The sequence below is a fragment of the Streptomyces sp. NPDC001902 genome, from assembly GCF_042891295.1.
Classification (GTDB): domain Bacteria; phylum Actinomycetota; class Actinomycetes; order Streptomycetales; family Streptomycetaceae; genus Actinacidiphila.
Map to the genome: position 1 here is coordinate 98,433 of NZ_JBIATA010000013.1, position 56,917 is coordinate 155,349.

Genomic DNA, 56,917 nt, shown 5'->3' on the forward strand with positions numbered 1-56,917 from the left:
GCGGCCCCCCCCCCCCCCCCCCCCCCCCCCCCCCCCCCCCCGCCCCCCCCCCCCCCCCCCCCGCCCCGGCGGGGGGGGGGGGGCCCCCCCCCCCCCCCCCCCCACGGCCGGATGGCCGACGACAGGTCACGTTCGGTGCTCTGGTCCTCTCGTGCGCGCCCGCCGACGGGCTCCGGAACACCTCACCGGGCCTGTCGTCGACCCACCGTGAGCGGCGCCTACGGCATCGTTGCAGCCGTGAAGGAGCCGGAGTCGAACTGGTTGATCGCTGACTGCGTGACGTCGTGGGACGTGGAGAAGATGCCCCCGTCCTGCTGCGCCGCCGCGGAGGCCAACGTCACGGGCTGACCGATCGGGACGTAGTTGGCGCCGTCGTAGGAGTACGAGGCGCTGAACGAGGTGCCCGACCGGGTGAGCTTCACCCAGATGGGGCGGTAGATGTCGACGGCGGCGCGGGCGTCGGTGTCCAGGTACCCGTCGCCGTTGGCGTCCCACTCGAACACGACGCCGTTGCGGGCGGTGACCGCGACGACGGCGTACCCGGCCGAACTCCCCGCCTTGGTCATGTCGTTGCGGACCATGACCCCGGACTTGGCCCAGGCGTTGGCGTCGTTGACCGACACGACCCGGGTGGACACGCTCGAGTCGGCGTTGATCGAGCCGGACCGGTAGACCGAGCCGAACTGGTCGTCGTGCTGACCGCCGGCGCCCCACACGTCGGCGCCGGCCGCCGCGATCCCGAATCCGCCGCCGCGCTGGCCGAAGTACGAGCTGACGGCCGAACCTCCGGACGTGCGCAGGCCCGGTGCGACCGGTGCATCGGCCGCGCACCCGCCGAAGCCGAACTGGTTCGCGTTGAGGGACGTCCGGTACTGCGGTGCGACACCCGCCTGGCAGATCACGTCCCGCGCGCCCGCAGGCCAGTTGGCTCCGGTGACCTTCACGTTGTTGATCAGCTGGTTGTTGTGCGCCCCGGCGTTCGGCGTCGAGGCACCACCCGAGTTGTACCAGTTGTTCTGGATGACGTTGTCACTGGTGTTGTTGCGGAGGCTGTACGCGTTGGTGAAGAGGAAGGAACCGCCCTGGACCACGTTGTTCTCGTAGGTCATCGAGCGCGAGCCCTCGTCGAGGTAGAGGCCGACTCCCGAGATGTTGAACAGGTAGTTCCTGGCGACCACGCTTCCCGGGCTGGCGGAGAGGTTGTAGACCGATCCGCCGTCGGCGAAGCGCGCCTTGGTGTTGTGCACGAGGTTGCCCTCGACGCGGTTGTCCTTGAGCGTCGTCGGCGTCGTGTACTGCGCGTTCCACTTGTAGTAGCCGCGGTCGACGTAGTCGTTCGAGCCCCCGGCGTCGTTGATGCCCCAGCCGTAGCCGGTGTCGATGCCGTCGTAGGGGACGTTGGAGACCTCGTTGTGCAGGATGCGGGCGCCCGTGACGTAGGTGCTGAGGATGCCGCTGTTGTCCTTGTAGTCGACCGCCACACGATTGATCGTGTTGTCGGATATCAGGATGTCGTGGTTGGTCATCCTCGGGTCGCTCGGGTGGTGCGCGTCGGGCAGCACGCCGCCGACCGCGACGCCGTGGCCGCTGTTCTCCGTGAACCGGTTGCCGACCACCTCGACGTCGCCGGCGCCCAGCCCGACACCGGTCACCGTGGCGTTGGCGTCGTTCCCGATGCCCAGCGCCGACTGGCCGAGGTTGGTGAACGTGTTGCCGGTGAACGAGATGCGGCTGGCGGCGGAGACCTGCACGGCGGCGGGCTCCTGGTACCAGCTGGTGCGCGCCCGCTCGAACATCTCACAGCCGCGCGAGCAGCTGGTGAAGGCGTCGGCGGGGCGGTAGTCGTAGGCGCCCTTGATGAAGAGGCCGTTCTGCTGGTCCGCGTACCCGTCGGTCGAGGGGCCGAGCCAGGAGGTTCCGGAGAACTGGATGCCCTTGAAGGCAAGTCCGGTCACCGGCTTGTCGTACGTCCCGCCGATGCTGATCAGCGACTCCATGCGGGGCAGCTCGATGTCGAGCCGGTTGGGGTCGACCCCGTCCGCCGGCTTGTAGTAGAGCTTCCCGGCCCTCGGATCGATGTACCACTGGCCGACCTGGGTGAGGAAGCTCAGCGAGTTGTCGAGGTACCAGCTCGGACCGGCCAGGAACGAGTTCTGGACGGTGTCCCAACCCCAGGTGTTGTTGTCCCACGCCGGCTGGGCCATCGTGATCTCGGTGGCACTGATGCTCTTGACCGGCGAGTAGCGGTTCGTGAAGTCGCCGAGGGACTCGAACTCGATGCGCCCCTGGTCGGGGAGCGTGGCGAGGTAGCTCAGGGCCGGGTTCTTGATGGTGAGACCGGTCGCGGTGGGAGTGACGTCCGCGTTGGCCAGACGGATGGCGGCGCGAGGGGCGATCACGCCGTTCACGTAGAGCTGGCGGGTGTCCAGGCCGCTGGGGGTGTCCGCCTCCCAGATGCCCGACCCTGCCCCGGACTTGGACCAGCCGGTGACCTTCGAGGCGCCTGTGATGACGGGGTGGGCGCCCGGGGCGGCGGCCCATTCGACGGTGTGGTCGCCGCCGTCGTCGCCGGGTCCGAACCGGAGGGGCTCGGAAAGCCGGTAGGTGCCGTCGGCAAGCTGGACGGTCACGTCACCGTGCTTGGTGGCCGGGCCGACAACATGCTGCGCCCGCTCCAGCGAGCACGGCTGCGACCGGCTGCAGTGTCCGGCGTCCTTGCCGTCCGGCGCTGCGAAGTACTCCGTCCGGGGCGCGGCTTGCGCTTGGAGGGGAATGAGCGCTGATGCGATGAGGGCGCTGGCGCCGAGCGCCGCGAGGGCGCCTGCCCTGCGCCTCCATCGTCTGCTCACCGAGCGTGTCGAGTCTGACGTCGATGTCATGTTCGATCGCTTCCTGTGATAGGGGCGTTGATGCCCGACACAGAGTTAGCATACGTATGATGTTTGCAACAAGATTCATGTGACGTATGACTTGGAATCCCGGAGGACTAGCGTGTCCGCATCGGGTCCGGGACGAGCCCTGTGACGTGCAACTCCTCCCACAGCGCCTCCGGGATCACCGCCCGGTACCGCGCGACATTGCTTCGCACGTGTTCCTGAGTGCGCATCCCGGTCACCACCGAGACGACCGCGGGATGGCGCAACGGGTATTGGACGGCGGCCGCGGGAAGCTCCACGCCGTGCCGCTCGCAGACGGCGGCGATGCGGGCGGCGCGTTCGACGACGGCCCGCGGCGCCGCCCCGTAGTCGTAGGGCGCCGAGCCGTCCACGGCCTTGGTGCTCAGCAGTCCGGAGTTGTAGACCGCCGCCGCGACGACGGCGACACCGCGGGCGACGGCGACGGGCAACAGGTCGTCCAGCGCCGATTGGTCGAGAAGGGTGAACCGCCCGGCGACCATCACCACATCGACGTCGGTCCGCCTCACGAACTCGGCCGGCATCGCCGCCTGGTTCATGCCGGCGCCGATGGCGCCGACGACGCCCTGGTCCCGGAGCTCGGTCAGAGCAGCGATCCCGCTCGACGACGCCGGCCCCCAGTGGTCGTCCGGATCGTGCAGGTAGGCGATGTCGAGCCGGTCCGTCCCGAGCCGCGCCAGTGACTCCTCCACGGAACGAAGGATCCCGTCGCGGCTGAAGTCCCAGACCCGCTTCTTCGTCGCCGGCACGACGAACCCGTCGTCGTCGAGCAGGTGACTCGTGTCGGGGCTGTCCACGAGCAGGCGCCCGACCTTCGAGGAGATGACCACACCCGGCCGGGCGGCCGCGTGCAGGGCCTCCCCCAGGCGGCGTTCGGAGAGCCCGAGGCCGTAGTGCGGCGCGGTGTCGAAGTAGCGGATCCCTTCCTCGGCCGCGGCTGCGACGGCGCGTTGCGACTCGTCGTCGGTCGTCTCGGTGAAGAGGTTGCCGAACTGGGCCGCGCCCAGGCCCAACTCCGTGAGGTGGTGCCCGGTTCGCAGTCCTCGGGTCGGCAGCGTCCGTTCCGCGGATGCGCGGTCGCGCGTCGGTGGCTTGCTGGTCACAGGGTCGAATGTCACAGCGACAGCATACGTATGATGTTTCCTGTTAGGCTGCGCGGGCTGTGGGCCGGTGCGGCCCGCGACAGAGCGAGGAGGAGCCGATCGGCATGTTGACGGCACGTTACACAGGCGCGCGCACGATGACGGTCGAGGAGCGGGAACCTGCTGAGCCGCGTGCGGGGGAGGTCCGGGTCGCCGTGGCCTACGTCGGGATCTGCGGCACGGACCTCCACGTGTTCCACGGGGACATGGACGGTCGGGTCGGCGAGTCGGCGACGATCGGACACGAGATGTCGGGCACGGTCGTCGCCCTCGGCCCCGGCGTGGAGGGCTGGTCGGTGGGTGATGCGGTGACGGTCATGCCGCTGGCCTGGGACGGCACTTGTCCGGCCTGCCGTGCGGGGAACGAGCACATATGCCAGAACCTGGACTTCATCGGCATCGACAGCCCCGGAGCCCTCCAGGAGTACTGGAACGTACCGGCGTCGACACTCGTGCGGCTGCCCGCGGGGATCTCGCTGCGGGACGCCGCGCTCGTCGAGCCCGTGGCGGTGGCGGTACACGACGTACGGCGTTCCGAACTCGGCCCGGGCGACAAGGCGTTCGTTGTCGGTGCGGGCCCGATCGGCGTTCTGATCGCGATCGTCGCTGCCGCGTTCGGTGCCGAGGTCGTGATCGCCGAGATCGACCCGACCCGGCGGGCAGCCGCCGAGGAGATGGGGCTGACGACGCTGGACCCCTCGTCGGTCGACCAGGTCGCCTGGGTGGAGGAGTGGACGGACGGCGCCGGAGCGGACGTCGTGTTCGAAGTCTCCGGCTCGGCCGCGGCCGTGCTCGGCGCCACCGGCCTGGCGAAGGTCCGTGGCACGCTCGTGGTGGTGGCCATCCACTCGCAACCGCGGCCCGTCGACCTGCACCGTGTGTTCTGGCGGGAGCTGAGGTTGCTCGGTGCGCGGGTCTACCAGCGCCACGACTTCGAGCGCGCCATCGAGCTCCTGGCCGAGGGCGCCATCCCGGCCGAGAAGCTCATCACGGGCATCGTGCCCCTGAGGGAGGTCGAAGCGGCCTTCGGTGTCCTCGAGGCCGGGCAGGCGATGAAGCTGCTCGTCGAGGTGAGCGCGTCATGAACCCGTTCGACCTGACCGGGCGCCTCGCTGTCGTGACGGGGGCCAAGCGTGGCATCGGGTACGCCGTCGCCGAGGCCCTGGCGGCTGCCGGTGCCGACATCGTCGGAGTCTCCGCCACCCTCGATCCGGCGTCATCGGCGATCGGCGACCGCGTGCGCCGGCTCGGCCGTGAGTTCTCGGGACACCGCGTCGACTTCACGGACCGGCGGCAGGTGACCCGGTTCGCGGAGGAACTCGCCGCAGGCGAGCGCCCGGTGGACATCCTGGTCAACAACGCCGGCACCATCCGCCGCGCGCCCGCCGCCGAGCACCCCCTGGAATGGTTCGACGAGGTGCTCGAAGTCGATCTCACCAGCACGTTCGTGCTCAGCCAGGTTCTCGGGCGGCGGATGCTGGAGGCGCGGCACGGACGCATCGTCTTCACCGCCTCGCTGCTCTCGTTCCAGGGCGGGATCAACGTGCCGGGCTACGCGGCGGCCAAGTCCGGCGTGGCGGGCCTGATCCGGGCGCTCTCCAACGAGTGGGCCGGACGCGGTGTGACCGTCAACGGCATCGCCCCGGGCTACATCGCGACCGACAACACCCAGGCGCTTCAGGACGACCCCGACCGGTCCCGCGCGATCCTGGAGCGAATACCGGCGGGGCGGTGGGGAACGGCGGAGGACATCGCAGGCGCTGCCGTGTTCCTGGCGTCGGACGCCGCGCGCTATGTCTCCGGAACGGTCCTGCCGGTCGACGGTGGCTGGCTCGGCCGATGAGGCTTTCGCACGCCCGTCGGTGGTGACAACGCTCCCGCGAGAAGCGGTGCGGGCAGCAACGTTGCCACAGGGCCGGCCGGCTCGGCATCGAGGCGCTCTGCAGGCGCCGGCGGCCGCCTGACCGTCGATCAGGACCTGGGCGGCGGCGCGGTCGCCGGTGGCCGCGGCGGTGACCGCCACCCCCTGCGGCGGACCGAGGTCGCGCCGGCGGGGGAAGAACGCACTGACCCGGTCCCACGGCCGGAGGTCGCGGGGCCCGCCCGCACTTGATGGCGTTGTCGACGAGGCGGCCGATCGCGTCCGGTATCGCCCGGTGGCCGTACGCCTCCGGCTGCCCACCCCGGCCGTGCAACCAGTCGGGGTGGGCAGCAGCGGCCGGACCACGGCCCACTTCTCTCCGTCATGTCCGAGGGACTCCTCCGAACACGGTCCGGGTGATCGGCCGCGCCCCGAATCGGTGAGCGACGCAATCACACGTCGGTGCCGCCGAGTTGCCGAACGGGACAACCGTCGACGCTCACCCCTCAAGACGATGCACCTCAAGCTCGTGACAAACATCATACGTATGCCCTACAGTCCAGGCGCGGAGTCGTCAACGAAGTCGACAAGACAAGGACATCCCATGGTCGGAATCCACTCTGTGGTGCGTTCGCGCCGTAAGGCGTCGACCGTCGCCGTGTTGTGCGCCGCAACGGCGCTCCTGACCCTCGCTGGTTGCGGCGGTGAAGGCAGCTCGGCGAACGGGGCGTACGGGTTTCCCGAAGCCAAGCAGGAGGCCTCCTCGACGATCACCGTCTGGGTGGACGCGGACCGACAGGCTGCCGCGAAGGCGTTCCAGACGGCGAACCCGGACACCAAGATCAAGGTCGTCACCTATGACGGGGCGGCCAACGGGTCCAACTCCTTCCGGACGAAGATGCAGCTCTTCGACCGCGCCGGCAGCGGCTGGCCCGACGTCGTCTTCTCCAGCCAGAACAACGACGCGGCATGGGCCAGCCAGAAGAGCAACGGCAAGCAGGCCTTCGCGGCCGTGCTGGACAAGGGCCTGGTCCCGAAGGACACGCTCGGCAACTTCACCGAAGGCTCGCTCAACCCCTGCACGGTGGAAGGCCGCGTGTACTGCCTGCGCAACGACCTCGCCCAGGCGGTGCTCTGGTACAACAAGTCCCTGCTCGACAAGTTCGGCTACGCCGTCCCCACCACGTGGGAGGAGTACCAGGCGCTCGGCGAGAAGGTCGCCAAGGAGCACCCCGGCTACATCGTCGGGACGGCCGGCGACGCCTGGACGCCCGAGGTGTTCATGTGGGGGAGCAAGTGCCAGGCCAATGACGTGCCCGGCCCCAAGTCCCTCACGGTGAAGACCGACTCGACCGAGTGCAAGCGGGCCGCCTCGCTGCTCGACACCCTCCGCGACAACGGGACCGTGCCGGTGGTCAGCGTGTTCACCCCCGAGTTCCTGAAGAAGTACTCGGGCAAGGTGCTGATGATGCCGGGTCCGGCCTGGTACGCCGGCGCGATATTCAACAACCCCCAGTCGCTCAACGTGCCGGCCGGGCAGCTCGGCGTCGCCGCGCCGCTGCCGTGGAAGGGCGAGAGCGGGGCGGTGACGGGCAACGTGGGTGGCGGAACCTGGTTCGTCTCCAGCCATTCGAAGAACCTCAAGGCCGCCGAGAAGTTCGTGCAGTTCGTCACCACCGCCGACGAGTACCAGGTCGATGTCGCACCGGGTTACCCGGCCTACGCGCCGGCCGCACAGAAGTGGGTCGCCAAGCAGGAGGCGAGCAAGTACTACGCCACTCCGCTGCAGCCGGTGGTGACCGCGGCGTCGCAGGTCTGGGACGGCTGGGGCTACCCCATGTTCAGCCAGGAGGCGATCTGGGCGAAGACGATCACCCCGGGGGTCACGGGCGGAAAGTCGATCGTGGACCTGCTGCCGGACTGGCAGACGGCCATCGAGAACCAGGCCAAGGTCAACGGATACAAGGTGAACTGACATGACCCTGGCTCCTCCGAGTGGCCGGCCGGCCGTCGACGCCTCGGGGCGTCGGCGGCCGGGCCGGGGCGGCGGCCGGGCGGCCGGCCGCGCCTTCGCTCGCAGTCCGATCGGTTATCTCTTCGTCTCGCCCTACGCGTTGCTCACCGTCGTCTTCGGGATCGTGCCGTCGCTCTACGCGCTGTTCCTGGCCTTCACGAACGCCGACGGCGGATTCGCGGGCTTCGACAACTTCACCACGGTCGTCGGCGACTTCCGGTTCTGGCCGGCCGTGTTCCACGTGACCACCTACCTCGTCATCTGGCTCCTCGGGCTGGTCGTGTTCGTCGTCGGCCTGGCGCTGGTGGTCCACGCCATCGGCGTGCGGTGGGTGAGCACGACCCTGCGCTTCGTCTACTACCTGCCCGGCGCGCTCGCGGGCGCGTCCAGCGTCCTGTTGTGGCTCTTCGTCCTCGATCCGACCGCCAGCCCCGTCAGCGGTCTGCTCAAGGCGATGGGGTTCGAGAGCTTCGTGCAGGTGATCCAGCCCGGCCACCTTCCGGCGATCTTCGCGATCATCGCGTTCTGGACCGGAGCCGGCGGATGGATCCTCATCATGTACGGCGCCCTCAACAACATCAGCACCGAAGTGATCGAGGCCGCCCGCATCGACGGTGCGAACGCCGTCCAGATCGCGCTGCGGATCCAGCTTCCGATGCTGCGCAAATGGGTCGCCTACATGGGCGTCATGTCGCTCGCGGCCGGCACCCAGCTGTTCGTCGAGCCGCAGTTGCTCAGCCAGGCCAGCAACGCGGTGGTGCCCAACGACTACTCGCTCAACCAGCTGGCCTACCAGTACGCCTTCCAGCAGAACGACTTCAACGGCGCGGCCGCGATCTCGCTGATCCTGCTGGTCGTCGCACTCCTGCTGTCCTGGGTGTTCGTGACCCGCGGCGGCCTGTTCGAGAAGGAATGACCATGGCAGCACTCTCCGCCGGACGCCGCCGGCCGAGCCTCAGCGGGTGGAGCGGGCGGTCCATCGCAGGCGTCCTGCTCGTCGTCTTCGTCCTGTTCTTCGCCGTCCCGATCGTCTGGCTGCTTCTCGCGGTGACGAAGTCCTCGAAGAGGCTCGTCGTCGCGGACCCGTTCTCGATCGGGTCGTGGTCGGACCTTGTCGCCAACTGGCACCAGTTGTTCGACTTCCAGGACGGTGCGGTGACGACCTGGATCGGGAACTCCGCGCTGTACGCGATCGGCGCTCTGGTGATCACGCTCCTCGTGAGCATCCCCGCCGGCTACGCGCTCGCGCTCACGGAGTTCAGGTTCCGGCAGGCGCTGCTGGTGCTGACGCTCGTCGTCATGCTGATCCCCAACACCGCACTGGTGCTGCCGATCTTCCTCGAACTGAACAGCGTCGGCCTGATCGGGAGCCCGCTGTCGGTGATCCTGCCGATGTCGTTCTTCCCGTTCGGCGTCTATCTCACCTACATCTACTTCTCGACCAGCATCCCTCGTGACATCCTCGCCGCCGCGCGCATCGACGGCTGCACCGGGTTCCAGGTCTTCACCCGGGTCGCCCTTCCGCTGGCCGCCCCGATCGTCGCCCTGGTGGCGTTCTTCAGCTTCGTACAGAACTGGAACAACTTCTTCCTCCCGTTCGTGATGCTGCCCTCGAGCGACGGCTACCCGATCCAGGTCGGGCTCACCTCGCTCCTGGCGTCGACCCCGGCTTTCAATCCCAGCTCCGCGGGATCCGACTCCGTCCAGCTGCCCACCTTGGCGCTGGGGACGATCGTGTCGATCCTGCCCGTCCTGGTCGTCTTCCTGTTCTCCCAGCGATTCCTCGTCGCAGGCATGACAGCTGGAGGAACCAAGGAATGACCACTCGCACCTGCAAGGAGAACCACCGCCGATGAAGATCACCGGGTACCGCAGTCTGAGCACCGTTCACGACTGGGGCAGAATCACCGGGGACGTCAACGGTGTCCAGCCCGGCCACGCCACGCCGGTCCCCGTCCTCATCATCGAGACCGACAGCGGAATCGAGGGAGTGGGCCTCGGGGCCCACGCCGACATCGCCCGTGTCTTCCCCGCGATCGAGGGCGACGACCCGCGCTCGGTCGTGGCGCTCTACGACCGCATGCTCGACTGGGTGTTCAAGGCCGGTCACTCAGGATCCACCTTCGGCACCATCGGGGCGGTCGACATGGCCCTCTGGGACATCAAGGCCAAGGCCGCCGACGAGCCGCTCTGGCGGACCCTCGGCGCCCGCGAGCGCTTTGTCCCGGGCTATGCGTCCGGTCTCGAGTACGGCCTGACCGACGAGGAACTCGTCCTCCTCTACGGCCGGTTCGCGGACCGCGGGTTCAAGGCCGGCAAGCTCAAGGGCGGCCGCGACCTCGACCGCGACCTGCCCCGGCTGGAGATCATGCGCGATGTCCTCAGCCGCAACTCCCGCCGGCCGGGGCTCATGTTCGACGCCAACGAGTCGTGGAACCACGCCCAGGCGGCCCGGTACGTCGCGGCCATCGAGGAGCGCATGGACCTCACCTGGGTGGAGGAACCGCTCCGCCGCTGGGATGCGGCCGGCATGGCCACGCTGCGTGGGAAGGTGCGCGCGGCGATCGCGACCGGCGAGAACCTCACCGGACTGGAGCAGTACCGTCCCCTGCTGGACGCCAACGCGGTCGACATCGTGCAGGTCGGCAACGTGTGGGGGATCACCCACTTCCTGCGCGTCGCGACGCTCGCGCACGCCCACGACCTGCCGGTGAGCCCCGTCGCGTACAACGCGAACCCGGTGGCGCACGCCGCCGCCGCCGTACCGAACCTGCTGACCTTCGAAGTCCAGGACCTTCACTTCCCCGTCGGTCTCGACGTCGACCAGCAGTTCGACGACGGAGGCATCGTCCTGGGCGATCGCCCGGGCATCGGGATCGTGGTGGACGAGTCCCGGATGTCACCGGCCGGCGCCGCGGCGCTCCTGCCCGCGGCGACCGGACCGCACATCCGGCCCGAACGCGCCGCCCTGCGGATGGTGGCCGAGCCGGACGTGATGGACGACCCGTTGTACAGCGGAGGCCGAACCCCGTGACCCGTCGACCCGAGCGCAGGGCCCTCGTCGTGGGTGTGCGGCCCGAGAAGCGCGAGGAGTACCTCGCGCTGCACCGTGCCGTGTGGCCGGGCGTCGAGCGAAAGCTCACCGAGTGCAACGTGCGCAACTACAGCATCTTCATCTTCGGCGACATCCTGTTCGCCTACTACGAGTACGTCGGCGAGGACCACGAGGCGGACATGCGTCGGATCGCCGACGACCCGGTGTCGCAGGAATGGTGGACGCACACCGACCCGTGCCAGGTGAGAATCGCCGAGGAGCGTGATCCCGGGGCGCTGTGGCAGCCCGTCGAGGAAGTGTGGCACCTCGCATGACGGCCGGCATCGACGCCCATGTGCACCTGTGGGACCGGGCCGTGGACCCGCAGGACTGGATCGACGCGGAGACCATGGCGCCGATCGCCCGCGACTTCGGCGCCTGGGATCTGAGCGGGATGCTGGCCTCGACCGGACTCGACGGTGCCGTGGTCGTGCAGTCGAGCAACAGCCTCGAGGAGAGCATCCGGCTCGCCGGGCTGGACTCGTCCGCCGTCGCCGGCCTCGTCGCGTGGGTCGACCTCGCGGCGGAGGTCGGACCTCAGCTCGACAAGATCCGCAAGGACGCCGCTGTCCCCGTCGTCGGGGTGCGGCATCTGGCCCACATCGACCCGGACCCGGAGTGGATGCTGCGCGAGGAGGTCGGCGCGGGCCTCGCGGTACTCGAGCGTGAGGGCCTGTGCTTCGACCTCGTCGTGCGTGAGTGGCAGCTCCCTCAGGCGACGCGCCTGGCCGCGCGCCACGGCGGACTCCGCTTCGTGCTCGACCACCTGGGCGGTCCGCCCGGGCCCGGGCAGGACAGGAGCACGTGGGCGTCGCGGCTGCGGGAGCTCGCGCGGCAACCGAACGTCGTCGCGAAGGTCTCGGGACTCACGTCGGGACTCGCCCCCGGATCATGGCGTGCGGCCGATCTCGCCGACCCGGTGGCGATCGCCCTGGGATCCTTCGGCCCCGAGCGTCTGCTCTACGGCTCCGACTGGCCGCTGGCTGAGCTCGGCGGCGGTGCGGCGCCCTGGAAGTCCGCTCTGGAAGCCCTGCTCGACGGGCTTTCCGCCGCGGAACGCGCGGGTGTGTTCGGCGGCAACGCTGCCGACGTCTACTCGCTCTTCTGATCGAGCGCCCGGCCGCGCGCCCGTGGCGCGTGGTCGGGCAGCCGACGACGCTCCCACGAGGTGTGGATGTGGTCGTGCATCGCCTTCTGGGCCGCGGCGACGTCCTTCCTTGAGATGGCATCGACGATCGCCGCGTGTTCCTTCAGGGTCAGTGCGACCGCGTCAGGGGGGTCGATGCCCTGGTAGCGGCTGGACTCCGTGGCGCGCTTGTACAGATGCTTGGCGATGTTCTCCGCCAGCCGGTTGCCGGAGATCTCCATGAGCGCGTAGTGGAACACCACGTCCGCCTGCCGGAAGGAGTCCGTCTCGGATTCGCTCTCGCGCATCGTGGTCAACGCGTTCTCCAGCCTCCTCAACCCATCTGCGCTGCGGGAAGTGGCAACCGCTCCCGCCATCGCCGACTCGAGGCTCGCCCGCACGATCGTCAGCTCGTCGAGGACACCGAGCGTCGCGTCGTTGTCGATCAACGCGGACAGCACCACCGGATCGAGCATGTTCCAGTACCCCGGCGCCCGCACCTGGGTGCCACGCCCCTGGGAAACGATCACCAGGCCCTTCTCCTCGAGCCGCTTCACCGACTCACGCAGCACCGTGCGACTCACGCCGAAGTGTTCGCTCAGCGGACCCTCCGGGGGCAGCAACGCGCCTTCCTTCAACTGGCCCGTCACGATGAGGTCGACGAGCTCGGCAACGACTGCAACACCCAAGCGGCCGGCGGGCAGGCGTGGCGGGAACAGACGGTTCGAGGGCTGCGACTCGGATGGCATACGTATGACCTTATCGCTCCAGCATTCCGCGTCAGCAGAGGTTCATGGTTCACGACATGTCGTCGGCGTTACGTCCGGGTCGCAGAGGCGTTCCCGACGGACGAACAGGGCCCCGGCGTTGGCCCGGATCGTCTCGGCCTGGGGCGGGATCGAAGTCGAAACGCATGGCGCCCGGTACCCCGTCGCCGTCCGCGCCCGGTCACCAGGACACCTCGCGGATGGTCGCCTTGCTCTGCGGGGTCGTGGTGGCGACGATCTCGGAGCGGTGCCGGTCGCCGGAGAAGGTCACCGTCAGCTGCTGCGCCCCGTCACGCCGGGTGGAGACGGTGAACCCGCTGGCGGGCACGGCGGACACCAGGCACACGGCGTCCTCGCCGAAGCGCACCGAGGCCTGGCCGCCCTGGGACTGGAGGGTGTGGACCCCGGCGCCGCCGGTCCCGCAGTCGGCGGGCGTGGCGGACGGGCGGGCGGTGCGGGTGGGGGGCGCGGTGGTGGCCGGCCGCACCGGGGTCCGGGTGGGCCGGCGCACGGTGGGGCTGGGGGTGCGCTTCGCGGCGGGGGACACCGGCGCGGAGCGCGACGGCGAGGGCCGCGCGGGGGACGGGCTGCCGCCGGCGAGCGCGCTCTCGGGGATGTCCCGCGCGACGGGCGGCGTCGGGCGTGTCGAGCCCACCACGAAGCCCACGGTGAGCATGACCGCGGTCACGCTGACCGCGGTGCACGAGAGCCATATGACGACGTAGCGCAGGTACCGGGGCACGCCGCCATCTTTCCCGACCGGCTACTGTCCCTCCACATGGCATCCGTACTCCTGGTCGAGGACGACCCCGCGATACGCGCGCGGCTGGTCGAGGTGCTGACCGCGCACGGCCACATGGTGCACAGCTCGGCCTACGGCTTCGAGGCGTTGCGGCAGGCGGCGCAGCGCCCCCCGGACGCCGTGGTGCTCGACCTCGGGCTGCCGGACCTGGACGGGGTGGACGTGCTGCGGATGCTGCGCGGCATCTCGCGGGTCCCGGTCCTCGTCACGACCGCGCGCGACGACGACAGCGAGGTGATCAGGCTGCTGAACGCGGGCGCCGACGACTACCTGGTGAAGCCGTTCTCCGGGGGCCAGTTGGTGGCCCGTCTGACGGCGGTGCTGCGCCGTTCGGCGATGGCGCCGGCGCAGCCGCAGGGCCCGGCCCCGGAGGGCGCGGCCGGCGCGTTGCGAGTGGGCGGTCTGCTGATCGACGTACCGGCCCGGGTGGCGTACCACGACGGGCGGGAACTGCGGCTGACGCGCCGGGAGTTCGACCTGCTGGCCTACCTGGCGGAGCACGCGGACCGCGTGGTGCCGCGCAGCCGCATCCTGGCGGACGTGTGGCAGCAGGCGTACGTGGAGGACCAGACGATCGACGTCCACCTGTCGGCGCTGCGCCGCAAACTGGGCGAGCGGGCCTCGCAACCCCGCTACCTGCACACCGTGCGGGGCGTCGGCATCAAGCTGGTGACGCCGCGATGAGACGCGCCCTGGCCGGGGTGGCGCTGGCGGTGACGTCGATGGTGGCGCTGTCCTTCCTGATCCCGCTGGCGCTGCTGGTGCAGTCCGAGGCCCGTTCGCGGGCGACCACGGTCGCCGAGCAGCGGGCCGCGGCGCTGGCGCCGGTGCTCGCCCTCACCACGCGGCCCGCGGACGTCCAGCAGGCGGTGGCCGGGCTGGACTCGGGGGACCACCTGAGCGTGCGGCTGCCCGACGGGCAGGTCGTCGGGAAGGTGCACGCCTCCCAGGAGGCCCTGGACCGGGCGGCGGACGGACGGCGGACCGTGGCCACGGACACCTCCGCCGGCTGGGTCTACCTCCAGCCGGTGATCCTGGCCCGGGACCGGGTGGCGGTGGTGGAGGCCTTCGTCCCCCGCGCCGACCTGGACCGGGGGGTGAAGGCGTCCTGGGCGATGATGGCGTTGCTGGCGCTGGGCCTGGTGGCGGGGTCGGTGCTGGTCGCCGACCGGCTGGGCGCGCGCGTGGTGCGCGCGTCCCAGAGCCTGTCCCGCGCCTCGCGCTCGCTCGGCGCGGGGGAACTGGGCATCCGGGTGCAGCCCAAGGGGCCGCCGGAGCTGCAGGAGGCCGGGGTGGCCTTCAACACGATGGCCGACCGGGTCGTCGAACTGCTCGCCATGGAACGGGAACTGGTCGCCGACCTCTCGCACCGCCTGCGGACCCCGCTGACCCGGTTGCAGCTGGAGGCCGAGCGGATCGCCGCGCAGGTCCCCGGCTACCGGGGCGAGGACCTGGAGGCCGCGATCGCGCACCTGGAGAGCGAGCTGGACTCGATCATCGACGCGGCCCGCACGCCGCTGTCGGCCTCGCCCGAGCGCCCGGGCCGCGCGCAGGAGTGCGACGCGTCGGCCGTGGTGCGCGGCCGGGTCGAGTTCTGGTCCGTACTGGCGGCGCAGCAGGAGCGCGAGTGCCGGCTGGAGGCGACCGCGGAGGCGACCGCGGTCCCGCTCGGCGAGGACGACCTCGCGGCGGTCGTCGACGCGTTGATCGGCAACGTGTTCCGGCACACCCCGCAGGGCACCGCGCTGGCGGTGACGGTGGAGCGGACCGCCGCCCGGACGGTGCTGCTCACGGTGGACGACGCGGGGCCGGGGATCAGCGACCCGGACACCGCCCGGGCCCGCGGGGTGAGCGTCGGCGGCTCCACCGGCCTCGGCCTGGACATCGTGCAGCGGGCCGCGGCCGCCTGCGGCGGCGGCATGGAGATCACCAGGGGCCCGCTGGGCGGTACGAGGGTGCGGGTGACGCTCGGGCTCGCCGGCGGGCCGCCTGTGGGGGGAAGGAAAGCGGCCCGACGCGCGAGGCGTCACCCGCACCCGGCCTGAGGCCGACCGGCCGCCCCAGCTGACCGGCCGGTCGGCGGTTCAGCGGGGCGTGCCGAAGTCCTGGGTCCACCAGGGACCGTTGGACGACGTGTTCACGCCGACTCCGATCTGCTCGAAGGTGCAGTTGAGGATGTTCGCCCGGTGCCCCTCGCTGTGCATCCAGGCGTCCATCACGGCGGCGGCGGTCCGCTGGCCCACGGCTATGTTCTCGCCGAGGGCCGACCACTGGTACCCGGCCGCCTCGACGCGCCCGGCCATGGTGGACCCGTCGGGCCCGGTGTGGGAGAGCTCGCCCGAGCGGGCCATCACGTCCGTGTAGTCCTGGGCGGCCTCGGTGAGCCGGTCCTCCAGCGTCACCGGGCGGCATCCGGCGGAGGCGCGCTCCTCGTTGACCAGCCGGACGATCTCCTCGACCACCGAGTCGTCGGCGTCGGACCGCGAGGGCTGCGCCGCGACCGTCGTCGAGGCCGGTGACGGGGCCACCGTACGGGTCGGGGTGGCGGATGGCCGCGGGGTGCGGGTGGGCCGCGAGGCCGGCTTGCGCCGCTCCGGGGTGGCGGAGGCGCTGGGGCTCGCGGTCGTCGGACTCGGGCTCGCGGTCTCCGGGCGCGCGTCGGACGCGAGGGGGTCGTCGGCCTCCCGGTCGCCGGCCGCCAGCGAGGCCTCGTCCTTGCCGCCGTTGTTCCCGTACTGCGCACCGACCCCCACCAGGGCGCCCGCGGCGACCGTCGCCACCGCGGCGGCCAGCGGCCAGGACCGCGCCGAGGGGGCGCGGCGGGCGCGGTGTCGTTTCCTGTGGGAACTCATGCGCGGGGTACCTCCGGACGACGGGAACTCCACCGGGCACGTCCGAACGTGGTGTGCCGGGCACTGCGACCCTAGGCGCCCGTGGCGGAGAACTCGCCGGTCGGGGGCGGATCTTCAAGAACACATAAGGCTGCGCTCAGGTAAGGCACCGGTTCTCCCGGCCTTTTCCGTTCCGGGTGTGGGAACCGTCACACCGGGCCCGCGATGGGTGTCAGCACCCATATCGGCCCGGTTCGCCCGGATGAAAGGATGAGGACCCACGGGGGGCGAAACGGACGAGCAACCGGGCGGCGGCACGCCGTCCGTGAAGGGAACCGAGCTGTGCCTGCTCCGCGGATGAGCACGACACCATTGCCGGGCATCGGTGTCCGGTACGACCTCACCACGCGGGACCGGCGTCATCTGTCGGTGGTCGCCCACCGCGACGGATCGCGAACGGTGAACGTGTACCGGGCCGACGACCCGGACGCGTGCGCGCAGTCGCTGCGGCTGACCGGGCCCGAGGCGACGTCGCTGATCGACGCGCTGATGCCGACGCACCACAGCCCGAACCTGCTGCACACGACCGACCTCGGTCTGGTCGCCGAGCGCATCGAACTGCCCGTCACCTCGTACTGGAACGGCCGCCTGCTCGGCGAGACGCGGATGCGCACGGACACCGGCGCCTCCATCGTCGCCGTGCTGCGCAGGGCGGACGCGATGCCCTCCCCCGCACCGGACTTCCGCCTGGCCGGCGGCGACACGATGATCGTCATCGGCACCCGTGAGGGTGTCGAGGCCGCCGCCGCGATACTCGGGCGGGAGTGAGTCCTTGCACTCCGCGGTCTTCCTCATCGAATTCGGCGCCATCATCCTCGGTCTCGGCCTGCTGGGCAGGGTCGCCGGGCGGTTGCGCTTCTCCCCCATCCCCCTCTACCTGCTGGCCGGGCTCGCCTTCGGCGAGGGCGGGATCCTGCCGCTGGGCACCAGCGAGGAGTTCGTGGCGATCGGCGCCGAGATCGGCGTCATCCTGCTGCTGTTGATGCTCGGCCTGGAGTACACCGCGAGCGATCTGATCGGGAACCTGCGGACGCAGTACCCGTCGGGCCTGGTCGACATCGCGCTCAACGCCCTGCCCGGCGCGGTCGCGGCGCTGCTGCTCGGCTGGGGCCCGGTGGCCGCGGTGGTGCTGGCGGGCGTCACCTGGATCTCCTCCTCCGGGGTCATCGCGAAGGTGCTGGGCGACCTCGGGCGGCTCGGCAACCGCGAGACGCCGGTGATCCTGAGCATCCTGGTCCTGGAAGACCTGGCGATGGCGGTGTACCTGCCGATCCTTACCGCCCTGCTGGCCGGAGTCGGCTGGGCGGCGGGCAGCGTGACGCTGGCCGTGGCGCTGGGCGCCGCGGGCCTGGTGCTGCTGGTCGCGGTCCGCTTCGGGCGCGTGATCTCCCGGTTCGTCTCCAGCGACGACCCCGAGAAGCTGCTGCTCGTCGTGCTGGGCCTGACGCTGCTGGTGGCGGGCATCGCCCAGCAGTTGCAGGTGTCGGCGGCGGTGGGCGCGTTCCTGGTCGGCATCGCGCTGTCCGGGGAGGTCGCCGAGGGCGCCCACTCGCTGCTGAGCCCGCTGCGGGACCTGTTCGCGGCCGTGTTCTTCGTCTTCTTCGGTCTGCACACCGACCCGGCCAGCATCCCGCCGGTCCTGCTGCCGGCGCTGGCGCTCGCGGTCGTCACCGCGCTCACCAAGATCGCCACCGGTTACTGGGCGGCGCGCCGCGCCGGGGTCGCGGTGCGCGGCAGGTGGCGGGCGGGCGGCGCGCTCGTGGCGCGGGGCGAGTTCTCCATCGTCATCGCGGGGCTGGGGGTCACGGCCGGCATCGAGCCCGCGCTGGGCCCGCTGGCCACGGCGTACGTGCTGCTGCTGGTGGTCTTCGGCCCCCTGACGGCCCGCTACACCGAGCCGCTGGCCCGGGCACTGGCCGGGCGCCGCGCCCCGGCGGCCCTTACGAGCGGCTCCGAGCCGGAGCGCACCCCGTCCCCCGTCGCCGGGGACTGACCCCGCGCGCCCGTCGTCCGCTTCCCGCATGCTCGCTGTCCCCCGGTTCCCGCTTTCCCCTGAGAGGAGGCCCGTGGCCGTGTCGCTGTTCTGGCGGATCTTCCTGCTCAACGCCGTCGTACTGATGGTGGCGACGATGCTGCTGCTGGGGCCGGTCACGGTCTCCTCCCCCGTCCTGCCGGCCGAGGCGGCGGTGGTCGTGGCGGGCCTGGTCGCGATGCTGGTCGCCAACGCCGTGCTGCTCCGGGTCGGGCTGGCGCCGCTGCGCCGGCTGACCCGGGCCATGGCGGCGGCGGACCTGCTGCGTCCCGGGCGCCGGCCGTCCGCCGCCGGGCACGGCGAGATCGCCGAACTCATCACGACCTTCAACACCATGCTCGACCGGCTGGAGAGCGAACAGGCCGCCGGCAGCGCCCACGTGCTCTCCGGCCAGGAGGCCGAGCGGCAGCGCATCGCCCAGGAACTCCACGACGAGGTCGGGCAGACGCTCACCGCGGTGCTGCTCCAGCTCAAGCACGTCACCGAACTCGCGCCCGGCCCGCTGCGCGAGGAGTTGCACCAGGTCCGCGAGACCACCCGCGCCGGCCTGGAGGAGATCCGCCGCATCGCGCGCCGGCTGCGGCCCGGGGTCCTGGAGGAACTCGGCCTGCCCAGCGCCCTGCGGGCGCTGACCGCCGAGTTCACCTCCCCCGCACTGGCCGTGCGCCACCGCATCGACCCCCACCTGCCCGCCCTGGACGAGCAGACCGAGCTGGTCCTCTACCGGGTGGCCCAGGAGGGCCTGACCAACACCGCGCGCCACGCGGGCGCCGGCCGGGTAGACCTCCTGCTGCAACGCACCGCCACCGGTGCCCGCCTGACCGTCCGCGACGACGGCAAGGGCCTCGGCGCCGCCCCGGAGGGCGCCGGGATCCGGGGGATGCGCGAACGCGCCCTGCTCATCGGGGCGCGCCTCACGCTCCGTCCGGGACCCGACGGCGGCACCGAGGTGCGGCTCGACGTCCCCGCCCGCGAGGAGGACCGCTGACCGTGCCCGACGCGGCGAAGACCCGGATCCTGCTCGCCGACGACCACGCGCTGGTGCGCCGCGGCGTGCGGATGATCCTCGACGACGAACCGGACCTGACCGTCGTCGCGGAGGCCGGGGACGGCGCCGAGGCCATCGAGCAGGCCCGCGCCCACGAACTCGACCTGGCCGTCCTCGACATCGCCATGCCCCGCCTCACCGGGCTCCAGGCGGCCCGCGAACTGTCCCGGCTGCGGCCCGGACTGCGCATCCTCATGCTGACGATGCACGACAACGAGCAGTTCTTCTTCGAGGCGCTGCGTGCCGGGGCCAGCGGCTACGTCCCGAAGTCCGTCGCCGACCGGGACCTCGTGGAGGCCTGCCGCGCCGCCGTGCGCGACGAACCGTTCATCTACCCGGGCGCGGTCACGGCGCTGGTGCGCGACCTCCTGGAACGCGCCCGGCGGGGCGAGCCGCTGCCCGCGCGGGCCGTCACCGACCGGGAGGAGGAGATCCTGAAGCTGGTCGCCGAGGGCCACACCTCCAAGGAGATCGGGGACATCCTCTTCATCAGCGCCAAGACGGTCGAGCGCCACCGTGCCAACATTCTGCAGAAGCTGGGCCTGCGCGACCGCCTGGAGCTCACCCGGTACGCGATCCGGGCCGGGCTGATCGAACCCTGAGCGGAGGAACGAGGAACGGTGGGCGGTTGGGGCAGCGGCAACTTCGACGAGGACACGGCGGCGGACCATCTGTCCGTTCTCACCGGGCGGCTGGTCCGCGAGGTCGAGGACGCCGTCGCCGGCGCCCCCGGGGCGCTGGAGCCCGACGAGTACTGGGGCGTGGCCGTGCCCTGCAACGTGGAGCTGCTGCACCTGATCGCCACCCAGGGCTGGGCGGGCGCGGTGCTCCCCGCGGGCGCGACGGTCCGGCAGTGGAAGGCGGCCTTCCTCGCCGCCTGGGACGGGGCGATCGACGACGTGGCTCCCTCGCCGGAGCACCGCGCCGGGCGGCGCGCGGTCCTCGTCCGCACCTTCGACGCGTTGGCCGAACTCGCCGAACGCAGGACCTGACCACCGCACGCGCCGAGCGCCGCGTCCATGCGGGCGGGACGGGCGGGGCGGGGCGGCCACAACACCCGGCCCGCCCCGAAGACGACACGGCGTCATGCGAACCGACCGCGACCCGGCGCCGGGCAGGGAGGCCCACCACGACGCACGCGGCGAACCCGCCGCCCGGCGGCGACGTCGGCGTCAGGCGGCCTCTTCCGCGGGCGTCCCCGGTTCCCCCTGACGGGTCGGGCGTGCCGCCGGGCGGTGGGGCAGCGCCACAAGGGCCGCGCCGAAGGCGAACGCGAGGGCGGGCAGGGCGGGGAACCGGCCGGCTGGGGCCAGGCCGTGCACCGACCAGTAGGCGAGGGCGGCCGTGCTGCAGGCCAGTCCGGTCCACAGCAGGGCGGGGCGGTCGTAGCGGGCGTCGGCCGGCGGGGCGACGGCGCCGAACAGGCGGACGAGCGCACGCTCCAGCGGCCGCAGTGCGACCAGCACGCCCGCCAGGAACACCGCGAGCACCAGCATCCAGGGCACGCGCAGCGCCCACCAGGCGGCGCTGCCGAAGGCGGCGTCGGGGGCGAGACCGACCAGGTAGAACACGGCGGCGAGCAGCACGGGCAGCATGTGCCACAGGTACAGGGTCATGCTCGCGCCGCCCAGGAACCCGACGGCCCGTCCCATGCGTGCGCCCTCCAGCGCCCGCCGGACGGCCGACGCGGCCAGCAGGCACGCGCCGGCCTGGGCCACCACCCAGGCCAGCATCGCCGGGGACGGGGGGTCGGTGTTGCCGACCGTCTCCCCGGTGACCCGGATCAGGCTCACCGGGTACGGCCCGAGGGTGATCAGCGCCGTGAAGGCCAGCGCGCCTCCGGCCGCCATCGCGGCGGCGGGCAGGCGCGTCAACTGCCCGTCGCGCCAGCAGAACCCGAGCTGGTACGCGACGCCCCAGACCAGGACGTAGTTCACCAGCCCGGTGAGAACCGGGGCGCCCGCCATCACCGATGCGCCCGCCGCCACCGCGAGGGCACCCATCGCCACCGGGACCCGCGGCCCCCAGCGCCGGTGTGCCGCGTGCAGCACCGGGGTGAGGGCGCTGAGCAGCAGGTACACCGGGAGGAACCAGAACTGCATGGCCATCGCCCATCCCGCGAGCTCGAGCGTGCGCCGGTCCACGCCGGCCGCCGAGCAGATCGCGACCGCGAGCAGCACCAGCCCGCAGTAGGCGGCCGCGGGCAGCAGCAGGCGCAGGGCCCGCCGCGCGACCCAGGGGGCCGCCGTGCCTCCCGCCGCCCGGGCGCGGGCCCAGGAGCCGCCCGCCGCATGGCCCCCGGCGAGGAAGAACAGCGGCATGATCTGGAAGCCCAGGGTCAGCCACTGCGTCCAGCGGATCTCCGCCAGGAGCTCGGGCGCCACGATGCCCCCGCCCGGTTCCGGGACGAGGGCGGTGATCAGCCAGTGGCCGAGCACGACCATGCAGATCGCCAGGGCCCGCAGGAAGTCGACGTACCGGTCTCGCTCCATGCCCGGTCATGCTGCCCCACCCCCGTCCGTGGCGCCGCGGTTGGCCCCGGCCGCAACCGATTCGTACCCGCAGCGCAACCTGACCGGGGTAAATCGCTTGCGGGGCCCGCGGGTCGGGGCGAGGCTGGCCGGTCGGTCACGAGGAGAGGGAGTTGCTGATGGCGGACGAGGAGCAACGGGACGTGTCCCTGTGGCGGTTGGCGGACCTGGTGACCCCGATGGCGCTGCGCACGGCGGCCACGCTCAAGGTGGCGGACCACCTGGCGGAAGGGCCCCGTACGGCCACCGAGCTGGCGCAGGAGACCGGGGCGGAGTCGGGGGCGCTGGACCGCCTGCTGCGGCACCTGACCGGTGTCGGGGTGGTGACCCGCGACGGGGGCGGGCGGTACGCGCTGACGGTCCGGGGCGAGGAGCTGAGGTCGGACCACCCGGGCGGGCTGCGGGAGTGGCTGGACACCGAGGGCGGCCTGGGCCGGGCCGAACTGGCCTTCGTGCAGCTGCCGCACAGCGTGCGCACGGGCACGGCCGCCTTCCCGCGCCAGTACGCCCGCGGGTTCTGGGAGGACCTGGCGGCGGACGAGGAGCGGACCCGCTCGTACGACCGCGCGATGGGGGTGGACGTCGCCGAGTGGGCGAGCGCGCTGGTCCCGGCGTACGACTGGGGCGCGCTCGGGCACCTCGTCGACGTGGGCGGCGGCAACGGGACGCTGCTGGCGGCGCTGCTCACCGCCTTCCCGGAGCTGCGCGGCACCGTGGTGGACCAGCCCGCCACGGCCGGTGCGGCCCGCGCGACGCTGGCGGCGGCCGGGCTCGGCGGCCGCGGCGACGCGTTGGGGGGCAGCTTCTTCGAGGCACTGCCCAAGGGGGCCGGCGGCTACCTGCTCTGCGCGATCCTGCACGACTGGGACGACGACGCGGCACGGTCCGTCCTGCGCCGCTGCGCCGAGGCCGCAGGGGAGCACGGCCGGGTGCTCGTCGTGGAGAAGGTGGGCGCCGACCGCGAGTCGACGGTGGCCGCGATGGACCTGCGCATGCTCGTGTACTTCGGCGGCCGTGAGCGCGGGGTCGCCGCGCTGACCGCGCTCGGCGCGGACGCGGGGCTGCGGGTGTCGTCGGTGCGTACGGCGGGGGACATCGGGATCGTCGAGTTCAGGGCCGCCTGACCGCGTCGCGCGCCCGCCCTCACCGCAGCGTCGGCACGGCGCCGCCCTCCGCCCACGTCACCTCGGTACCGGGCAGGCCCCGGCTCCACGCGCGGGTGATCCCGGCGAGGCCGGCCGCGTCGGGCGGGGTGGGGCCGAGGCCGACGGCGTAGTGGGCGGAACGAGGGGTGGTGCGGAAGGGGCGTGGCCAGGCGTGGACGCCGCCGGTGCCGGCGTCCTCCAGCGCGGTGAGCAGCGCGCGGACACGGCCCCTGACCCGGCCGAGGGTGTCCTCGAACTCCTCTTCCGTCGCGCCGTGCACGGCCAGCACCGCCCAGGCCGCGTGGCGGCGGTGGAGCGTGGGCGGGGCGGCGAGGGCGGGAAGGGGGCCGGTTCCCGTGCCGTCCGCGGACTCCAGCAGCTCCCAGGCGCGGTAGAGCTCCCGGGCGAGCAGGTCGCGGCCGTCCGGGCCGACGTGCGCGGTGCACGGGCGGACGGGCTCGGTGGGGGTGGCGATGGAGATCGCCGGGCCCGACTGCCCGGCGGCGCCCACCGGTTGACGCCAGTCCCAGGCGGCCCAGGTGGCGAAGAAGTGCCGGAGCAGTCCGGCGCCGGTCAGGCCGGGGGCGTCGTGGACGGTGCGGGCGGCGAGCAGCGCCCAGGCCAGACCGGGCAGGCCGCCGAAGGGGGCGGAGTCCAGGCCGCGTGCCCGGGCCCAGGCCTTGACCTCGCGGGCGAGACCCGCGAAGCGGTCATGGTCATCGGCGAGTTCGAGGACCGCGTCGGCGTCACTGACGGCGCTCAGCGCGACGGCGGCGGCCTCGCCCAGTTCGGTGCGGCGGGCGACGGCCTCGGCGGGGTCGAGGCCGCCGGTGGCGACGACGACGAGGTCGACGTCCAGCGCGCCGACGCGGAAGCGCAGTCCCGGCACCCGGGCGCCGGTCACCTGCCGGAGGCGGGTGGCCTCCGGCAGCCCGGCGGCCACCTTGACCCGGACCTCCGCCATGTCCACCGTGCCCGGCAGCGCAGCGACGAGGTCGAGGTCCGCGCCGGGCAGCGCGCACCCCATGCGGCGGGAGCCGGCGAGGTGGACCACGCCGTCGCCCAGGGCGTCGGCGACGCGCCGCGCGGTCTCCTCGGCGTGCGGGACGTCGTCGGGTGCCCCGGTGACGTCGGGTGCGCCGGTGCCGGCGGTGTCGGGTACCCAGCGCAGCTCCCCCGTGCCGAGTCCGACCGTGGCCCGGACCCGCATCGGTTCGTCCCCGCGCCGGGAGAGCAGGACGAGTTCGCCGACCTGTGCCGTCGTCCCGCGCAGCCGGGCCGCGCACTCGGCGGCCACCCGCAACGGGTCCCGGGTGCGGCCGAGCGACAGATGCGGGGTGAAGCCCTCGGCGCGGCCCCGGCAGCGGGGGAAACGGCGGGCGAAGGCGTGCTGGAGGACCGTCCAGGAGGTGCCGCCGTCGGCCGCCGGGTCGAGCCAGACGGTGGCGTCCTCGCGGTGCCCGAAGGTGTGCACCCCGTCGAGGCGGGCGGTGAAGGGAAGGACGCCGGCCGCGGCCTCGGACAGGAGCGGCGCCGCGCGCTCGAACGCGGCCTCCGGCACGAAGCCGAAGAGCAGGTTGACGTGCGGCGGCCAGCGGTGGATCTGCGGATCGTGGTCACGGCGGACGGCCTGGACCGCGGGCCACGACTCGTCCGGTGGCAGCCAGGCCACGGCGGTGCGCGCGGTGGGCGGCAGGTCGAGGACGTCCTCGGCTTCGTCCTCCGCGCCCGCCGCAAGGGCGAGGGTGACCTCCACGCCGTAGTGGTCGGAGACGAACAGGCCCTCCGCCGTCGGGGCGTCGCCGCGCAGTGCGGCGCCGGTGACACGGGGTCCGCCTTCGCGCAGCAGGACGCGGTCGAGCCGGGAGGCACGGCCGCTGAGCGAGGAGACCGCCGCCAGCGGGTTGACGGCCGGGTCGAAGGTGGGGGTGTGGTCGTCCGGCCCGTACGCCTCGGTCCACGCGTCGCGCAGGCCGAGGGCGAGGGCCGGCCCGTCGCTTCCGTCGTTGAAGTCGCCGAGCAGCAGCAGGTCGCCCTCGACGCCGGCGAGTCCCTCGGCGAGCCGGGCGAGTTCGGCCTGTCTGCGGGCCGGACCGTCCTCGGAGTGGTCGCTGCTGAGGTGGGTGGCGGCGACCACGAGCGGACCGGCGGCCGTCTCGACGGTGATCGCGGCGACGGCCTTGTGCGGGCCGAGGGTGTGCCGGGCGGCCTCCCGTACGGGCAGCCGGCTGAGCAACAGCACCCCGCTGTCGTCGGTGTTACGTCCGTCCGGGTCGGTGCCCAGGGTGTAGCGGGAGCGCACCCAGGGGGCCCGCAGCAGCATGTCGAGCAGCGCGGGCTCGACCTCCTGCAGGGCGATGACGTCGGCGTCCGCCTCCTCCAGGGCGCTCAGCAGCAGGGGGCGGCGGCGGTCGGTGTCGATGCGGTGGCTGTCGTACCGGTCCCACAGGGTGTTCCAGGTCAGGACCCGCACCCGGCCGCCGCCTGCCGTGCCCGCCCGGCCGGGTGTCGCCTGCCCGGCGGGCCGCCAGCGCTGCCCGTCCTCGTCCCAGGCGTGCGCGACGCGGGCGGTGAAGAACGGCGGGCGCAGCAGGCGCGGATCGCGGACGCGTCCGGCGTCGGTGGCGTCCATGCGGTCGGTGCCGGTGGCCCGGTCCCAGACGAGCTCTCCGTCCGCCTCGACGAACAGCACGCGATGCCAGGGGATCTCGCCACCGGGCACGAACGCGGGCAGCGGGATGCGCTTGGGCGCGGCGCCGCGCTGGTGGACGCCGATCACGAAGCGCGCCGGGTCGAACCGGGCGTCCCAGCGGACGCGGTGGTAGATCTCCTCGCTGGTGCGCATGTCACGCCTCCTGTCCGGCCGCGGCGCCGCCGCCGAGCGAGCCGTCGGTGTCCTCGACGGTGCCGCCCGCGCCGACGTACCAGGTGCGGTGGGCCTCGCCGGGGTACGGCGGGGCGAACCGGCGGGCCTGCGCGGTCAGCACGGCGGGGGGCACCGGGTGGGCGCGGCCGGCATTGCGCCGGGTCAGCTCGTCCTCGTCGACCAGGGTCACCGCGTGCGTGATCAGGGCGTCGCGGCGGCGGGCCACCGCGTGCACCAGGGAGCGCTGGTGCGGATTGAGGGACGTGGCGTCCCACACCACCGTCGCACGCCCGGCCAGGGCGGTGTCGAGCCGGCGCAGCCCCTCGCGCAGGACGTCGGCGTTGGCGCGCTGGTCGGCGCGGGAGCCGCGGGCGAGGCGCAGGTCGTCCAGGGCGATGCGGACGGCCGCGCCGGGCAGCGTGCCGGCGAAGGTGCTCTTGCCGCTGCCCGCCGGTCCGGTCAGGTGGATCAGACGGGGGAACTCCGCGGAACGCCACCGCCAGGTGGCGGCCACGGCCTCCTCCGCGCCGCCGATCCGCCCGGCGGCATACGCGGCGCGGGCCTCCGCCCAGCAGCGGTCGGCGGCGGCGGGGTCGAGCCCGGCGAGGGGTCCGCGCAGTCCGTGGCGCAGCGGGCCGAACGGGTCGGGTCCGAGCAGGCCGGCCTCCTCGGCGTGCAGCGCCGACCATTCGGTCTGCTCGCGGGCGGCGTCGTCGGGCGCCGCGGCGGCCGCCACGGCGTGCAGGACGCCCAGGTCGGCGGCGAGCGCCATGCGGGCCAGGCCGGCCGCGCGCGCCTCGTCGGGGTACGGGCGGTGCAGGGCCGCGTGCAGTCCGGCCAGGTCGGCCACGCGCCGGGCCTGGGGCATGGTGAGCGGCCCGGCGAGGCGGGCCGCCAGGCGGGCGCGGGGGGTGTCGTGCATCAGGGCGGCGAGGACCCCGGCCAGCCGTGCGTCCCCGGTGCGGCCGAGAACGTCCAGCCGGGCGGAGACGTCGGCGGTACGGTCGGCGGCGCAGGGGCCGGTGACGGCGACGCCCACGGCGGCGGCGAGCGCGCCGGCGTCCGGGGCCGCGCCGGAGCGCACCGCCCACAGCGGGGCGGCCGGGCCCAGACCGTTCTCCACGACGGGGGCGTGCATCCAGTGGGTGCCGGTGGTCACATGGGCTGCGCGTACCCACTTGGCGACGTGGCGGCCGAACTCCTCGTACCGGAAGCCGTCGACGGTGCGGACGACGTAGCCCTCCCGGCGCGAGGTGTCCAGGCGCAGGGCGCGCAGCGCGCGTTCGTCGTACGTGCCGCGCCACAGCACGGGGGGCACCGGGATCCCGAGGCGCCGCAGGAATCCGGCCGTGCGGTCCCAGTCCAGGCACCGGTCGCCGTCCCAGACGGAGAAGCCGTAGAACCAGCTGTCCAGGTCCTGGTAGGCGAGGGAGTGGCGGGCGTGCAGGTTCTCCCCGCACACCCGCAGGCCGGGCGGGAGGGAGGGGCCGATCCGCCCCTGGAGCGCCTTGACCCACGCCCGGGAGGGGTGGTGGGCCGAGTCGAGCGACCGGGCGTGCATCCCGTCCCGGTAGAGCGTGGTGTTCTCGCCGTCGAGTTTCTCGGTGACGACGACCTCGCGGCCCCGGAGCGCTCCGGCGTCCCCGGCGCATATGTCGTCCGGCGTGGCCCCGGGCGACCAGGGCAGGTGAGGTGTGCGTGGATAGTGCGTGCGGCCGGATTCCCCCGTGACGATGTGGTGCGCGCTCACTGTAGGAGCGCGGGAGCCCGTGGGCCACCGATTAATCGAGGCGCACCACCGGGGAGGAATGAATTCCGGGAAAACGAACGGTTAATGCGTGGCATCCCCATTCCCGATACATATAAGCCAATTAATTGGGTGCTAAGTTCTGCCCGTGAACGATTCCGGCTTCCTCACGCTCAATAGGCTGCTCCCCCTGCCGACACGTCGCCGCACCCTCCGGCCGGCGCTGTGGGGCGGGGCTACCACGGCCGTCGTCCTGCTCGGCTACTCGGCGATCACCTCGGGCATGAACGGGGACCTCCGGTACGTCCTGGCCTGCCTGCGCAGCGCGAAGGGCGGGGGATTCTCGGTATCGGACACCTTCGTGCACCGGCCGCTCTTCTACCGCTGGTTCGTGGCCGGTCTGGACTCGCTCACCTTCGGATCGACCGCGACCCGCGAGATGATCATCCGCATCGCGGCCGTCCTGCTCTGCGCGGCGACCGGTCTGGCCCTGCGCACGGCGCTGGCCCGGCGGCTCCCGCTGCGCGACGCGACGCTCACCGCCGCAGTGGTGGCGCTGGCACTGGCCTTCGCCCCCAAGATCGACTTCCTGCAGCCCGAGTGGACCGCGACCTTGCTGTCGGTCCTGGCGATCGCCGCCGCCCTCGGCATCGAACGGCCGTGGCCGGCGGCCGCCGTGGCGGCACTGCCGCTGGGCCTGGCGGTCATGATGAAGTACTCCACCGCGGCCACCGCCCTGATGGCACTGCTGCTGCTCTTCGCCGTCGACCGGATGCGCGCGGTGCGGCTCGGCCTCGTCACGGGCGTCTCCTCACTGGTGCTCTTCGGGATCAGCGTCCTGGCCGGCTCCCGGGAGCTGCAGTGGGCCAAGGACATGCCGAAGATCAACCAGGGCGCCCTCACCCGCAAGGGGCTCGACCCCTCCTTCCTGCTCGACAAGTCCGCGTCCTTCCTGGTGGACCGGGCCTACCTCAGCCCCGTCGTCGCGCTGCTGCCTGCGGCGCTGCTGCTGTTGCTGTCCCGTCAGGAGGACCGCCGCCGCCGCGCGGAACTGGCCGCGCTGGCCGCCCTGATCATCCTCGTGTGCGTGGCCGCGGTCGCGGTGCAGGGCAACTGGTTCGGCTACCACGCCGCCTCCCTCCCGGTGGGCGCGGCCGCGCTGTGGGGCCTCGCGGTCGCCGCCTGGTACCGCGCGCACGGCAGGCCGCCGCTGTTCTTCACCGCGGTCACGGCGGTCTACGCGGCCTTCGTGCCGTTCGCCGAGCAGTCCCCGCACGCCGTGCAGGGCGTCGCCGCCGGCTGGGCGGCCGCCCTCGTCGCACTGCTCGCCGCCACGGCCGACCTGCTGCTCGCCCGCAGGACCGCCGTACGCCCGGCCCGCCCCGGCCGGTTGGCCGCCGCCGCCGTCGCGCTCTCGGCGGTCGTCGGGGTCTTCTGCCTGGCCGCCGCGATCTGGCCCGGCTCGCCGCAGCTGATGAACGCCGGCCACGTCGTCTACGGCAACGGTGCCTTCGCCGCGCGGTCCGACCAGACCGCGGTGGAGGCCGCCGAGGTCAACCGGCAGATCCCGGACGGCGCGCCGGTCCTCTACCTCGCCTTCGGCGACGTGGCGTACTACGTGGGCCACCCGACGCCGTGCCGCTACCCCGTCCCGACGTTCCTGCAGCGCACCAAGTACCTGCCGGACGTCAACAAGCTGCCGTCCTACAAGGAGAACCTCCGCTGCATCACCGAGGACCCGGCATCCTACGCGGTCCTGCAGCGCTCCTGGTTCCAGCTCGCCAACGTCGACAAGGCCCTGGCGGCCACCGTCGAGTCCACCTACGACTGCCCGCCCCTGACCGGCAACCCCCGCACCCCGGTCGTCTGCCGGCTCCGCTAGGCCGCGTCGTCGCATCCCCGGGACGGGGCGGCCGGGACCTCCTCCCGGCCGTCCCGTCCCGTCCTGGGCCGCCCCGTCCGGCGGTACCGGGGCGGCAAATTGCGTGGTGGGGGCGGGGGGTGGGGCGGAATGATGGGCGGGTGACGTTCCTGGAGGTCGCCTGCGACGAGTCGGGCTCGGACGGCGAGAACCTGATCGGCGGGAACACGGACGTCTTCGCGCACGCGGGCGTGTGCGTCGCGGGCGACGCGGCGGCCCGGGCGCTGCGGGAGGTGCGCGAGCGGATCCGCTCGCCCGCCGAGGAGTACAAGGCGAACCATCTGCTGCGCGAGAAGCACCGGGCGGTGCTGGAGTGGTTCCTGGGGCCGGCGGGGCCACTGGGCGGCAAGGCCTCGGTGCACCTCGTCGACAAGGCGTGGTTCGTGGTCCTGGCGGTCGTCGACGTGCTGGCCCCGGGGCCGTCCGCGGCGGCGCGGGCGGCCGCGCTGTACCGCGAGGGGCGCCGCACCGTGGACGCGGAACGGTGGCGCGCTTTCCTCCGGGCCGCCAACGAACTGGCGCGGACCAGGAACCACGAGGCGGGGCCGGCGCCCGTCGACCCGTTCTTCCGGGCCCTGGAGGCGCTGGGTCCGGCCGACGGCGGTGACGGCGCCCTGGCCGGGGTCGTCGAGGTGCTGCGGCGGGCCAGGCCGCGGGCGGAGGCGTTCCGCGCGCGGCTCGCACAGGCACCGGAGGCCGTGGAACCGCTGGACCCGCTCTTCCCCGCGCTGGAGCGGACGGTGGCGCGCTGGAGCGCGGACGGGGTCCGGGTGCACGTCGTGCACGACCGGCAGAACTCGCTCACCGAGGAACGGATCGCGCGGCTCGGGGCCCGCCTGGCGCCGGACCTGCGGCCGGCGGGGCTGCGGCTGGCCGAGTCGCGCCACGACCCGCGGATCCAGCTCGCCGACTTCCTCGCAGGTGTCGCGCGGAAGCTGGCCTCGGACGAACTGGCGGGAGGCGGCGACCCGGTGCTGACCGGACTGCTGCGCCCCTACGTGGATCCGCTCTCGGTGTGGGGCGACGAACGGAGCTGGTCGCGGCGGGGGCCCGGGCGTCGCCCGGCCGGGCCCCAGCCGCCGGCGTCTCAGCTCGCGCCGATGAGCTTCGTGACGCGGTGCGCCAGCGCGATGGAGTAGCTCTGCCCGCGGTCCTGCGGGTAGATCTGCGCCATCGTGGCGAGCGTGACCCGGCTCATGTGGGTGCGGTGCCCCGGGATGAGCGAGCGGTACTCGGGGGTCACGACCGGCTGGGCGAAGGGGGCACGGGAGAAGTGCCACTCCTGGATCCACGAGCGGTCGAAGTCCGGGTTGAGCCGCTGCAGGTACGGGATGTACCGGTCCAGCACCTCCGCGGGGTCGGTGGTGAACCGCCAGTCGTCCCGCGGCACGTAGTTGCCGACGTAGAGGAGGTGCCGGCCGCCGTACTCCTCGCGGTCGACCATCTGCGTGTGCTCCACGACGGCCAGGAACGGGAAGTCCGGGTCGTTGATGTTGAGCCAGTAGTACGGGATCACGCTGCGGTCGACCTCGAGCACGAAGCAGGTGGCGCCGAGGTACTGGTTGCGCCACACGGCGTCGTCTGAGGGGACGTCCGCGGCCTTGGCGAAGACCGGCTGCGGGACCGTGACGATGAGCTGGTCGAAGGCGTAGGACGCGCCGTCGCCGGTGGTCACCGTGACCTGCTCGGCACCCTCGGGCTGGCGGATGGTCTCCACCTTCTTGCCGAACTCGACCTTGCCGCCGCGGGCGGCGACGGCGTCGCGCAGTGCCGCGTACACGCGCTCGAAGCCGCCGTGCACGTAGCCGAGTTCGAAGGTGCGGCAGTGCACGCGGGCCCACAGCCACGCCATGGAGACCTCGTCGGCCCGGTCGCCGAACTTGCCGCGCAGCAGCGGCTCCCAGATGGTCTCGGTGGCCTTGCGGCCGGCCCGGCGGCGCAGCCAGTCCAGGGCGGTGAGGTCGTTGTAGCGCTCACCGCTGCGGACGGCCTTGAGCAGCGCGGAGGAGGCACCGAAGCGCACGCCGTCGACCAGCGAGAAGGAGGGGAAGCGCAGCATCTCCAGCGGGGTGCTGAAGGGGTGCAGTTCGCCGTCCCGGTAGACGCCGGTGGTGGGCTTGTGGAAGCGCAGGTCGTCGCCGAGGCCGAGCTCCTCGATGAGCTCGATGATGTCCCGGTCGCTGCGGAAGATGTGGTGGTAGTACCGCTCCAGCGGGACGCCGCCGATGGGGATCGACGCCGCGAGTCCGCCCAGCTCGTCGGCCGCTTCGAGCACCGTGACCTGGTGTCCGGCCTTGACCGCGTCGTAGGCGGCGGTCAGGCCGGTGGCGCCGGCACCGATGATGCCGAGATTCATCCGAAACTCCACTTCCTGTTGAGCACGAACTGGGTGGCCAGCACCAGCGGCAGCGAACCCGCCTTGACGATGTTCGCGTCGACGCCCAGCCAGCTGGTGAAGACCTGGAACAGCACGTAGGTCAGGGCGATGCCGGTGACGCCGACCGCGTAGAAACGCAGGAAGCGCACGAACAGCCGGTCCCGCTTGTCGAACGTGAAGATCGCGTTGAGCACGAAGTTGTTGGTGATGCCGAGGCTCGTGCTGATGATGTTGGCGACCTGCTCGTCGAGGCCGAGCACGTTGAAGAGCAGCAGGAAGGCCACGAGGTCGAGGGCGACGCCGCTGCCGCCGACCAGCGCGTAGCGGATCAGCTGCCGCAGGTCCGCCCGCCGGTCGGGACCTGCCGGAGCCGGGGCCGCGGTGTCCGCGTCCCCGGCCGCCTCAGTCGCCGTCATGCCGCAGGACCTCGCGCACGATGTACAGCGGCCGGTTCTGCGCCTCGCTGTATATGCGTCCTATGTAGCTGCCGAGCACCCCGATGGCGAGCATCTGGGTACCGCCGAGGAACAGGGTGACGACCATGAGCATGGTCCAGCCGGACACCGTGATGTCGGGCCGGAAGATCTTCATGCCCAGCGCGTACACGATGCCGGCGAGGGAGAGGGCGAGCACGAGGAAGCCCAGCCGGCTGATCAGCCGCAGCGGGACGGTGGAGAAGCTCGTGACGCCGTCGATGGCGAGGCGGGCCATCTTCCGCAGCGGGTACTTGGTCTCCCCGGCGAAGCGCTCGTCGCGGTCGAACTGGACCTCGGTCTGCCGGAACCCCATCGAGGCGACCATGCCGCGCACGAAGCGGCTGCGCTCACGGAAGCGGCGCAGCTCGTCGGCCGCCCGCCGGTCCAGGAGCCGGAAGTCGCCGGTGTCGAGCGGGATGTCCACCTCGGCCCAGCTGCGCAGGATGCGGTAGAACGCGTGCGCGGTGGTGCGCTTGAAGATCGTGTCGCGGCGGGTACGGCGGCGCGCGTGGACGATCTCGGCACCGGCGCGCCAGGCGTCGACCAGCTCCAGGCTGATCTTCGGCGGGTCCTGGAGGTCGGTGTCCATGATGATGACGGCGTCGCCGGTGGCCTCGTCCAGGCCGGCGGTGATGGCGATCTGGTGGCCGTAGTTCCGGGCGAAGTCGACCACCCGCACCCGGGGGTCGTTCTTCGCCAGGTCCCTGAGGATGGTCAGGGAGCCGTCGGCGGAGCCGTCGTTGACGTACACGATCTCGTAGCGGAATTCCGGCCGCCCGGCGAGGGCCTTGGCCAGCTCCTCGTGGAAATGGCGGATGCCGTCCTGCTCGTTGTACACGGGGAGGATGTACGAGATCAGTGCCGTTCCGCCCGATTCCGGCGCCGGCTGCGGGATCACGGCGGTCGCGGATTCAGCGGTCTGCGTCGTCACCGTCGGTCCTCCGCACCGTGCACTGCGCACTCATGGGGATTCTCAAACATTTGTCGAACCTATGGATCGACTCTTAATTGAAGGCGAACAAAGGCTTTCCGGAGCGACGCGCCGAGTTGACGGCAGAGCGGCACTCAGGTCACGGAATAGCCAGTTCCGGCAGGTGGTGAGGGCGTGGTGGGACGCAGGGCGCGTGGCGCCGTCCCCGTGCGATCAGCGCGCGGGGGCGGGCCGGGCCTTCCGGGGTACGCACCGCAGGGCCAGGGCCGCGGCGGTCAGGTAGGCGAGGGCGCCGGCGGCCATGGCGAGCCGCAGCCCCGTGCCGTGGTCGGCGGCGGTGGCGAGGAGGGTGCCGCCGAGGGCCACACCGGCGGTGCTGCCGATCTGGCGGGCGGTGTTGAACAGGGCGGAGGCGGTCCCGAAGTAGCCGGGGGGCGCGGCCGCCATGACGGTGGTGGTGGTGCCGGTGAGGGCGAAGGAGGTGCCGAAGCCCGCGGCCATCATGGGGGCGACGAGCAGCGGGTACGCCGGGTCGGGACCCGCCGCGGCCCAGCCGGCGAGCCCGAGGGCGCCCAGCAGCATGCCGGTGACGACCAGCGGACGGTCCCCGGTCCTGCGGGCCAGCCGCCCGGACAGGACGGAGGCGAACATCGTCGTCGCCACGGCCGGGAAGAGGGCGAGGCCGGTGCCGAGGGCGCTGTAGCCGCGCTGGTGCTGGAAGGAGACGCTGGCGGTGAACACCATGCCGTAGAAGGCGAAGTTGAAGAGCAGCCCGGTCAGCGAGCCGCCGCCGACCGCCCGGGAGCGCAGCATGTGCGGTGGGATCGCGGGCGAGCGGGCCAGCCGCTCGCGCACCGCGAACGCCACGACGGCCAGGAGCGCCAGGCCGGCGCCGGCGAGGACCGCCGGATCGGACCACCCGCGCCGCCCGGCTTCGTTGAGGACGGCGGTCAGCAGGGCGACCGCGGCCACGACGGCGCACTGCGCGGGCAGGTCCAGGGCCCGGTCGGCGCGCCGGCGCGAGGGCGCGACGTGCCGCAGCGTCAGCGCCAGACAGGCGACGCCGACGGGCAGGTTGACCAGGAAGACCCACCGCCAGCCCACCGTGGACACGAGCAGCCCGCCCAGCAGCGGGCCCGCGGAGGCCGCGATGCCGGCCATCGAGCCCCACAGCCCGACGGCGCGCGATCGCGCGGCGGGGACGGGGTAGGCCTGCTGGAGCAGCGCGAGGGAGCCGGGCACGATCAGCGCCGCGCCGAGTCCCTCGGCCAGCCGCGCGGCGACCAGGGACGGGGCGTCCGGCGCGAGCGCGCAGGCGGCCGAGGACACCGTGAACACGGCCACGCCGGTGCAGAAGACGCGGCGGTTGCCCAGCCGGTCGCCGAGGGCCCCGCCGGTGAGCAGCAGCCCGGCGAACACCATCGTGTAGCCGTCGGTGATCCACTGGATCCCGGTGAGCGAGGCCGACAGTTCGCGGCCCACCACGGGCACGGCGACGTTGATGACGGTCACGTCCAGGATGACCATGAAGTAGCCGGCGCACACCGCGAGCAGCGGTGCCCGTGACCACGGCCGGGCGTCCGGGCCCGGCGCGCCGGCGGGCCCGGGCTCCTCACCGGCGGCCGCCTCCGCGAACGGCACGTCCTCGACCTCATCCCGTACGCAGGGGTTCAGTACCGGATGTCACAGTAAGGGGTGTCCGGTCCCGGTTGCGGGACCGGCCGCGCGCGCTGCGCGTGGCTCACCTCGGCCCGCCGGGGCGCCGGCGCAGCAGGTAGGTGTCCATGATCCAGCCCTTGCGTTCCCGGGCCTCGGTGCGCGCCCGGAGGATGCGCTCGGAGGTCTCGGCGAGCGGGCCGGAGACGAGGATCTCGTCCTCGGTGCCGAGGTAGGCGCCGTAGTGGATGTCCAGGCCCTCGGGGTCGAGGCCGGCGAAGGCGGCGCCGCCGTCGAGCATGACCACCACGTCGTCGGCGTCCTCGGGGAACCCCTCGGCGAGGCGGCGGCCGGTGGTGATCTGCAGGGGCCGCCCGACCCGGGTGAGGGTGAGGCGGTGGCGGGCCGCGAGGGCGGCGACGCTGCTGATGCCGGGGACGACCTCATGGGTGAAGGAACCCGGCCGGCGGGCCAGGACCTCCTCGACGACGGCGATCACGCTGTCGTAGAGGGAGGGGTCGCCCCAGACCAGGAAGGCGCCGGTCTCGCCGGGGCCGAGGTGGGCGTCGAGGAGTCCGGCCACCAGGTCGGCGCGGCGGCGTCGCCAGTCCTCGACGGCCTCGGCGTAGCCGGGGGCGGTGCGGTCGCGCTCGGCGTCGGGGACCTCGACGAGGCGGTGGCCGGGGCGCGCGTGCTCGTCCAGCATCCGCCGGCGCAAGCGGATCAGGTCCTGGCGTTCCTCGGGTTTCCCGAGGACGAGGAAGACGTCCGTACGGCCGATCGCCTTGACCGCCTGAAGGGTGAGGTGTTCGGGATCGCCCGCGCCGATGCCGATGACGAGGATGTGTCGCATGCGGTGATTGTGCCCTGCGGTGTGCCCGTGACGGCCGTCGCGGCAACTGTTCCCGGGGCGTCCCGTGATGTCCCTCACGCTGGATCGGGTGGTTACGGTGCGACTTAGTAGCGGGCGTCCACGCGGCATATAACATCTATCCGTAACGGAATGGGACATAATTCGCACAGGGGGGCGACGGTATCCGATCCGTACGGCGTCATGGGCCTCTCGCGGGGTGGGGACAGCGATCTGAGGGCCCATCAGGTCTCTTCCGCACTGTGGATCCGGCGGCGCGGCACGCTCACCCGCCGGGCGCAAGAGGCACCGCGGCTACGAGTCCGCGTAGTACCGATCTTTCATTGCCCGATGTTCGGGACGGTCCACACAATGGCCGGGCCCGCCAGCCGTCACGGCAGCTCAGGTGGGTTGTGAACACGCACGCCGAACCCTGGAGTGAGGTCACGCAATGACGAAGCACCGCCGGATGAAGCCCTTCCGGAAGATCACCGTCGCCGCCCTCGCCGTCGCCGCCGTGGGTGTGCCCTCGGTGGCCATGGCTTGCGTCGGCGGCCAGCAGGGCCCGCAGTACGGCGGGTCCCAGGGCCGGGGCGACCAGGGTCAGGGTGGCCAGGCCCAGGGCCAGGGCCGCTGGAACCACGCCTCGTGGGGCGGGTCCTGGAAGGGGTCCGCCGACGGGTCCGCCGACGGCACGTGGACGCAGGGCGGCCAGTGGGGCGGGAAGCCGTCCTGGGCACCCTCCGCCGCGCCCTCGGCCCCCTCCGCCGCACCCTCGGCCCCCGCCTCCGCGCCCTCGTCGGCACCGTCGTCGGCGCCCTCGTCGGCGCCCTCGTCGGCACCGTCCGCCGCACCGGCCTCCCCGGCCGCGGGTCCCGGAGCCACGCTGACGGGAGCCTCGGCCACCGTGCTCGACATGGTCAACCAGGAGCGGGCGAAGGCCGGCTGCACCGCCCTGAAGGTCAACGCCAAGCTGAACCAGGCCGCGCAGGACCACAGCAAGGACATGGCCTCGCACCAGAACATGTCGCACACCGGTTCCGACGGTTCGTCCCCCGCCGACCGCATCTCCTCGGCGGGCTACGACTGGAGCAGCTACGGCGAGAACGTGGCCTACGGCTACTCCTCCGCCTCCAGCGTGATGAGCGCATGGATGGCCAGCCCGGGCCACAAGCGGAACATACTGGACTGCTCGTACAAGGAGATAGGGATCGCGCTGGCGCAGCCCGGCAACTACTGGACGCAGGACTTCGGCGCCGCGCGCTGACGCAGGACGCCGGGAGGACCGGCCGCCCCCGTGGCGGCCGGGCCTCCCGGCGTACGTGCGGTGGGATCAGCGCAGGCCGCGGCCGAGCGCGTTGATCAGCTCACCGTTGGTGGTGTCCCCGCTCAGCTCCCAGAAGAAGGCGCCGCCGAGGCCCTGTGACTTCACCCAGGCCGCCTTGCCGCGGAGGGTGAGCGGCGTGTCGTAGCTCCACCACTCGTCGCCGCAGCGGGCGTACGCGGTGCCGGCGACCACGCGCGTGGCCGGGCAGCGGGTCTTGAGCACCTTGTAGTCCTCGCTGCCCGCCTCCCAGGTGCCGGGGGCGGGGCCGGTGGCGTCGCCGCCGGGCGCCGTCCGCGTCACACCGGTCCAGCCGCGGCCGTAGAAGCCGAGGCCCAGCAGGAGCTTGCGGGCCGGGATGCCGAGGCCACGCAGCTTGCGGATCGTCGCCGCCGCGTTGGAGGTCTTCTCCGGGATGCCGCGGTAGGAGGTGAGCGGCGAGTGGGGGGCGGTCGGGCCGGTGGCCGACCAGGTGCCGAAGTAGTCGTAGGTCATCGGGTTGTACCAGTCGACGTACTTCGCGGCGCCCGCGTAGTCGGCGGCGTCGATCTTGCCGCCGTCCGAGGCGTCGGCGGTGATGGCGGCGGTGACCAGGTTCTTCTTGCCGAAGCGGTGGCGTACCGCGGCCATCAGGTCCGTGTACGCGGTCGGGCCGCTGGTGTCGCAGGACATGCCGCAGGCGTTCGGGTACTCCCAGTCGATGTCGATGCCGTCGAAGACGTCGGCCCAGCGCGGGTCCTCGACGAGGTCGTAGCAGGAGTCGGCGAAGGCCTTCGGGTCGGCCGCGGCCTGGCTGAAGCCGGGCGACCAGGTCCAACCGCCGAAGCTCCACAGGATCTTGATGTCCGGGTACTGCTTCTTGAGCTTGCGCAGCTGGTTGAAGTTCCCGTGCAGCGCGCCGTCCGCGGTGCTGTCGGCGACGCCGTCGACGCTGCCGGCCGCGTCGTAGGGCTTCTGGTAGTCGGCCCACTCGTCGCCGACGGCGCACTTGCCGTCGCTCACGTTGCCGAAGGCGTAGTTGATGTGGGTGAGCCGCGAGGCCGCGCCCGAGGTGACGATGTTCTTGACGTGGTAGTCGCGGGCGTAGACGCCCCAGTCGATGAAGTAGCCGACGACTTTCGACGTGGCTCCCGTGGTGTGCGGGGCGTGGTGGCCGTGGGACGCCGCCGCGGGCGCGGGCTGGGCCGCGGCGGGGCCGGTGACCAGGCTCGCGGTGAGCAGCGCCGTGCCGGCGGCGACGAGGCCGACCATCGTTCTGCGGAACCGTGATCCCTGCTGTCTGGGCATGGAGTCACCTCTGGTGAGGAAGCGGTCGTGAGCGCGCGTGGACGCGGGGACACCCTAGAAGGACTAGACCAATGGGGTCAATGGTCTGCACCAATTCGGAAGTCCCCTCTCCACGCGGCAGGTTGACCGCCCGTCAGAGCGGCTGCAGCGTCCAGGACCAGCGGTGGGTACCCGGGCCCACCCGGTACGCCGGCAGGGTGTCGGGGCCGCAGGAGGCGGTGCCGACCCCGCGGTGGACGGCGTCCAGATGGACCACGCACGCGGCGCGCGGCACGAGTTCGTCGTGGTGGGCGGCGGCCGTGAGGTCCGCGGCGCGGTAGCGCGTGACGCTCACCTGGCGCGGCACGTCCAGGTGGACGGCGATCCCCGGCGCGGCCGCGGCCCCGGTGAGGGTGAAGCGCCGCACGTCGTGCCGCCCGCCGCTCTCCTGCGGCCTCAGGTACGGCGTGAACAGCGCGTCCACGTCCGACCGGTGGACCCCCACGGTCGCACCCGCGCACCGGTCGGGGTACGTCTCACCGGGGCCCCGCCCGAACCATTCCAGGGTGTCGAGCCCCGCCAACGTCTCGAAGACGGTACCGACCCGCGGCAGGTCGGCCAGCGCATCCGGCAGCACCGCGGTCTCGTCGACGAGCAGCCCTCCGTTCGGCAGCGGCGTGAGGACCTGCTCGTGGCCGACGGTGCCCGCGCCGTCCGTCGCGTACGCCGAGCGCACCACCACGCTCGCGCCCTCCCTGCCGACCGACACCAGGGTGCGTTCCAGGGCGTGCAGACCCCAGGCGCGCCAGCGAGCGGCGATGCCGCCCCACTCGTCGTTGTCGGTGGGGGCCCGCCACAGCGTCAGCACGGGCGGCGCGGTGAGCAGCGGATGCCGGAGCAGTCCGGCGTCGTCGAGCTCCACGGCCCCGGCCCCGTCACCGGCGAGCACGGCGCCCGCCCGGGTGAGCAGGTCCCGGTGGTCCTCGGCGAGCACCATCTGCGGGGCGCACACGAACGTGCCGCGCGGCGCCCACGGCAGGTCCTGCGCCGTCGTGACGCGCAGCGTCAGGTGCGTGTCGCCGTGCGGCAGCAGGCTGGTGGGCAGCGGCACCACCGCGCTCTCCCCGGGCGCGAGGTCCGGGAGCCGGGCAGGGGCGGTGCCGGAGTCGCCGATGTGCCACCGCGCGCTCAGCCACGCCAGGTCCGCGAAGTGCTGCCGGTTGGTGATCCGCGCCTCGCGGCGGTCGGGGGTGAGCTCCAGCCGCAGCGGGGCGGCGATCTCGCGGTGCTCGGCCATCGCGGGCTTGGGCGTCCGGTCGGGCAGGACCAGGCCGTCGGCGCAGAAGGCCCCGTCGTGCGGCGTGTCGCCGAAGTCGCCGCCGTACGCCCAGCGGTAACCGGGGGCGGTCACCCCGTCGGCGTACGCGTCGGCAGGGGCGTCGGGCCCTGCCGGGCGGCCGGCCCCCTCCCCGGTGAGCCGCTGGAGGATGCCGTGGTCCCGGAACTCCCAGACGAAGCCGCCCTGCAGGCCCGGGGTGGACTCGATGGCCCGCCAGTAGTCGGCCAGGGAGCCGTTGCTGTTGCCCATGGCGTGCGAGTACTCGCACAGGATGAGCGGCTTGGAGTGCGGGCCGGCCGTGATCTCCTCGATGGAGGCGTACATCGGGCAGATGATGTCGCTCGCGGACTGCGCCTCCTCCCAGGCGTCCTTGATCGCGCCCTCGTACTGCACGGGCCGGGTCGGGTCGGTGCGCCGCACCCAGGCCGCGGCGGCGTCGTGGTGGGCGCCGTGATCGCTCTCGTTGCCCAGCGACCAGACGACGACACTGGGGTGGTTGCGGTCGCGCAGCACCATCCGGGCCACCCGGTCGGTGAACGCCCCCAGGTAGCGCGGGTCGTCGGCCAGTTCGTGGGCGTGGTCGTGGGTCTCGATGTCGGCCTCGTCCACGACGTACAGGCCGAGTTCGTCGGCGAGGGCGAGCAGGGCCGGGTCGGGCGGGTAGTGCGCGGTGCGCACCGCGTTGAAGCCGTGCCGCTTCAGCAGGCACAGGTCGGCCCGCATCTCCCCGGCGTCGACCACGCGCCCGGTCAGGGGGTGGAAGTCGTGCCGGTTGACCCCGCGGAAGTAGACCCGGACGCCGTTGACCAGCAGGTCGGCCCCGGAGATCTCCACGCGACGGAACCCGACGCGGTGGCGCGACTCGTCGGCCACGCTGCCGTCCGCCCGGTGCAGCCGCACGGTCAGGTCGTACAGGTGCGGCGTCTCGGCGGTCCACGGCCGGACACCGGGCACCGTGGCCCGGATGCGGGCCTCGCCGAGGAAGTCCGAGACGCGCTCGCTCGCGACGTTGGCCCGTGCGAAGGCCTCGTCGGCGGGGAGCCGCAGGATGCCGTCCGGGGTGCACAGCAGTCCTGACACGCTCCAGCCCGCCGGGAGGGCGCCCTCCCCGCTGCGGACCCGGACCGCGACGTCGAGGGTGCCGCCGGGCACGGCCGTGATCCCCACGTCCGCCAGGTGGAGCGGGTCGGTGGCGTAGAGGTGGACGGAGCGGGTGATGCCGCCGTGCCACCACTGGTCCTGGTCCTCCAGGAAGGTCGCGTCGGACCACTTGACGACCGTCAGGCGCACGGTGTTGCGCTCCCCGGGGCGCACCGCGTGCGTGACGTCGAACTCCGAGGCGAGGTGGGAGTCCTTGCCCACCCCGACGGCGGTGCCGTTGACGTGCGCGATCAGCACGCTCTCGGCGGCCCCGACGTGGAGCACCACCCGCCGCCCCGCCCAGTCGGCGGGCACGTCGGCCTCCCGCTCGTACACCCCGGTCGGGTTGCGTCCGGCCGGCGGTGAGGGCGGCAGGTCGGGGAAGGGCATCGTCACGTTGGTGTAGTGCGGCAGGTCGCGCACGCCGTGGATGTCCTCGAAGTCCTGGACGGTCCAGCAGCCGGGCACGTCCGTCTGCGTCCAGCGGCCGGCGAGGGGGGTGCGCGGGGTGGGCAGCAGCTGGAAGCGCCAGCGCCCGTCCAGCGTTACGCGGGGCGCGTCGGGGCGGACGACGGCGTGCATGGGCAGCCGGCGCCATCCGGTCAGCTCGGGGGCGTCCCACGGGTCGATCGGAACGGCGGGCTCTGCGCTTGCGGGGCGGCGGTCCTGCATGGGGGTTCCCTCCCGGGAGCGGTCGGTTCGCGGTGGGGCGCGGTGACGGCGGGCCGCGTGGGGACGAGGACCGGGGCGGCGTCGCCGGAGGTGGCCCGGCGGCCGCGGGCCGGGGCCCGCGGTGCGGCGCGATCGGCGCCGGGGAGGACGGGGGTCCGCTGCGACGGCACGGGGTGACGGCCGGGCGGTACGTCGTCCGGGGCGGCGTGGTGCGCGCGCCCCGGACGGCCCGGAACGGTCGGGCGGGTGGCCGGTGGCGTGGCCGGACCGTTCCGGGTGGTGGGGCGGCTACGCGCGCGGCGTGAGTCGCAGGGTGAGGATCTGGAACGGCCGCAGGGACACCCGGATCCCTCCGTCGGGCCCGAGCTGCGCGCTCTCCCCCTCCAGCGGGCGTTCCAGCAGGTCGGTCACCTGCACCCGCTCCACCGGGAAGGAGGCGCTCAGGGTGGTCGCGGCGCGCCCGCCGAGCGACTCGTACAGCCGGACGACCACGTCGCCGGACCGGTCGTCGGCGAGCTTGACCGCCTCGATCGCGGCCCGCGTGCCGTCGAGGGTCACCAGGGGCGCGACCGGCCCGCCGCCCGGGGCACCGGCGGTGACGCGCAGCGGCAGGTTGAGTTCGTAGCCGCCCGCCACGGCGTCCTCCACGGCCGCGCCGGGCAGCAGCGCGTACGTCATGCGGTGCGTGCCCTGGTCGGCGTGCGGGTCGGGCACGCGGGGCGCCCGGACCAGGCTGAGCCGCAGCGTCGTGGTGGTGCCGCCGTCCTCGCGGGAGGTGCGGCCGACATCGTGGCCGTAGGTCGAGTCGTTGAGCACGGCCACGCCGTACCCGGGCTCGGCGACGTGCACCCAGCGGTGGCAGAAGACCTCGAAACGGGCCGCGTCCCAACTGGTGTTGGTGTGCGTGGGCCGGAAGACGTGCCCGAACTGGATCTCGGCGGCGCTCCGGTCGGCGTGCACGTCCAGCGGGAAGGCCGCCTTGAGGATCTTCTCGCTCTCGTGCCAGTCGATCTCCGTCTCGAAGTCGATCCGCGGGCTGCCCGCGCGCAGTCGTACGGTCTGCGCGAGGCGGGAGTCCCCGAAGGACCGCTCGACGCGGATGGCGCCCACGAGCGGGCCCTCCTCCACGACGGTGATCGCGTCGGCGGCCGTCAGGTCGGTGTACTGGCGACGGTAGTGCCGGTCGATGTCCCAGGCGTCCCACTGGTTGGGCAGGTCGGTGTGGAGCCGCAGCAGGTTGCCGCGCGCGCCGGGGGCCAGCACCTCGCGGCCCGCGGTCAGGTCGAACACCGAGGTGAGCAGCCCGTCGTCGTCGAGTTCGACGCGGACCAGCCCGTTGTCCAGGACACGGCCGGTGACGGTCACCTTGCCGCCCGGCTCACCCGCCACGACCGGCCCCGCCCCGGAGGCCGGCAGCTCGGCGAAGACCGCCACCCGGCCGTCGGCGAGGGGCTGGCCTCCGGCTCCGTCCGGCGCCGCCGGCACCGCGACGACCTCCGCCCGGGCCCGCGGTGAGGTGTTGAACACCCACGGCGCCGACGGCCCGGTGCCGGGGTCGCCGGCCACCACCGCGGCGGCGCCGGCGGTGATCGCCTCCAGCTCCTCCTTCAGCCGGGCGTAGGTCGCCTCGGCCTCGCGGTGCACCCAGGCGATGGAGGAGCCGGGCAGGATGTCGTGGAACTGGTGGAGCAGGACCGTCTTCCACAGCCGGTCGAGGTCCTCGTACGGGTACGCGTACGAAGGGTCGCGCAGCGCGGCCGTGGCGGCCCACAGCTCGGCCTCGCGCAGCAGGTGCTCGCCGCGCCGGTTGCCGGACTTGGTGCGGGCCTGGCTGGTGTACGTGGCGCGGTGCAGCTCCAGGTAGAGCTCGCCGGACCACACCGGGGCGTCCTCGTACTCCGCCCGGGCCTCGCGGAAGAAGGTGTCCGGGTCCTGGACGACGACCTTGGCCGAGCCCTCCAGGTCGCGCAGGCGCCGGGCCTTCTCCAGCATCTCGCGGGTGGGGCCGCCCCCGCCGTCGCCGTGCCCGAAGGGGACCAGGGAACGCGTGCCGCCGCCCTTGTCCGCGTAGTTGCGCACGGCGTGGGCCATCTCCTCGCCGGAGAACACCGCGTTGTAGGTGTCGACGGGCGGGAAGTGCGTGAAGATCCGGGTGCCGTCGATGCCCTCCCACCAGAAGGTGTGGTGCGGCATCTTGTTCGTCTGGTTCCACGAGATCTTCTGCGTGAGGAACCACTCCATCCCGGCCAGCCGGGCGATCTGCGGGTAGGCGCCGGTGTAGCCGAAGGAGTCGGGCAGCCACACCCCCCGGCACTCGACGCCGAACTCCTCGGCGAAGAAGCGCTTGCCGTGGATCAGCTGGCGGGCCATCGCCTCGCCGCCCGGCAGGTTGCCGTCGGCCTCCACCCACATGCCGCCGACCGGCACCCAGTTGCCGGCCTTCGCCGCCTCCTGCATGCGCCGGTACACCTCGGGGTTGCGCTCCTTGACCCAGGCGTACTGCTGGGCCTGGGAGCAGGCGAAGACCAGCTCCGGGTAGTCGGCGGCGAGCGCGGTGACGTTGGAGAAGGTGCGGGCGGTCTTGCGCTTGGTCTCGCGCAGCGGCCACAGCCACGCGCTGTCGATGTGGGCGTGGCCGACCGCGGACAGCGTGTGGGCGCTGGCGTGGGCGGGCCGGGACAGCGCCCCGGCGAGTTCCGCGCGGGCCGCGGCGGCGGTGCCGGCGACGTCCGCGATGTCGAGGGCGTCGAGCATCCGCTCCAGGGCGCGCAGCAGTTCGTGGCGGCGCGGCTCGGCCGTGGACAGCTCACGCATCAGCTCGCCCGCGACCTCGATGTCCAGGACCAGGTGCCACACGTCCTCGTCGAGCACGGCGAGGTCCGCGCGGGCCATCGTGTACAGCGGTTCCGCGGGCGCGGTGAGCCGGTCGCCGAGCGGGGTCGGCAGGAAGCCCTTGGCCAGGATGTCGGGGTTGGCGGCGGCCTCCAGCAGCAGCTCCACCAGTTCGCCGCCGGCCGCGGGGTTCGCGACGGGCACGTACTGGTTGCGCGGCTCGATGCCCTTGACCGGGGTGCCGGACGCGTCGTGGACCAGGGCCTCGGCCTGGCCGCCGGGCCAGTCGCCGATGAAGCCGAGGTCGAAGACGGCCTCGACGCGCCGGCCGGCCCATTCCGCGGGGACGGTGCCCCGGGCGCGTATCCAGCTGGTCGACCAGGGGGTGCCCCAGCGGTCGCCGGTCGCGAAGGGGACGTACTCGGCGGCCAGCGCCTCGCCCACCGGCACCGGTTCGCCGTCCACGTGCCACGCGGTGAGCGTCAGCGGCACCGACCCGGCGTACACCGCGGGGCGGATGCGCTGTTCGAGGACGCGGTCGAGGCGCGCCTCGACCTGCTTGCGGTCGTCGTGCATGGGTGCTGGTCCCCTCAGTCCCGGAGGTAGGCGAGGTCGGGTACGTGCTTGCGGTAGCCGTCGAGCAGACGCCGGCCGACGGCGACGGAGTCGACGAGCGGGTGGAGCGCGAAGGCGCGCAGGGCGGCGGCGCGCTCGCCGGTGGTGGCGGCCCGGATGACGTCGCGCTCGACGGCCTTGACGGAGGTGACCAGGCCGACGGCGTGGCCCGGCAGCGGATCGCCGACGATCGGGCGGGCGCCGTTGGCGTCCACGTGGCAGGGCACCTCGACGACGGCCTCGGCGTCGAGCGGCTCCAGGGCGCGGCGGTTGCGGACGTTGAGGATGAGCGTGGTGCGCTCGTCGAGGGCGATGGCACGCATCAGGGCGAGGGCGACCTTCTCGTAGCCGCCGGACTCCAGGTCGCACGAGTCGCGTTCGCCGGCTCCCGCGGCCTCCCGGACGTCGGCGCCGTAGGTGGTCTCGCGCTCCAGGCGGGTGGCGTCCCAGGCCGCGAAGGGCTCTGTGCCCGGGGCGCGCATCGTCTCGTAGAAGCGCTGCTGCTGCTCCAGGAGGAAGGCGCCGCGGGTGTGCTCGGCGTCGCGCGCGGCGGCGACGGTCTCGCGGTTGGAGTAGTAGTAGTTCAGGTACTCGTTGGGCACCGAGCCGAGGGTGCGCAGCCAGTCGGCGCCGAAGAGCTTGCCCTCCTCGAAGGAGGTGAGCGCCGCCTCGTCGGCCAGCAGCCGCGGGAGCAGGTCGACGCCGTCCACGCGCACCGCCCGCAGCCAGCCGAGGTGGTTCAGGCCCGCGTAGTCGAACCAGGCGCGGCCGGCGTCGACGCCCAGGGCGCGCGCCACCCTCCTGCCGAGGCCGACGGGCGAGTCGCAGATGCCGATGACGCGGTCGCCGAGGTGGTGGGACATGGCCTCGGTGACCATGCCGGCGGGGTTGGTGAAGTTGATGACCCAGGCGTCGGGCGCGAGCCGCGCGATGCGGCGGGCGATGTCGACGGCGACGGGGATGGTGCGCAGCCCGTACGCGATGCCGCCGGGTCCGACCGTCTCCTGGCCGAGGACGCCCTCGTCGAGGGCGACGCGCTCGTCGACGACGCGTCCGGCGAGACCGCCGACGCGGATCGCGGAGAAGACGAAGTCGGCGCCGGTGACGGCCTCGTCGAGGTCGGTGGTGACGGTGACCCCGGGCGCGTCGGGGTGTCCCTGCGCCTGCTGCCGCAGCACCCGGACGATGGCGTCCAGGCGTCCGGGGTCCAGGTCGTGCAGGGTCACGTGGGTGACGCGGCCCGCCGCACGGTCCTCCAGCAGGGCGCGGTAGACCAGCGGGACGCGGAAGCCGCCACCACCGAGAATCGTGAGCCTCATACCTCGACCACCTCCACCCCCGCCTCGCGCAGCGAGGTCCGGGTCGTCGCGTCCGCCGGGGCGTTGGTCACCACGACGTCGATGTCCTCGGGCCCGCACACGCGGGCCATGCCGGTGCCGGGGAACTTCCCGGCGTCCGCCGCGAGCACCACCTGGTCGCTCGCCGCGATCATGGCCCTTTTGACGGGCACCTCCACGGCGGTCGTGTCCAGTATCTGCCCGTTGGGGCGGATGCCGCTGGTGCCCAGGACCAGCCGGTCGGCCCGGACCTGGCGCAGGTTGTCCTCGGTGAGGAAGCCGACCAGGGAGCGGTACTCGCGGCGCACGACCCCGCCGAGCAGCACCAGCTGGACGTCCTTCTCGTCCTGCAGCTCCTCGTAGACCGCGAGGTTGCTGGTGATCACCGTGAGCGAGCGGCCGCGCAGGTGCCGGGCGACCCGCAGTGCGGTGGTCCCGATGTCCAGCAGCACGGTCTCGCCGTCCTTGATGATCTCGGCGCACCGGACGGCGATGGCGTCCTTGGCCTCGACGCGGACGGCGGCGACGTCCGGGAACGGTTCGTCCTCGCCGGTCAGCGGGACCGCGCCGCCGTAGACCCGCTTCAGCAGGCCCTCGTCCTCGAGCTGGATGAGGTCGCGGCGGATCGTGGCCTGGCTGGCGCCGATCCGCTCGGCCAGCACGGTTACCGAGGTGGGGCCGTCCGCCCGCAGCGCACGGAGGATCAGCTCATGTCGTCGGTCGGGGAGCATGGCACGAACCCTACCCGGGCTCTCTGCAAAGTCAATCAAAGTCGAGCAGGTTTGTGATTGACCCTTGTCAAACCACTGCACAGCATGCAAGCTCTTGCCTACTTCAGGCCGGGGCGTCCCCCTGTCCGGGCCTGGACCGGGGGGACACGAAGCACCGGGCGCCCCGCGCCGGTGCCCCTGGAGAGGTAGGTCGCAATGCCGCGGTCGACGCACGCCGGCAGCACCCGGGAGGAGGCAGCCGATGTCTTCCTGTCAGGGCTGCTCTTCTTCGACCTGGGTTTCACCGGGCTCCCCTCGGCTCCCACCCCGGGCGCCGAGGTGTGGACCAAGGGCATGGGCACGTCCCCCGGCGGGATCGCCAACTTCGCGGTCGCGCTGAGCAGGCTGGGGCTGCGCACGTCGCTGTCCGCGGCGTTCGGTGAGGACCTGCTCGGCACGCACCTGTGGCACGAGCTGTCCGTCACCGAGGGCGTCGACCTCTCCCGCTCGCGCCGCTTCGCCGGGTGGCCGACCCCGGTGACCGTCTCGCTCGCGTACGACGGCGACCGGGCGCTGGTCACCCACGGCCAGGAGCCGCCGCTCGGCCCGGACGCGATGATCGGCGAACCGCCGGCGAGCCGGGCCGCGATCGCCCACATCGGCGCCGAGCCGCTGGAGTGGGTGGGGCGCGCGCACGCGGCGGGCACCCTGGTCTTCGCCGACGTCGGCTGGGACCCCTCGGAGCGCTGGAGCCCGGCGGTGCTGGAACAGCTCGCCCTGTGCCACGCCTTCATGCCCAACGCCGAGGAGGCGATGGCCTACACCCGCACCGGCACCCCGCGGGCGGCGTTGTCCCGGCTGGCCGACCTGGTGCCGCTCGCCGTGGTCACCGACGGCGCCGGGGGCGCGCTGGCGGTGGACTCCACGACGGGCGAGAGCGTGTCGGTGGCCGGTCTGCCGGTGGACGCCGTCGACACCACCGGCGCCGGCGACGTCTTCGGGGCCGGGCTGGTCGCCGCCACCCTGGCGGGCCGCCCGCTCGCCGACCGGCTGCGCTTCGCCAACCTCGTCGCCGCGCTGTCCGTGCGGCGGATCGGTGGCGCCGCCGCCGCACCGGACATGGCCGCCGTCGCCCGCTGGTGGCGGTCCGTGCGCGACTCCCCCGGCAACGACGACCTGCGCTCCGCGTACGCCTTCCTCGACCACACCGTGCCGGCCGCCGCGACGACCGCCGCCGGCCCGCACCACGCCGATCAGCCCGAGCAGTAGGAGAACCCCGTGGACCTTTCCCGCAGACGATTCCTGCAGGCGACCGTGCTCACCGCCGCGGCCGCCGGCCTCACCGCCGCGTGCGGTGGCGGCGGAGCGGGCGGCACCAGGAACGGCAAGAACCTCACGCTCTGGTACTGGGGCGGCGGGCTGAGTGACAAGGTTGTCAAGGACGCCGAGGCGCACTTCACCGAAGTGACCCTGAAGTCCGCGCAGATCGGCGGCGACTTCAAGCAGAAGCTGCTCACGACGCTGACCGGCGGCCAGTCCGTGCCCGACATCACCGGCATCAAGGGCGAGGACATGGCCTCCTTCCTGCCCAACGCCAACCGCTTCCTGGACCTCAACGACCTGGGCTTCAAGGACGTGGCCCCGCAGTACCTGGAGTGGAAGACCAAGCTGGCGCGCAGCGAGGACGGCCGGCAGATCGGCTTCCCGATCGACATCGGCCCCACCGCGATGTTCTACCGCGCGGACTTCTTCGAGCAGGCCGGGCTGCCCTCCGAGCCGGAGCAGGTCGCGGCGCAGATCAAGACCTGGGACGACTGGCTGGCCGCGGGCCGGGAGCTGCACAAGGCGGTGCCGTCGGCGTCGCTGATCAACAGCGCGAGCGCGGTCTTCGACATCGCCGTCGGCCAGGGCACGCAGCGCTTCATCGACACCGGCAACCACTTCGTCGGCGACCAGGACCACATCCGTGCCGCCTGGGACCTGGCCGTGCGGCCGTACGGGCTCGGGCTCGACGCCAAGATCAACGACAACAGCTGGAACGCGGCCATCGCCAAGGGCACGCTCGCGACCGAACTCGGCGCCGCCTGGCACGCCCTGGACATCTCCTCCGCCGCGCCCGACTCCAAGGGCAAGTGGCGCGTGGCCCCGATGCCGGGCGGCCCGTCCAACCTCGGCGGCTCGTTCCTGGCGCTGCCCCGCCAGTGCCGCAACCCCGAGCAGGCCTTCAAGGTCGTGAGCTGGCTGCTGAGCCCCGCCAACGACGCCCGCGGCTTCGCCGACGCCGCGATCTTCCCGGCCGCCCCCGCGGCGTACGCGATGCCGCAGATGACCGCCGGCGATCCGTACTTCGGCGGCCAGAAGACCATCGACGTCTTCGGGCCGGCCGCCAAGGCGATCCCGGAGGCGTACGAGGCCCCGGCGGACGCGGCCCTGATGGCGACGTACAAGACCGAGCTGACCAACGTCGAGACCAAGGGCAAGAAGGCGGACGACGCCTGGAAGGACGCCGTGGCCCAGGCCAAGCAGATCGCGCAGCGGCAGGGCGTGCGCTGACATGGCAGCGCCTCCGACCACCGGCCCCGGCTCCGTCGCGGTGGACGCCACCGGCGGCGGCCCGGGGCGGCCGCGCCTGCGTCCGCGCCGCTCCGCGCCCGCGCACCACCTGCCGCAGCCGGCGGCGCGGGCCGCCCGGCGCGGTGTGCTGTCCTTCTGGCCGCAGTACCTGGCGATCTCGCCGTTCTACCTGGTCTTCGGCGTCTTCATGCTCTGGCCGGTGTTCTACTCGCTCTACCTGGCCTTCCACCGCTGGGACGGCATCGGCGAGATGCAGTTCGTCGGGTTGCAGCAGTTCCGCTTCCTGATGGACGACCCGGTCTTCTGGCTGTCGATCCGCAACACCCTGGCCATCTGGGTGCTGTCGACGGTGCCGACGCTCCTCGGGGCGCTGGTGCTTGCCACGCTGCTCAACTCCGTGCGGCGCTTCAAGTCCTTCTACCGGATCGCGCTCTTCCTGCCGAACGTCACCTCGATCGTCGCCATCGCGATCTTCTTCGGGGCGGTCTTCAGCAACAACTTCGGCCTGGTCAACGCGATCCTGCACATGGCCGGCCTGCCCGAGGTCCAGTGGATGAGCAATCCGTGGACCATCAAGCTGGTCATCGCGCTGCTGATGACCTGGCAGTGGACCGGGTACAACATGATCATCTACCTGGCGGGGATGCAGGCCATCCCCGGCGAGGTCTACGAGGCGGCACGGATCGACGGGGCCGGGCCGGTGCGGACCTTCCTGCGCATCACGATCCCGATCCTGCGCCCGGTCATCCTGTTCACGGTCGTCATCTCGACCGTCAACGGCCTGCAGAGCTTCACCGAGCCGCAGGTCCTGTTCGGGAGCAACGCGGCCAACGCCAATCTCGGCGGCCCCGGCCAGGCGGGTCTGACCACCTTGCTCTACTTCTACCAATCGGCGTTCTCCAACAACGACTTCGGCTACGGGGCCGCCATCGTCTGGGCGTTCTTCGTGCTCATCCTCGTGCTCGTCGTCGTCAACTGGCGCCTCGTCCAGCGCGGGAGGAAGTCATGACGCGCACCGCACGGTCGCTGCGCCCCAAGGGGCTCACCGCGCACCTCGTGCTGATCGTCGCGGTCCTCGTCTCGGTCTTCCCGTTCTACTGGACGATCGTCATGGCGACCAACACCACCCGCGACATCTACCGCACGCCGCCCAAGGTCTCCTTCGGCCCGCACCTGCTGGACAACGTCCGTACGGTGCTCGACAGCATCGACTTCTTCGGCTCGATGCTCAACACGCTGGCGGTCGCCTGCGTCTCGACCGTGCTCGTGCTCCTCGTCGACTCGATCGCGGCCTTCGCCTTCGCCAAGTTCGACTTCCCCGGGCGCAGGTGGCTCTTCGGGGTGCTGCTCGTCTTCATGATGCTGCCGCTGCAGCTGGCGATCATCCCGCAGTACCTGATCATGATGCACCTGGGCTGGCTCGGCACGCTCAAGGCGCTCATCCCGCCCGCGCTGGCCAACGCCTTCGGCATCTTCTGGCTGCGCCAGTACGTCAGCGGGGGCGTCCCCGACGAACTCCTCGACGCCGCCCGCATGGACGGCTGCGGCTTCCTGCGCCAGTACTGGCACGTGGTGCTGCCGATGATCCGCCCGGCGCTGGCGTTCCTCGGCATCTACGCCTTCGTCAACGCCTGGAACGACTACGTCTGGCCGCTGATCGCCCTGGTCAACCCCGAGCACATCACGCTCCAGGTCGCCCTGGCCCAGCTCAACGTCGGCCGCTCCACGGACTACAGCGTCGTGATGGCCGCCGTGCTCATCGCCTCCGCACCCCTGGTGCTGGTCTTCGCGCTCTTCGCCCGGGGCTTCATCGCGGGCGCGACCGAGGGGGCCGTCCGCGGCTGACCCGTCACCGGTCCCGGGGCGCGCCGCCCGGCGCCCCGGGGCGGCCCCGGGCGGGCGGTCAGCCCGTCTGCACCGTGACCATGCCGTTCTCGGTGGTGGCGGTGATCCTGCGGGACGATGACGGATCGGTCGGCACGCTCACCTGCCTCATGCCGACGCCGGTCCGGGCCCGCACGTCGTAGGCGGTTCCGGGCGGCACGGTGACGGTGACCATGCCGTTCCCGGCGGTGGCGGTGACCTCCTGCGGTGCGACGGCGAAGGTCGCCTCGACCGTGCCGTTCCCGCTCGTCAGGGACGCCCGGCGAGCGCCGAGCGCGCTGCCGGTGACGCCGCCGTTGCCCGTGCCGAGGTCGACCGCTCCGGTGACGCCGTCCGCCTCGACCTCCCCGTTGTCCACCCTGACGGTGACGGGCGTCGCGGGGGGCACCCTGACGACGTAGTCGACCTTGCACGGCCGGCTGTTCCCGCACCCGGAGCCGACCAGCCGCAAGGTGCCGCCCTCGACCCGATGACGGGTGGCCGGCTTCACGGCGCCGTACTCCAGGGTCTCGGTCACCGACATCGGCCCGCTCCCCACGGTGATCCGCACGGAGCCGTTCTCATTGCGCACGTCGAGCGCCTTCGCGCCGGAGATCTCGTAGGAGTGCGGGGAGGACCCGCCGGTCACGCCGCCGGGTGACCCTCCCCCCGAGGGCACGGCGGGGCCGGTGACGTCGGCACCGGGTGCCCCGTCGCCGCCCGCGTCGCAGGACACCAGGAACCCCGCCGCCGCAAGGGCCAGGACGACCGCCACCGCGTGCCAACTCTTCACCACTGCCTTCTCCTTGCACGTCGCCAACCATCGCCCCACGCGGAGCATATCCCTGCAAAGGCGGCATTCCCGATCCTCCGATGGGGTGAGTGGCCCGCCGGGACGCGGGTACACGCGCTTCGACCGCGGTGCGGCGAACGGGTGGCAGCGGCCTTGCGGGCGGCGCGCGGGGCGGGCCGGGTGCGCCGCGGCCGGTAGACCTGGCGGACGGGGCGGACGGATCCGGGAGGGCAGGATGGGGCGCACGGCGGCCGAGGTGACGGGGTGGCTGCTCGTGCTGCTCGCCCTGTACGTGGTGCTGATCGGGCCCGTCACGGTACTGGAGGTCGTCGTCGGCGCGGCCGGCGCGTTGCCGGCCGGCATCGCCGCGCACACCGTGCGGAAGGCCGCGGGCGCGGCGCCGGGCGGTCCCCGGTACGTGGCGCGTGCGGTACACGCCTGGCCGGGTGCGGTGCTCTCGGAGACCTGGCAACTGGCCGTGGCGGCCGTCGGCGGGCGAGCGCACCGCGGCGGCCTGCACACCCTGCGGCTGCCGGAGGGCGTCGGGGCGGGATGGGCGACGGCGATGCTGTCCGCCACCCCGGGCACCGTCGTGGTGGACGTCGACGACAACGGCGAACGCGCCGTCACGGTGCACCGGTTGGGTGGCGGCGCGTCGGCGATGGAGCGGGCGCTGGGCGCCGAGGAGGTGCGGCGGTGAACGCGTGGCTGATCGCGGCCGGGGTGCTCATGAGCGCCGGGCTGGGCCCGTGCGCCTGGCTGGTGCTGCGCGGGGCGGCGCACGCCCGGCTGGCCGGGGGGAGCCTGGCGACGACGCTGGTGGCGGTGGTGCTCCTGCTGCTGGCCGAGGGCTTCGGGCGCACTTCGTACGGCGATCTCGCACTGGTACTGGCCGTACTGGGGCCGGTCGGGACGCTGGTGTTCACCCGGTTCCTGGCCGGGGAACCGCACGAGGGCGGCGGTGCCGCGACATGACGGTCCGCCATCTGCTCGCCCTGGCGCTGCTGGTCACGGGCTGCGCCGTGCTCCTGCTGTCCGCGGCGGCGCTGGTCCTGCTGCCCGGCCCCTACCGCCGGCTGCACGCCCTGTCCCCCGCGGGCGCGCTGGGCGCCCCGCTGGTGGCACTGGCCCTGGCGGTGGAGACGGGGCCGGGGCGCGCCGCGCTGAAACTGCTGTTCATCGGCGTGCTGCTGGCAGCCGGCGGCACGGTGACCACGATGGCGCTCGGGCGGCTGACCGTACGCATGGACGAGCGAAGGGAGCCCGCCGCGTGACGGGCACCGATGTGCTGGTGGTGATCGCGCTGCTGCTGGTGGCGGTGACGGCCACGGCGGCCGTGCTGACCCGCGACCCGGTCCGGCAGTCGGTCGTGCTGGCCTTCCTGGGCCTGGCGTTCGCGCTGCTGTTCACCGTGTTCCAGGCACCGGACGTGGCGCTGTCGCAGCTGGCCGTCGGCTCGGTGCTGACGCCGCTGCTGATCCTCCTCACCGTCCGCCGGGTCCGGCGGCCCGCGGCCAAGCGGACCGGGCGGGAGGGCCGGTGAGGCGCGGCACGCGGATCCGGCTGTTCGCCGTCGCCGCGGCGGTGCTGTTCGCGGGCTGGGCGCTCGCCTGCACCGGACTGCCGCCGTTCGGCGGTGACGTCCACCCCTATGGCGACCGGGCGGTCGCCGCGGCGCTGACCCGGCACACCGCGAACGTGGTCTCCTCGGTCAACTTCGACCAGCGGGCCTTCGACACCCTCGGCGAGGAGTCCGTGCTGTTCGCGGCGGTCCTGGGGGCCACCGTGCTGCTGCGGCCGGCCCGTGACGAGCGCAAGGTCGGCCCGGCGCCGCTGTCCGTGCTGCCGGCCACCCGGCTGTTCGGCGCGCTGCTGCTGCCGGTGACGCTGCTGACCGGCTGGTACGTCGTCGCGCACGGCCAGCTGAGCCCCGGCGGCGGCTTCCAGGGCGGCGTGGTGCTGGCCGCGGGCCTGCACCTGGCGTACGTGGCCGCCGACTACCGGGTGCTGGGCCGGGTGCGCCCGCTGGCCGTCCTGGAGGTGACGGACGCCCTCGCGGCGGCCGCGTTCACGGCGCTGGGCCTGGTGGGGCTCGCGGTGGCCGGCGCCTACCTGGCCAACACGCTGCCGCTGGGGACCTTCCGCGACCTGGCCTCCGGCGGGCTCGTACCGCTGATCAACGCCGCCGTCGGGGTGGAGGTGGGATCGGGCGTCGTCGTCCTGCTCGCCGCCTTCCTCGACCAGGCCGTGGAGGTGACCGACAAGTGAGCGTGCTGCCCTACCTCGTGGCCGGCTGGGTCTTCCTGGCCGGGATGTACGGGCTGGTGACCAGCCGTGACCTGATCCAGGCCGTGGGCTGCCTGAGCGTCACCCAGTCGGGGACGTACGTGCTGCTGCTGGCCGTCGGCTACCGGCGCGGCGGCACCGCCCCCGTCTACTCCGACACCTCCGTGCGCACCCCGGTCGTCGACCCGGTCGTGCAGGCGATGACCCTGACCGACGTCGTGGTGGGGGCGGTGGTGACCGCGCTGCTGCTCAGCCTGGTCATCCAGCTGCGCAAGCGGCACGGCACCCTGGACCCGGAGTCGCTGACCGGACTGAAGGGCTGAGGGCACCGACCGTGGGGCCGGACGCCCTGCTGCCGCTGGCCGTCGCCGTTCCGCTGCTCGGCGCGGTGCTGCTGGCCGTGTGCGGCAGATGGCTGCCGAGGCTGGGCTGCGACGTGCTGGCCACGGTCTGCGCGGCGACGGAGGTCGTGGTCGTGGCGGCGCTGTGGGCGGGCGCGGGCGACGGGCTGTCCGTGGCGTGGCTCGGCGGCTGGCGGCCGCAGGCCCCGAGCGGCCACGGCGTCGGCGTCGTCCTGGCCGCGGACCGGGTCGGCGGCGGGATGGCGCTGCTCGCCGCGGTGCTGGTGCTGGCGGTGGTGGTCTACTCGTGGCGCTACTACGCAGAGCCGGGCGGCGACCACGCGGGGAACTTCCCCGCCCTTCTGCTGCTCTTCGAGGCGGGCATGTGCGGCTTCGCCCTGACCGGCGACCTCTTCGACGCCTTCGTCTTCTTCGAGCTGATGGGCGTGGTCGCGTACGCCCTCACCGGGTACCGCATCGAGGATCCCCGCCCGCTGCAGGGCGCGCTGACCTTCGGCCTGGTCAACTCGCTGGGCGCGTACGCCTCCCTGATGGGCATCGGCCTGCTGTACGCGCGCACCGGCGAGCTGGGCTTCGCCGCGATCGGACGTGAACTGGCGCGGCACGGCGGGCCGGACGCCGTCGTGGTGTGCGGCTTCGTGCTGGTCGTGACGGGGCTGCTGGTAAAGGCCGCGACGGTCCCCTTCCACCTGTGGTTGCCCGACGCGCACGCCGTCGCCCCGACGCCGGTGTGCATGCTGCTGTCGGGGGTGATGGTCGAGCTGGGCGTCTACGGGGTCACGCGCGTCTACTGGGCGGTCTTCTCCGGTCCCGGGGGCATCCCGCCGCAGGCGCTGCGGGACACCCTGACGGCGTTCGGGGTGCTGACCGCTCTGGTGGGGGCGGTGATGTGCTGGCAACAGCGGCACCTGAAACGTCTGCTGGCCTTCTCCACCATCTCGCACGTGGGGCTGTTCCTGGTGGGCGTGGCCACGCTCACGCCGCTGGGCACCGCGGGCACCGCCGTGTACGTCGCGGGGCACGCCGGGGCCAAGGCCGCCCTGTTCGGCCTGACCGGGGTGCTACTGGACCGGTACGGCTCGGTCGACGAGCACGGGCTGCACGGCAGGGCCCGGGAACTGGTGCTGCCCGGCGCGCTGTTCCTGCTGGCCGGACTGGTGCTCGCGGGGCTGCCGCCCTTCGGCACCGGGCTGGGCAAGGCGCTGGCGGAGGACGCCGCGGCGCACTGGCTGGGGTGGCTGCCCGCCGCGTACCTCGTGGCCTCCGCGGTGACCGGCGGCGCCGTACTGCGCGCCGCGCTGCGGGTCTTCCACGGCGCAGGTCCCCGTCCTGCGTCCCACCCCTGGGAGCCGGAGACCAGTGGGGAGGGCGAGGAGCCCGAGATCCGCGGGCCGCGCCGTGTGCTGCCGGTGATGATGGTCACCGTCCCGGCGCTGCTGCTGCTCGGCTGCCTGGCGGTCGGCACGGTCCCCGCCGTGGGCGCCTCCCTCGCCCGTTCCGCCACGGTCTTCACCGACCACGCGGGGTACGCCGCCGCGACGCTCGGCCCGTCGCGGGCGGCCGGTCCTGCGCACGTGCCGCCCGCGGCCGGGTGGACGCCGGAGGGCGTGCT

The 56,917-nt window shown here is 72.9% G+C and carries 49 protein-coding genes (1 of these 49 running past the window's edge); 30 read left to right on the forward strand and 19 right to left on the reverse strand.

The genetic code is table 11. The features are described 5' to 3' along the window. Positions 1-218 precede the first annotated feature (218 nt). Together ACFYYN_RS21945 and ACFYYN_RS21950 are read right to left on the reverse strand one after the other, a co-directional pair. Entirely contained in the window at positions 219-2,630 is a 2,412-nt protein-coding gene (locus ACFYYN_RS21945; RefSeq protein ID WP_500547173.1) for a right-handed parallel beta-helix repeat-containing protein, read from the reverse strand. Between the two features lie 356 nt (positions 2,631-2,986). After that, the gene (locus ACFYYN_RS21950) at positions 2,987-3,970 is read right to left on the reverse strand and encodes an aldo/keto reductase (protein ID WP_500547273.1); all 984 of its coding nucleotides are present in this window, start codon (positions 3,968-3,970) and stop codon (positions 2,987-2,989) included. Positions 3,971-4,122: 152 nt separating this feature from the next. Here ACFYYN_RS21950 and ACFYYN_RS21955 point away from each other — a divergent pair, with 152 nt between their 5' ends. The 8 genes from ACFYYN_RS21955 to ACFYYN_RS21990 all read left to right on the forward strand — a co-directional run bounded on the left by ACFYYN_RS21955 (position 4,123) and on the right by ACFYYN_RS21990 (position 12,134). Beyond that, on the forward strand, positions 4,123-5,142 hold the full coding sequence (locus ACFYYN_RS21955; RefSeq protein WP_500325006.1) for a zinc-dependent alcohol dehydrogenase: 1,020 nt from the start codon (positions 4,123-4,125) through the stop codon (positions 5,140-5,142). After that, positions 5,139-5,900: an SDR family oxidoreductase gene (locus ACFYYN_RS21960; RefSeq protein ID WP_500547174.1), complete on the forward strand. Its 762-nt coding sequence runs from the start codon at positions 5,139-5,141 to the stop codon at positions 5,898-5,900. The genes ACFYYN_RS21955 and ACFYYN_RS21960 overlap by 4 nt, the downstream gene beginning before the upstream one ends. 622 nt (positions 5,901-6,522) lie before the next feature. Further along, positions 6,523-7,893 (forward strand): ABC transporter substrate-binding protein, encoded by a 1,371-nt coding sequence (locus ACFYYN_RS21965; RefSeq protein ID WP_500547175.1) that lies wholly within the window; start codon positions 6,523-6,525, stop codon positions 7,891-7,893. Between the two features lies 1 nt (position 7,894). Then, positions 7,895-8,848, forward strand: coding sequence for a carbohydrate ABC transporter permease (locus ACFYYN_RS21970; protein ID WP_500547176.1), 954 nt, complete (start codon positions 7,895-7,897; stop codon positions 8,846-8,848). Between the two features lie 2 nt (positions 8,849-8,850). Beyond that, complete coding sequence (locus ACFYYN_RS21975; protein ID WP_500547177.1) at positions 8,851-9,753, forward strand: carbohydrate ABC transporter permease; 903 nt, start codon at positions 8,851-8,853, stop codon at positions 9,751-9,753. 31 nt (positions 9,754-9,784) lie between these two features. Continuing rightward, positions 9,785-10,966, forward strand: a complete 1,182-nt coding sequence (locus tag ACFYYN_RS21980; RefSeq protein ID WP_500547178.1) for a mandelate racemase/muconate lactonizing enzyme family protein — start codon at positions 9,785-9,787, stop codon at positions 10,964-10,966. After that, the gene (locus ACFYYN_RS21985) at positions 10,963-11,301 is read left to right on the forward strand and encodes an L-rhamnose mutarotase (RefSeq protein ID WP_500547179.1); all 339 of its coding nucleotides are present in this window, start codon (positions 10,963-10,965) and stop codon (positions 11,299-11,301) included. The genes ACFYYN_RS21980 and ACFYYN_RS21985 overlap by 4 nt, the downstream gene beginning before the upstream one ends. Next, positions 11,298-12,134 (forward strand): amidohydrolase family protein, encoded by an 837-nt coding sequence (locus ACFYYN_RS21990; RefSeq protein ID WP_500547180.1) that lies wholly within the window; start codon positions 11,298-11,300, stop codon positions 12,132-12,134. Before ACFYYN_RS21985 ends, ACFYYN_RS21990 begins: the two co-directional genes overlap by 4 nt. Here ACFYYN_RS21990 and ACFYYN_RS21995 read toward each other — a convergent pair. Beyond that, positions 12,119-12,901, reverse strand: a complete 783-nt coding sequence (locus ACFYYN_RS21995; protein WP_500325020.1) for a FadR/GntR family transcriptional regulator — start codon at positions 12,899-12,901, stop codon at positions 12,119-12,121. The genes ACFYYN_RS21990 and ACFYYN_RS21995 overlap by 16 nt on opposite strands. A gap of 199 nt (positions 12,902-13,100) precedes the next feature. Then, the gene (locus ACFYYN_RS22000; protein ID WP_500547181.1) at positions 13,101-13,661 is read right to left on the reverse strand and encodes a hypothetical protein; all 561 of its coding nucleotides are present in this window, start codon (positions 13,659-13,661) and stop codon (positions 13,101-13,103) included. A gap of 36 nt (positions 13,662-13,697) precedes the next feature. Here ACFYYN_RS22000 and ACFYYN_RS22005 point away from each other — a divergent pair, with 36 nt between their 5' ends. Further along, entirely contained in the window at positions 13,698-14,405 is a 708-nt protein-coding gene (locus ACFYYN_RS22005) for a response regulator transcription factor (RefSeq protein ID WP_499510449.1), read from the forward strand. Next, positions 14,402-15,766: a sensor histidine kinase gene (locus ACFYYN_RS22010; protein WP_500547182.1), complete on the forward strand. Its 1,365-nt coding sequence runs from the start codon at positions 14,402-14,404 to the stop codon at positions 15,764-15,766. Before ACFYYN_RS22005 ends, ACFYYN_RS22010 begins: the two co-directional genes overlap by 4 nt. A 39-nt stretch (positions 15,767-15,805) precedes the next feature. On the opposite strand, the gene ACFYYN_RS22015 is transcribed toward ACFYYN_RS22010, so the two are convergent. Further along, complete coding sequence (locus ACFYYN_RS22015) at positions 15,806-16,573, reverse strand: CAP domain-containing protein (RefSeq protein ID WP_500547183.1); 768 nt, start codon at positions 16,571-16,573, stop codon at positions 15,806-15,808. A 336-nt stretch (positions 16,574-16,909) separates the two neighbouring features. Between ACFYYN_RS22015 and ACFYYN_RS22020 the strand changes: the two genes are divergently transcribed. From ACFYYN_RS22020 to ACFYYN_RS22040, 5 genes are all read left to right on the forward strand, one after another. After that, positions 16,910-17,380: a cation:proton antiporter regulatory subunit gene (locus tag ACFYYN_RS22020; RefSeq protein ID WP_500547184.1), complete on the forward strand. Its 471-nt coding sequence runs from the start codon at positions 16,910-16,912 to the stop codon at positions 17,378-17,380. Between the two features lie 4 nt (positions 17,381-17,384). Continuing rightward, positions 17,385-18,605 (forward strand): cation:proton antiporter, encoded by a 1,221-nt coding sequence (locus tag ACFYYN_RS22025; protein ID WP_500325031.1) that lies wholly within the window; start codon positions 17,385-17,387, stop codon positions 18,603-18,605. Positions 18,606-18,684: 79 nt separating this feature from the next. Further along, complete coding sequence (locus ACFYYN_RS22030) at positions 18,685-19,632, forward strand: HAMP domain-containing sensor histidine kinase (RefSeq protein WP_500547274.1); 948 nt, start codon at positions 18,685-18,687, stop codon at positions 19,630-19,632. Positions 19,633-19,634: 2 nt separating this feature from the next. After that, complete coding sequence (locus tag ACFYYN_RS22035; RefSeq protein WP_500547185.1) at positions 19,635-20,294, forward strand: response regulator; 660 nt, start codon at positions 19,635-19,637, stop codon at positions 20,292-20,294. An 18-nt stretch (positions 20,295-20,312) separates the two neighbouring features. Beyond that, positions 20,313-20,684: a DUF4259 domain-containing protein gene (locus tag ACFYYN_RS22040; RefSeq protein ID WP_500547186.1), complete on the forward strand. Its 372-nt coding sequence runs from the start codon at positions 20,313-20,315 to the stop codon at positions 20,682-20,684. Between the two features lie 180 nt (positions 20,685-20,864). Here the strand turns inward: ACFYYN_RS22040 and ACFYYN_RS22045 are convergent, their stop codons facing one another. Further along, positions 20,865-22,184 (reverse strand): acyltransferase family protein, encoded by a 1,320-nt coding sequence (locus tag ACFYYN_RS22045; RefSeq protein WP_500547187.1) that lies wholly within the window; start codon positions 22,182-22,184, stop codon positions 20,865-20,867. 158 nt (positions 22,185-22,342) lie between these two features. Between ACFYYN_RS22045 and ACFYYN_RS22050 the strand changes: the two genes are divergently transcribed. Continuing rightward, positions 22,343-23,347, forward strand: coding sequence for a methyltransferase (locus ACFYYN_RS22050; protein WP_500547188.1), 1,005 nt, complete (start codon positions 22,343-22,345; stop codon positions 23,345-23,347). A gap of 19 nt (positions 23,348-23,366) precedes the next feature. On the opposite strand, the gene ACFYYN_RS22055 is transcribed toward ACFYYN_RS22050, so the two are convergent. Both ACFYYN_RS22055 and ACFYYN_RS22060 read right to left on the reverse strand, forming a co-directional pair. Then, positions 23,367-26,213: a poly(A) polymerase gene (locus ACFYYN_RS22055; RefSeq protein ID WP_500547189.1), complete on the reverse strand. Its 2,847-nt coding sequence runs from the start codon at positions 26,211-26,213 to the stop codon at positions 23,367-23,369. A 1-nt stretch (position 26,214) separates the two neighbouring features. Continuing rightward, the gene (locus ACFYYN_RS22060) at positions 26,215-27,984 is read right to left on the reverse strand and encodes an RNA ligase family protein (protein ID WP_500547190.1); all 1,770 of its coding nucleotides are present in this window, start codon (positions 27,982-27,984) and stop codon (positions 26,215-26,217) included. 145 nt (positions 27,985-28,129) lie between these two features. Between ACFYYN_RS22060 and ACFYYN_RS22065 the strand changes: the two genes are divergently transcribed. Together ACFYYN_RS22065 and ACFYYN_RS22070 are read left to right on the forward strand one after the other, a co-directional pair. Continuing rightward, entirely contained in the window at positions 28,130-29,863 is a 1,734-nt protein-coding gene (locus tag ACFYYN_RS22065; RefSeq protein WP_500547191.1) for a hypothetical protein, read from the forward strand. A gap of 140 nt (positions 29,864-30,003) precedes the next feature. After that, a complete protein-coding gene (locus ACFYYN_RS22070; protein ID WP_500547192.1) occupies positions 30,004-31,041 on the forward strand; it encodes a hypothetical protein in 1,038 nt (345 codons plus the stop codon). On the opposite strand, the gene ACFYYN_RS22075 is transcribed toward ACFYYN_RS22070, so the two are convergent. The 5 genes from ACFYYN_RS22075 to cobF form a co-directional block, all read right to left on the reverse strand. Then, positions 30,990-32,258, reverse strand: a complete 1,269-nt coding sequence (locus ACFYYN_RS22075) for an NAD(P)/FAD-dependent oxidoreductase (RefSeq protein WP_500325046.1) — start codon at positions 32,256-32,258, stop codon at positions 30,990-30,992. The genes ACFYYN_RS22070 and ACFYYN_RS22075 overlap by 52 nt on opposite strands. Continuing rightward, entirely contained in the window at positions 32,255-32,695 is a 441-nt protein-coding gene (locus ACFYYN_RS22080) for a GtrA family protein (protein WP_500325048.1), read from the reverse strand. Before ACFYYN_RS22080 ends, ACFYYN_RS22075 begins: the two co-directional genes overlap by 4 nt. Further along, positions 32,682-33,686 carry a glycosyltransferase family 2 protein gene (locus tag ACFYYN_RS22085; RefSeq protein WP_499510464.1) on the reverse strand — a complete coding sequence of 335 codons (1,005 nt, stop codon included), beginning with the start codon at positions 33,684-33,686 and terminating at the stop codon, positions 32,682-32,684. The genes ACFYYN_RS22080 and ACFYYN_RS22085 overlap by 14 nt, the downstream gene beginning before the upstream one ends. A 213-nt stretch (positions 33,687-33,899) precedes the next feature. Further along, complete coding sequence (locus ACFYYN_RS22090; RefSeq protein ID WP_500547193.1) at positions 33,900-35,327, reverse strand: MFS transporter; 1,428 nt, start codon at positions 35,325-35,327, stop codon at positions 33,900-33,902. Between the two features lie 100 nt (positions 35,328-35,427). After that, positions 35,428-36,195, reverse strand: a complete 768-nt coding sequence (gene cobF, locus ACFYYN_RS22095) for a precorrin-6A synthase (deacetylating) (RefSeq protein WP_500547194.1) — start codon at positions 36,193-36,195, stop codon at positions 35,428-35,430. 448 nt (positions 36,196-36,643) lie between these two features. On the opposite strand from cobF, the gene ACFYYN_RS22100 reads away from it, so the two are divergent. Further along, entirely contained in the window at positions 36,644-37,459 is an 816-nt protein-coding gene (locus ACFYYN_RS22100; RefSeq protein WP_500547195.1) for a CAP domain-containing protein, read from the forward strand. A 66-nt stretch (positions 37,460-37,525) separates the two neighbouring features. Here the strand turns inward: ACFYYN_RS22100 and ACFYYN_RS22105 are convergent, their stop codons facing one another. From ACFYYN_RS22105 to ACFYYN_RS22125, 5 genes are all read right to left on the reverse strand, one after another. Then, on the reverse strand, positions 37,526-38,803 hold the full coding sequence (locus ACFYYN_RS22105) for a glycoside hydrolase family 18 protein (RefSeq protein WP_500547196.1): 1,278 nt from the start codon (positions 38,801-38,803) through the stop codon (positions 37,526-37,528). A 133-nt stretch (positions 38,804-38,936) separates the two neighbouring features. Further along, the gene (locus ACFYYN_RS22110; protein WP_500547197.1) at positions 38,937-41,933 is read right to left on the reverse strand and encodes a glycoside hydrolase family 2 TIM barrel-domain containing protein; all 2,997 of its coding nucleotides are present in this window, start codon (positions 41,931-41,933) and stop codon (positions 38,937-38,939) included. Between the two features lie 288 nt (positions 41,934-42,221). Beyond that, the gene (locus ACFYYN_RS22115) at positions 42,222-45,341 is read right to left on the reverse strand and encodes an alpha-mannosidase (protein ID WP_500547198.1); all 3,120 of its coding nucleotides are present in this window, start codon (positions 45,339-45,341) and stop codon (positions 42,222-42,224) included. A gap of 14 nt (positions 45,342-45,355) precedes the next feature. Continuing rightward, entirely contained in the window at positions 45,356-46,699 is a 1,344-nt protein-coding gene (locus ACFYYN_RS22120) for a 6-phospho-beta-glucosidase (RefSeq protein ID WP_500547199.1), read from the reverse strand. Then, on the reverse strand, positions 46,696-47,448 hold the full coding sequence (locus ACFYYN_RS22125) for a DeoR/GlpR family DNA-binding transcription regulator (RefSeq protein WP_500547200.1): 753 nt from the start codon (positions 47,446-47,448) through the stop codon (positions 46,696-46,698). Before ACFYYN_RS22125 ends, ACFYYN_RS22120 begins: the two co-directional genes overlap by 4 nt. 195 nt (positions 47,449-47,643) lie before the next feature. On the opposite strand from ACFYYN_RS22125, the gene ACFYYN_RS22130 reads away from it, so the two are divergent. The 4 genes from ACFYYN_RS22130 (at position 47,644) to ACFYYN_RS22145 (ending at position 51,846) form a co-directional block, all read left to right on the forward strand. Further along, a complete protein-coding gene (locus tag ACFYYN_RS22130; RefSeq protein ID WP_500547201.1) occupies positions 47,644-48,696 on the forward strand; it encodes a carbohydrate kinase family protein in 1,053 nt (350 codons plus the stop codon). Positions 48,697-48,705: 9 nt separating this feature from the next. Continuing rightward, positions 48,706-49,980: an extracellular solute-binding protein gene (locus tag ACFYYN_RS22135; RefSeq protein ID WP_500547202.1), complete on the forward strand. Its 1,275-nt coding sequence runs from the start codon at positions 48,706-48,708 to the stop codon at positions 49,978-49,980. Positions 49,981-50,125: 145 nt separating this feature from the next. Next, a complete protein-coding gene (locus ACFYYN_RS22140) occupies positions 50,126-51,010 on the forward strand; it encodes a carbohydrate ABC transporter permease (protein ID WP_500325250.1) in 885 nt (294 codons plus the stop codon). Beyond that, positions 51,007-51,846 carry a carbohydrate ABC transporter permease gene (locus tag ACFYYN_RS22145; protein ID WP_500436653.1) on the forward strand — a complete coding sequence of 280 codons (840 nt, stop codon included), beginning with the start codon at positions 51,007-51,009 and terminating at the stop codon, positions 51,844-51,846. The genes ACFYYN_RS22140 and ACFYYN_RS22145 overlap by 4 nt, the downstream gene beginning before the upstream one ends. A gap of 58 nt (positions 51,847-51,904) precedes the next feature. Here ACFYYN_RS22145 and ACFYYN_RS22150 read toward each other — a convergent pair whose 3' ends face one another. Then, complete coding sequence (locus tag ACFYYN_RS22150; protein WP_500547203.1) at positions 51,905-52,657, reverse strand: DUF4097 family beta strand repeat-containing protein; 753 nt, start codon at positions 52,655-52,657, stop codon at positions 51,905-51,907. 235 nt (positions 52,658-52,892) lie between these two features. Here ACFYYN_RS22150 and ACFYYN_RS22155 point away from each other — a divergent pair, with 235 nt between their 5' ends. The 7 genes in view from ACFYYN_RS22155 to ACFYYN_RS22185 are tightly spaced (at most 11 nt apart) and all read left to right on the forward strand, a layout consistent with a single transcriptional unit that may run on beyond the window. Beyond that, positions 52,893-53,357, forward strand: a complete 465-nt coding sequence (locus ACFYYN_RS22155; RefSeq protein WP_500547204.1) for a Na+/H+ antiporter subunit E — start codon at positions 52,893-52,895, stop codon at positions 53,355-53,357. Beyond that, the gene (locus tag ACFYYN_RS22160) at positions 53,354-53,632 is read left to right on the forward strand and encodes an MrpF/PhaF family protein (RefSeq protein ID WP_500547205.1); all 279 of its coding nucleotides are present in this window, start codon (positions 53,354-53,356) and stop codon (positions 53,630-53,632) included. Before ACFYYN_RS22155 ends, ACFYYN_RS22160 begins: the two co-directional genes overlap by 4 nt. Continuing rightward, positions 53,629-53,931, forward strand: a complete 303-nt coding sequence (locus ACFYYN_RS22165) for a monovalent cation/H(+) antiporter subunit G (RefSeq protein WP_500547206.1) — start codon at positions 53,629-53,631, stop codon at positions 53,929-53,931. The genes ACFYYN_RS22160 and ACFYYN_RS22165 overlap by 4 nt, the downstream gene beginning before the upstream one ends. Beyond that, positions 53,928-54,200, forward strand: coding sequence for a Na(+)/H(+) antiporter subunit B (locus ACFYYN_RS22170; protein ID WP_500325078.1), 273 nt, complete (start codon positions 53,928-53,930; stop codon positions 54,198-54,200). The genes ACFYYN_RS22165 and ACFYYN_RS22170 overlap by 4 nt, the downstream gene beginning before the upstream one ends. Next, positions 54,197-54,925, forward strand: coding sequence for an MnhB domain-containing protein (locus tag ACFYYN_RS22175; protein ID WP_500547207.1), 729 nt, complete (start codon positions 54,197-54,199; stop codon positions 54,923-54,925). Before ACFYYN_RS22170 ends, ACFYYN_RS22175 begins: the two co-directional genes overlap by 4 nt. Continuing rightward, a complete protein-coding gene (locus tag ACFYYN_RS22180) occupies positions 54,922-55,266 on the forward strand; it encodes a sodium:proton antiporter (RefSeq protein WP_500325081.1) in 345 nt (114 codons plus the stop codon). The genes ACFYYN_RS22175 and ACFYYN_RS22180 overlap by 4 nt, the downstream gene beginning before the upstream one ends. A gap of 11 nt (positions 55,267-55,277) precedes the next feature. Further along, on the forward strand, positions 55,278-56,917 hold the 5' portion of the coding sequence (locus ACFYYN_RS22185; RefSeq protein WP_500547208.1) for a complex I subunit 5 family protein. 238 nt of this gene lie beyond the right edge of the window; only the first 1,640 of its 1,878 coding nucleotides appear in the window; its start codon is at positions 55,278-55,280; its stop codon lies beyond the right edge, outside the window.

Coding starts and splice junctions, on each gene's coding strand:
- ACFYYN_RS22110 (WP_500547197.1), bottom strand. CDS start 41,933: ATGCAGGACCGCCGCCCCGCAAGCGCAGAGCCCGCCGTTCCGATCGAC.
- ACFYYN_RS22145 (WP_500436653.1), top strand. CDS start 51,007: ATGACGCGCACCGCACGGTCGCTGCGCCCCAAGGGGCTCACCGCGCAC.
- ACFYYN_RS22055 (WP_500547189.1), bottom strand. CDS start 26,213: ATGCGCACCAGCGAGGAGATCTACCACCGCGTCCGCTGGGACGCCCGG.
- ACFYYN_RS22075 (WP_500325046.1), bottom strand. CDS start 32,258: ATGAATCTCGGCATCATCGGTGCCGGCGCCACCGGCCTGACCGCCGCC.
- ACFYYN_RS21995 (WP_500325020.1), bottom strand. CDS start 12,901: ATGCCATCCGAGTCGCAGCCCTCGAACCGTCTGTTCCCGCCACGCCTG.
- ACFYYN_RS21970 (WP_500547176.1), top strand. CDS start 7,895: ATGACCCTGGCTCCTCCGAGTGGCCGGCCGGCCGTCGACGCCTCGGGG.
- ACFYYN_RS22120 (WP_500547199.1), bottom strand. CDS start 46,699: ATGAGGCTCACGATTCTCGGTGGTGGCGGCTTCCGCGTCCCGCTGGTC.
- ACFYYN_RS22005 (WP_499510449.1), top strand. CDS start 13,698: ATGGCATCCGTACTCCTGGTCGAGGACGACCCCGCGATACGCGCGCGG.
- ACFYYN_RS21965 (WP_500547175.1), top strand. CDS start 6,523: ATGGTCGGAATCCACTCTGTGGTGCGTTCGCGCCGTAAGGCGTCGACC.
- ACFYYN_RS22105 (WP_500547196.1), bottom strand. CDS start 38,803: ATGCCCAGACAGCAGGGATCACGGTTCCGCAGAACGATGGTCGGCCTC.
- ACFYYN_RS22015 (WP_500547183.1), bottom strand. CDS start 16,573: ATGAGTTCCCACAGGAAACGACACCGCGCCCGCCGCGCCCCCTCGGCG.
- ACFYYN_RS22125 (WP_500547200.1), bottom strand. CDS start 47,448: ATGCTCCCCGACCGACGACATGAGCTGATCCTCCGTGCGCTGCGGGCG.
- ACFYYN_RS22130 (WP_500547201.1), top strand. CDS start 47,644: ATGCCGCGGTCGACGCACGCCGGCAGCACCCGGGAGGAGGCAGCCGAT.
- ACFYYN_RS22165 (WP_500547206.1), top strand. CDS start 53,629: ATGACGGTCCGCCATCTGCTCGCCCTGGCGCTGCTGGTCACGGGCTGC.
- ACFYYN_RS22045 (WP_500547187.1), bottom strand. CDS start 22,184: ATGGAGCGAGACCGGTACGTCGACTTCCTGCGGGCCCTGGCGATCTGC.
- ACFYYN_RS21980 (WP_500547178.1), top strand. CDS start 9,785: ATGAAGATCACCGGGTACCGCAGTCTGAGCACCGTTCACGACTGGGGC.
- ACFYYN_RS22080 (WP_500325048.1), bottom strand. CDS start 32,695: ATGACGGCGACTGAGGCGGCCGGGGACGCGGACACCGCGGCCCCGGCT.
- ACFYYN_RS22155 (WP_500547204.1), top strand. CDS start 52,893: ATGGGGCGCACGGCGGCCGAGGTGACGGGGTGGCTGCTCGTGCTGCTC.
- ACFYYN_RS21955 (WP_500325006.1), top strand. CDS start 4,123: ATGTTGACGGCACGTTACACAGGCGCGCGCACGATGACGGTCGAGGAG.
- ACFYYN_RS21990 (WP_500547180.1), top strand. CDS start 11,298: ATGACGGCCGGCATCGACGCCCATGTGCACCTGTGGGACCGGGCCGTG.
- cobF (WP_500547194.1), bottom strand. CDS start 36,195: ATGCGACACATCCTCGTCATCGGCATCGGCGCGGGCGATCCCGAACAC.
- ACFYYN_RS22115 (WP_500547198.1), bottom strand. CDS start 45,341: ATGCACGACGACCGCAAGCAGGTCGAGGCGCGCCTCGACCGCGTCCTC.
- ACFYYN_RS22050 (WP_500547188.1), top strand. CDS start 22,343: ATGGCGGACGAGGAGCAACGGGACGTGTCCCTGTGGCGGTTGGCGGAC.
- ACFYYN_RS22010 (WP_500547182.1), top strand. CDS start 14,402: ATGAGACGCGCCCTGGCCGGGGTGGCGCTGGCGGTGACGTCGATGGTG.
- ACFYYN_RS21960 (WP_500547174.1), top strand. CDS start 5,139: ATGAACCCGTTCGACCTGACCGGGCGCCTCGCTGTCGTGACGGGGGCC.
- ACFYYN_RS21975 (WP_500547177.1), top strand. CDS start 8,851: ATGGCAGCACTCTCCGCCGGACGCCGCCGGCCGAGCCTCAGCGGGTGG.
- ACFYYN_RS22100 (WP_500547195.1), top strand. CDS start 36,644: ATGACGAAGCACCGCCGGATGAAGCCCTTCCGGAAGATCACCGTCGCC.
- ACFYYN_RS22020 (WP_500547184.1), top strand. CDS start 16,910: ATGAGCACGACACCATTGCCGGGCATCGGTGTCCGGTACGACCTCACC.